This window comes from Streptomyces sp. NPDC049687 (genome assembly GCF_044465285.1).
GTDB lineage: Bacteria > Actinomycetota > Actinomycetes > Streptomycetales > Streptomycetaceae > Streptomyces.
Map to the genome: position 1 here is coordinate 570066 of NZ_JBITLN010000002.1, position 55823 is coordinate 625888.

The 55823-nt window shown below is 71.9% G+C and carries 54 protein-coding genes (2 of these 54 cut by a window edge); 24 read left to right on the forward strand and 30 right to left on the reverse strand.

Translation table 11 applies throughout. The features are described from left to right. Positions 1 to 188: the end of a VanZ family protein gene (locus ACIBVL_RS07645; RefSeq protein WP_399093428.1), read on the forward strand. It extends 379 nt beyond the left edge of the window; 188 of the gene's 567 nt are visible here — the last part of the coding sequence; the start codon falls outside the window, past its left edge; its stop codon occupies positions 186 to 188. A gap of 78 nt (positions 189 to 266) precedes the next feature. Here ACIBVL_RS07645 and ACIBVL_RS07650 read toward each other — a convergent pair whose 3' ends face one another. Then, positions 267 to 503 (reverse strand): hypothetical protein, encoded by a 237-nt coding sequence (locus ACIBVL_RS07650; RefSeq protein ID WP_399093431.1) that lies wholly within the window; start codon positions 501 to 503, stop codon positions 267 to 269. A 76-nt stretch (positions 504 to 579) separates the two neighbouring features. Continuing rightward, the gene (locus ACIBVL_RS07655) at positions 580 to 1389 is read right to left on the reverse strand and encodes an SDR family oxidoreductase (protein WP_399093434.1); all 810 of its coding nucleotides are present in this window, start codon (positions 1387 to 1389) and stop codon (positions 580 to 582) included. A gap of 118 nt (positions 1390 to 1507) precedes the next feature. Between ACIBVL_RS07655 and ACIBVL_RS07660 the strand changes: the two genes are divergently transcribed. From ACIBVL_RS07660 to ACIBVL_RS07675, 4 genes are all read left to right on the forward strand, one after another. Next, the gene (locus tag ACIBVL_RS07660) at positions 1508 to 2548 is read left to right on the forward strand and encodes a PHP domain-containing protein (RefSeq protein WP_399093437.1); all 1041 of its coding nucleotides are present in this window, start codon (positions 1508 to 1510) and stop codon (positions 2546 to 2548) included. A 36-nt stretch (positions 2549 to 2584) separates the two neighbouring features. Further along, positions 2585 to 3241, forward strand: coding sequence for an HAD family hydrolase (locus ACIBVL_RS07665; RefSeq protein WP_399093440.1), 657 nt, complete (start codon positions 2585 to 2587; stop codon positions 3239 to 3241). Between the two features lie 82 nt (positions 3242 to 3323). Then, complete coding sequence (locus tag ACIBVL_RS07670) at positions 3324 to 4307, forward strand: SDR family NAD(P)-dependent oxidoreductase (protein WP_399093443.1); 984 nt, start codon at positions 3324 to 3326, stop codon at positions 4305 to 4307. A 204-nt stretch (positions 4308 to 4511) separates the two neighbouring features. Beyond that, positions 4512 to 5540, forward strand: coding sequence for an SDR family oxidoreductase (locus tag ACIBVL_RS07675; protein WP_399093446.1), 1029 nt, complete (start codon positions 4512 to 4514; stop codon positions 5538 to 5540). 34 nt (positions 5541 to 5574) lie between these two features. Here the strand turns inward: ACIBVL_RS07675 and ACIBVL_RS07680 are convergent, their stop codons facing one another. Next, a complete protein-coding gene (locus tag ACIBVL_RS07680) occupies positions 5575 to 5802 on the reverse strand; it encodes a hypothetical protein (protein WP_399093449.1) in 228 nt (75 codons plus the stop codon). 63 nt (positions 5803 to 5865) lie between these two features. Beyond that, entirely contained in the window at positions 5866 to 7155 is a 1290-nt protein-coding gene (locus tag ACIBVL_RS07685) for an ROK family protein (protein WP_399093452.1), read from the reverse strand. Positions 7156 to 7444: 289 nt separating this feature from the next. Between ACIBVL_RS07685 and ACIBVL_RS07690 the strand changes: the two genes are divergently transcribed. The 4 genes from ACIBVL_RS07690 to ACIBVL_RS07705 all read left to right on the forward strand — a co-directional run bounded on the left by ACIBVL_RS07690 (position 7445) and on the right by ACIBVL_RS07705 (position 12099). Then, complete coding sequence (locus tag ACIBVL_RS07690) at positions 7445 to 8053, forward strand: HDIG domain-containing metalloprotein (RefSeq protein ID WP_399093455.1); 609 nt, start codon at positions 7445 to 7447, stop codon at positions 8051 to 8053. 371 nt (positions 8054 to 8424) lie between these two features. Then, entirely contained in the window at positions 8425 to 9678 is a 1254-nt protein-coding gene (locus tag ACIBVL_RS07695) for an FUSC family protein (RefSeq protein ID WP_399093459.1), read from the forward strand. Between the two features lie 46 nt (positions 9679 to 9724). Then, positions 9725 to 10777, forward strand: a complete 1053-nt coding sequence (locus tag ACIBVL_RS07700) for a hypothetical protein (RefSeq protein ID WP_399093462.1) — start codon at positions 9725 to 9727, stop codon at positions 10775 to 10777. 92 nt (positions 10778 to 10869) lie between these two features. Next, positions 10870 to 12099 carry a lactonase family protein gene (locus ACIBVL_RS07705; protein ID WP_399093465.1) on the forward strand — a complete coding sequence of 410 codons (1230 nt, stop codon included), beginning with the start codon at positions 10870 to 10872 and terminating at the stop codon, positions 12097 to 12099. On the opposite strand, the gene ACIBVL_RS07710 is transcribed toward ACIBVL_RS07705, so the two are convergent. Next, positions 12067 to 12792: a DUF2470 domain-containing protein gene (locus ACIBVL_RS07710; RefSeq protein ID WP_399093468.1), complete on the reverse strand. Its 726-nt coding sequence runs from the start codon at positions 12790 to 12792 to the stop codon at positions 12067 to 12069. The genes ACIBVL_RS07705 and ACIBVL_RS07710 overlap by 33 nt on opposite strands. A gap of 86 nt (positions 12793 to 12878) precedes the next feature. Beyond that, the gene (locus ACIBVL_RS07715) at positions 12879 to 13487 is read right to left on the reverse strand and encodes a TetR/AcrR family transcriptional regulator (protein ID WP_399093471.1); all 609 of its coding nucleotides are present in this window, start codon (positions 13485 to 13487) and stop codon (positions 12879 to 12881) included. Positions 13488 to 13595: 108 nt separating this feature from the next. Between ACIBVL_RS07715 and ACIBVL_RS07720 the strand changes: the two genes are divergently transcribed. Beyond that, complete coding sequence (locus ACIBVL_RS07720; RefSeq protein ID WP_399093474.1) at positions 13596 to 15158, forward strand: cytochrome P450; 1563 nt, start codon at positions 13596 to 13598, stop codon at positions 15156 to 15158. Here the strand turns inward: ACIBVL_RS07720 and ACIBVL_RS07725 are convergent. The 11 genes from ACIBVL_RS07725 to ACIBVL_RS07775 form a co-directional block, all read right to left on the reverse strand. After that, positions 15120 to 15950 (reverse strand): pentapeptide repeat-containing protein, encoded by an 831-nt coding sequence (locus ACIBVL_RS07725; RefSeq protein ID WP_399093477.1) that lies wholly within the window; start codon positions 15948 to 15950, stop codon positions 15120 to 15122. The two genes, ACIBVL_RS07720 and ACIBVL_RS07725, sit on opposite strands and share 39 nt — an antisense overlap. Positions 15951 to 15974: 24 nt before the next feature. Then, complete coding sequence (locus ACIBVL_RS07730) at positions 15975 to 16874, reverse strand: sigma-70 family RNA polymerase sigma factor (protein WP_399093480.1); 900 nt, start codon at positions 16872 to 16874, stop codon at positions 15975 to 15977. 28 nt (positions 16875 to 16902) lie between these two features. Continuing rightward, positions 16903 to 17646, reverse strand: a complete 744-nt coding sequence (locus ACIBVL_RS07735) for a PIG-L deacetylase family protein (RefSeq protein ID WP_399093483.1) — start codon at positions 17644 to 17646, stop codon at positions 16903 to 16905. A 27-nt stretch (positions 17647 to 17673) separates the two neighbouring features. Next, positions 17674 to 18975 (reverse strand): alpha/beta fold hydrolase, encoded by a 1302-nt coding sequence (locus ACIBVL_RS07740; protein WP_399093486.1) that lies wholly within the window; start codon positions 18973 to 18975, stop codon positions 17674 to 17676. A gap of 104 nt (positions 18976 to 19079) precedes the next feature. Then, on the reverse strand, positions 19080 to 20099 hold the full coding sequence (locus ACIBVL_RS07745) for a LacI family DNA-binding transcriptional regulator (protein ID WP_399093489.1): 1020 nt from the start codon (positions 20097 to 20099) through the stop codon (positions 19080 to 19082). 91 nt (positions 20100 to 20190) lie between these two features. Next, on the reverse strand, positions 20191 to 21615 hold the full coding sequence (locus ACIBVL_RS07750; RefSeq protein WP_399093492.1) for a BNR repeat-containing protein: 1425 nt from the start codon (positions 21613 to 21615) through the stop codon (positions 20191 to 20193). A gap of 55 nt (positions 21616 to 21670) precedes the next feature. Continuing rightward, positions 21671 to 21991: an L-rhamnose mutarotase gene (locus ACIBVL_RS07755; protein ID WP_399093495.1), complete on the reverse strand. Its 321-nt coding sequence runs from the start codon at positions 21989 to 21991 to the stop codon at positions 21671 to 21673. A gap of 17 nt (positions 21992 to 22008) precedes the next feature. Then, a complete protein-coding gene (rhaS, locus tag ACIBVL_RS07760) occupies positions 22009 to 23088 on the reverse strand; it encodes a rhamnose ABC transporter substrate-binding protein (protein ID WP_399093498.1) in 1080 nt (359 codons plus the stop codon). Between the two features lie 37 nt (positions 23089 to 23125). Then, entirely contained in the window at positions 23126 to 24115 is a 990-nt protein-coding gene (locus ACIBVL_RS07765; protein WP_399093501.1) for an ABC transporter permease, read from the reverse strand. Continuing rightward, the gene (locus ACIBVL_RS07770; protein WP_399093503.1) at positions 24108 to 25178 is read right to left on the reverse strand and encodes an ABC transporter permease; all 1071 of its coding nucleotides are present in this window, start codon (positions 25176 to 25178) and stop codon (positions 24108 to 24110) included. Before ACIBVL_RS07770 ends, ACIBVL_RS07765 begins: the two co-directional genes overlap by 8 nt. Next, positions 25175 to 26692, reverse strand: coding sequence for a sugar ABC transporter ATP-binding protein (locus tag ACIBVL_RS07775; RefSeq protein WP_399093506.1), 1518 nt, complete (start codon positions 26690 to 26692; stop codon positions 25175 to 25177). Before ACIBVL_RS07775 ends, ACIBVL_RS07770 begins: the two co-directional genes overlap by 4 nt. A 275-nt stretch (positions 26693 to 26967) precedes the next feature. On the opposite strand from ACIBVL_RS07775, the gene rhaI reads away from it, so the two are divergent. From rhaI to ACIBVL_RS07805, 6 genes are all read left to right on the forward strand, one after another. Continuing rightward, positions 26968 to 28128, forward strand: a complete 1161-nt coding sequence (gene rhaI / locus ACIBVL_RS07780) for an L-rhamnose isomerase (RefSeq protein ID WP_399093509.1) — start codon at positions 26968 to 26970, stop codon at positions 28126 to 28128. Between the two features lie 131 nt (positions 28129 to 28259). Then, positions 28260 to 30299 carry a bifunctional aldolase/short-chain dehydrogenase gene (locus ACIBVL_RS07785; protein ID WP_399093512.1) on the forward strand — a complete coding sequence of 680 codons (2040 nt, stop codon included), beginning with the start codon at positions 28260 to 28262 and terminating at the stop codon, positions 30297 to 30299. A gap of 5 nt (positions 30300 to 30304) precedes the next feature. Further along, positions 30305 to 31741: a rhamnulokinase family protein gene (locus ACIBVL_RS07790; RefSeq protein ID WP_399093515.1), complete on the forward strand. Its 1437-nt coding sequence runs from the start codon at positions 30305 to 30307 to the stop codon at positions 31739 to 31741. A 73-nt stretch (positions 31742 to 31814) separates the two neighbouring features. Continuing rightward, positions 31815 to 32594, forward strand: a complete 780-nt coding sequence (locus ACIBVL_RS07795) for a (Fe-S)-binding protein (protein WP_399093518.1) — start codon at positions 31815 to 31817, stop codon at positions 32592 to 32594. Next, entirely contained in the window at positions 32591 to 34069 is a 1479-nt protein-coding gene (locus ACIBVL_RS07800; protein WP_399093521.1) for a LutB/LldF family L-lactate oxidation iron-sulfur protein, read from the forward strand. Before ACIBVL_RS07795 ends, ACIBVL_RS07800 begins: the two co-directional genes overlap by 4 nt. Further along, the gene (locus ACIBVL_RS07805) at positions 34066 to 34707 is read left to right on the forward strand and encodes a lactate utilization protein C (protein ID WP_399093524.1); all 642 of its coding nucleotides are present in this window, start codon (positions 34066 to 34068) and stop codon (positions 34705 to 34707) included. Before ACIBVL_RS07800 ends, ACIBVL_RS07805 begins: the two co-directional genes overlap by 4 nt. Positions 34708 to 34714: 7 nt before the next feature. On the opposite strand, the gene ACIBVL_RS07810 is transcribed toward ACIBVL_RS07805, so the two are convergent. From ACIBVL_RS07810 to ACIBVL_RS07820, 3 genes are all read right to left on the reverse strand, one after another. Next, positions 34715 to 36253 carry an FAD-dependent oxidoreductase gene (locus tag ACIBVL_RS07810; RefSeq protein ID WP_399093527.1) on the reverse strand — a complete coding sequence of 513 codons (1539 nt, stop codon included), beginning with the start codon at positions 36251 to 36253 and terminating at the stop codon, positions 34715 to 34717. Between the two features lie 61 nt (positions 36254 to 36314). After that, positions 36315 to 36734, reverse strand: coding sequence for a CBS domain-containing protein (locus ACIBVL_RS07815; protein WP_399093530.1), 420 nt, complete (start codon positions 36732 to 36734; stop codon positions 36315 to 36317). 85 nt (positions 36735 to 36819) lie between these two features. Next, complete coding sequence (locus tag ACIBVL_RS07820; RefSeq protein WP_399093533.1) at positions 36820 to 37398, reverse strand: hypothetical protein; 579 nt, start codon at positions 37396 to 37398, stop codon at positions 36820 to 36822. 110 nt (positions 37399 to 37508) lie between these two features. Here ACIBVL_RS07820 and ACIBVL_RS07825 point away from each other — a divergent pair, with 110 nt between their 5' ends. Both ACIBVL_RS07825 and ACIBVL_RS07830 read left to right on the forward strand, forming a co-directional pair. Further along, a complete protein-coding gene (locus ACIBVL_RS07825; protein ID WP_399093536.1) occupies positions 37509 to 38366 on the forward strand; it encodes an AAA family ATPase in 858 nt (285 codons plus the stop codon). Then, entirely contained in the window at positions 38363 to 39715 is a 1353-nt protein-coding gene (locus tag ACIBVL_RS07830; protein ID WP_399093539.1) for a VWA domain-containing protein, read from the forward strand. Before ACIBVL_RS07825 ends, ACIBVL_RS07830 begins: the two co-directional genes overlap by 4 nt. 10 nt (positions 39716 to 39725) lie before the next feature. Here the strand turns inward: ACIBVL_RS07830 and ACIBVL_RS07835 are convergent, their stop codons facing one another. From ACIBVL_RS07835 to ACIBVL_RS07845, 3 genes are all read right to left on the reverse strand, one after another. Further along, positions 39726 to 40091 carry a cupin domain-containing protein gene (locus ACIBVL_RS07835; protein ID WP_399093542.1) on the reverse strand — a complete coding sequence of 122 codons (366 nt, stop codon included), beginning with the start codon at positions 40089 to 40091 and terminating at the stop codon, positions 39726 to 39728. A 138-nt stretch (positions 40092 to 40229) separates the two neighbouring features. Further along, a complete protein-coding gene (locus tag ACIBVL_RS07840) occupies positions 40230 to 41207 on the reverse strand; it encodes a threo-3-hydroxy-L-aspartate ammonia-lyase (RefSeq protein ID WP_399093545.1) in 978 nt (325 codons plus the stop codon). Next, positions 41204 to 41878: a transcriptional regulator gene (locus ACIBVL_RS07845; protein ID WP_399093548.1), complete on the reverse strand. Its 675-nt coding sequence runs from the start codon at positions 41876 to 41878 to the stop codon at positions 41204 to 41206. Before ACIBVL_RS07845 ends, ACIBVL_RS07840 begins: the two co-directional genes overlap by 4 nt. 172 nt (positions 41879 to 42050) lie before the next feature. On the opposite strand from ACIBVL_RS07845, the gene ACIBVL_RS07850 reads away from it, so the two are divergent. Further along, entirely contained in the window at positions 42051 to 42869 is an 819-nt protein-coding gene (locus tag ACIBVL_RS07850; protein WP_399093551.1) for an SAM-dependent methyltransferase, read from the forward strand. 24 nt (positions 42870 to 42893) lie between these two features. Here the strand turns inward: ACIBVL_RS07850 and ACIBVL_RS07855 are convergent, their stop codons facing one another. Continuing rightward, positions 42894 to 43808, reverse strand: a complete 915-nt coding sequence (locus tag ACIBVL_RS07855) for a helix-turn-helix domain-containing protein (protein ID WP_399093554.1) — start codon at positions 43806 to 43808, stop codon at positions 42894 to 42896. A 164-nt stretch (positions 43809 to 43972) separates the two neighbouring features. Further along, positions 43973 to 44194: a DUF397 domain-containing protein gene (locus tag ACIBVL_RS07860; protein WP_399093557.1), complete on the reverse strand. Its 222-nt coding sequence runs from the start codon at positions 44192 to 44194 to the stop codon at positions 43973 to 43975. Positions 44195 to 44359: 165 nt separating this feature from the next. On the opposite strand from ACIBVL_RS07860, the gene ACIBVL_RS07865 reads away from it, so the two are divergent. From ACIBVL_RS07865 to ACIBVL_RS07875, 3 genes are all read left to right on the forward strand, one after another. Then, positions 44360 to 44818: an ATP-binding protein gene (locus ACIBVL_RS07865; RefSeq protein ID WP_399093560.1), complete on the forward strand. Its 459-nt coding sequence runs from the start codon at positions 44360 to 44362 to the stop codon at positions 44816 to 44818. Next, on the forward strand, positions 44815 to 45303 hold the full coding sequence (locus tag ACIBVL_RS07870) for a hypothetical protein (RefSeq protein WP_399093563.1): 489 nt from the start codon (positions 44815 to 44817) through the stop codon (positions 45301 to 45303). The genes ACIBVL_RS07865 and ACIBVL_RS07870 overlap by 4 nt, the downstream gene beginning before the upstream one ends. A 104-nt stretch (positions 45304 to 45407) precedes the next feature. Beyond that, positions 45408 to 46373, forward strand: a complete 966-nt coding sequence (locus ACIBVL_RS07875) for a pirin family protein (RefSeq protein ID WP_399093566.1) — start codon at positions 45408 to 45410, stop codon at positions 46371 to 46373. A 131-nt stretch (positions 46374 to 46504) separates the two neighbouring features. Here the strand turns inward: ACIBVL_RS07875 and ACIBVL_RS07880 are convergent, their stop codons facing one another. From ACIBVL_RS07880 to ACIBVL_RS07890, 3 genes are all read right to left on the reverse strand, one after another. Beyond that, on the reverse strand, positions 46505 to 47044 hold the full coding sequence (locus tag ACIBVL_RS07880; protein WP_399093569.1) for a GNAT family N-acetyltransferase: 540 nt from the start codon (positions 47042 to 47044) through the stop codon (positions 46505 to 46507). Between the two features lie 86 nt (positions 47045 to 47130). Further along, on the reverse strand, positions 47131 to 47505 hold the full coding sequence (locus ACIBVL_RS07885) for a VOC family protein (RefSeq protein WP_399093572.1): 375 nt from the start codon (positions 47503 to 47505) through the stop codon (positions 47131 to 47133). A gap of 256 nt (positions 47506 to 47761) precedes the next feature. Then, entirely contained in the window at positions 47762 to 49990 is a 2229-nt protein-coding gene (locus ACIBVL_RS07890; protein WP_399093575.1) for a M4 family metallopeptidase, read from the reverse strand. A 792-nt stretch (positions 49991 to 50782) separates the two neighbouring features. Here ACIBVL_RS07890 and ACIBVL_RS07895 point away from each other — a divergent pair. Next, positions 50783 to 51799 carry a DNA-directed RNA polymerase subunit alpha gene (locus ACIBVL_RS07895; protein WP_399093578.1) on the forward strand — a complete coding sequence of 339 codons (1017 nt, stop codon included), beginning with the start codon at positions 50783 to 50785 and terminating at the stop codon, positions 51797 to 51799. A gap of 153 nt (positions 51800 to 51952) precedes the next feature. On the opposite strand, the gene ACIBVL_RS07900 is transcribed toward ACIBVL_RS07895, so the two are convergent. Continuing rightward, complete coding sequence (locus tag ACIBVL_RS07900) at positions 51953 to 54085, reverse strand: SpoIIE family protein phosphatase (RefSeq protein ID WP_399093581.1); 2133 nt, start codon at positions 54083 to 54085, stop codon at positions 51953 to 51955. A 223-nt stretch (positions 54086 to 54308) separates the two neighbouring features. After that, positions 54309 to 54872: a hemerythrin domain-containing protein gene (locus ACIBVL_RS07905; RefSeq protein ID WP_399094830.1), complete on the reverse strand. Its 564-nt coding sequence runs from the start codon at positions 54870 to 54872 to the stop codon at positions 54309 to 54311. 232 nt (positions 54873 to 55104) lie between these two features. On the opposite strand from ACIBVL_RS07905, the gene ACIBVL_RS07910 reads away from it, so the two are divergent. Further along, a protein-coding gene (locus tag ACIBVL_RS07910; RefSeq protein WP_399093584.1) for a glutamate--cysteine ligase crosses the window boundary here: on the forward strand, positions 55105 to 55823 show its 5' portion. It continues 376 nt past the right edge of the window; 719 of the gene's 1095 nt are visible here — the first part of the coding sequence; its start codon is at positions 55105 to 55107; the stop codon falls past the right edge of the window.

Genomic DNA, 55823 nt, shown 5'->3' on the forward strand with positions numbered 1-55823 from the left:
TGCTGACGGCGTCCGTGATGCTCCTCGTGGAGTTCGCGCAGGGCGCGCTGGTGACCGGGCGCGCCTTCGACATCGACGACGTCATCCTCAACACGGCGGGCGCGCTGCTCGGTTACCTGCTGCTCGGCCGCCGCGTGAGCCGCGCGGTCCACCCGCGACACCGCCGCGGCCGGGCGAAACACCCATAGGTCGTGTGGTGAAGTCCCGCCTGCCCGGCGGCGCCGGGCCCGCCCTCCGGGCGGACGACGCCGCTTTCACCACACGCCCTAGCGCGGTTTCCAGGTGTACCGGTCCCCGCCCACCCAGCGGACCACGTCGGGATCGTCGAGGTCGTGGACGGTGATGCCGAACGCGGCGGCCGTCTCCAGGACGTCGGTGACGGCATGCGCCTCACCGACCACTTCACCGTCGATCTCCACGATCCGGAACGGCGGCGTGCCCGGCTGTACGCCGAGCACCATGATCCGTGGATGGGAGATGTAGGGGCTCGCGACTTCGGTCATGTAATAGAGCGTAAATCGCAACCGGTCGGTACGAATCGCCGGAATCGGACCGGACGGGCGACGGCCACCCCTCGCCTCAGGTCCGGCGCCAGTCGTCGCCGTCCAGGTGTGATCCCGCCTGGGGGCCCATCCGGAGCATGCCGCCGTCGACGGCCCAGGACGCGCCGGTGACGTAGGAGGCGTCGGGGCCGGCCAGGAAGGCGATGACGGCGGCGACCTCGCGGGCGTCGCCGGGGCGGCCCAGCGGTACACCGGGCCGGTCGACGGCGTGCACGTCGACGTCCTCCTGCCCGGTCATCGGGGTGGCGATCTCGCCGGGGGCGACCGCGTTGACGGTGATGCCGTACTCGGCGAGTTCCAGTGCCATGACCTGGGTGAGCAGCCCGAGGCCGCCCTTGGCCGCGCAGTACGGCGCGGCGCCGACGCGCGGCTGGTGCTCGTGCACCGAGGTGACGTTGACGATCCGGCCGCCGTCGCCCTGCGCGATCATGTGCCGGGCCGCCTTCTGCCCGCACAGGAACGGCCCGACCAGATCCACGTCCAGCACCCGGCGCACGTCGTCGAGTTCCAGGTCGAGGAACGGCGTCATGGTGCCCGTACCCGCGTTGTTGACCAGCACGTCGATCCGGCCGAGCCGGTCGCACAACTCGTCCACCGTCCCGGCTGCGGTGGGCAGCCGGGTCAGGTCGAGCTGGGCGACGGCGGCCCGCCTGCCGTGCGCCCGGACCTCCTCGGCGGTCTCCTCCGCACCCTTGAGGTCGCTGTGCCAGGTGATCCCGATGTCCATCCCCGCCGCGGCGAGGCGTACGGCGGTGGCGCGGCCGATGCCGGAGTCGGCTCCGGTGATCAGGGCCACCCGGGGGCGGGGCGCGGCGGGGGCGGACATGGGACCTCCTCGGGAGGGGGGACGGTGCTCCGCAGTACCCGGGTACCCGGGTGACAAACCGTGCCGCCCGTCGTGCGGGAGGCGCCGGGCTGGGGAACTCTGGAGCCAGGAGGTGGCGATGGATCCCGTCGAGGCCCTGGACCGGATCGCCTTTCTGCTGGAGCGGTCCCTGGCGCCGACGTACCGGGTGAAGGCGTTCCGTACGGCGGCCCGGGTGCTGTCGCGGCTGCCCGGCGAGGAGGTGTCCCGGCGCGCCGAGGCCGGGACGCTGGAGGCACTGAAGGGAGTGGGCCCGAAGACGGCCCAGGTGGTGCACGAGGCGCTCGCCGGGGAAGTGCCGTCCTACCTGCGGAAACTGCAGGGCGAGGTGGGGCGGCCCCTCACCGACGGGGCCGGTGGCCGGCTGCGGGCGCTGCTGCGCGGGGACTGCCATCTGCACTCCGACTGGTCGGACGGCGGCAGCCCGATCGAGGAGATGGGCCGGACGGCGGCCGACCTCGGCCACGAGTGGGCCGTACTGACCGACCACTCGCCGCGGCTGACGGTGGCCCGCGGGCTGTCGCCGGAGCGGCTGCGCCGGCAACTGGAGGTCGTCGAGGAGCTGAACGCGACCTGGGCGCCGTTCCGGCTGCTGACCGGCATCGAGTGCGACATCCTCGACGACGGCTCCCTCGACCAGGAGCCCGAACTGCTCGAACGGGTCGACGTGGTCGTCGTGTCCGTGCACTCCAAGCTGCGCATGGAGTCCCGCGCGATGACCCGGCGCATGGTGAAGGCCGTACGCCATCCGCACGCGAACGTGCTCGGGCACTGCACGGGACGCCTGGTGACGGGTCGGGGGCGGCCGGAGTCGGAGTTCGACGCTGACGAGGTGTTCGCGGCCTGCGCCGAGTCCGGTACGGCCGTGGAGATCAACAGCCGGCCGGAGCGGCTGGACCCGCCCCGGCGGCTGCTGCGCCGGGCCGTGGACGCGGGTGTCCTCTTCTCGATCGACACGGACGCGCACGCGCCCGGTCAGCTGGACTGGCAGATCCTCGGCTGCGCGCGGGCGGAGGAGTGCGGGGTGCCTCCGGGGCGGGTGGTGACCACCTGGCCGATGGACGGGCTGCTGGCGTGGACCCGGGAGGGGCGGGTCCCGGCGGGCGTGGGGGGCACCTGACGTGGTACCCGTGCGCCGCGAGAGAGAGGACCGCCCATGGAACGCGCCGCCGTCTTCGACGTCGACGGCACCCTCGTCGACACCAACCACCTGCATGTGACCACCTGGTGGGAGGCCTTCCGGCAGGCAGGCCACCGGGTGCCCATGCACGCCGTGCACCGGGCCGTGGGACTCGGCTCCGACGACCTGATCGACCACCTGCTGGGCGAGGACCGCGACAAGGACCAGGACGCCGGCCTCAGCGCCGCCCACAAGGCGCTGTACGGGCAGTACTTCGACCGGCTGCCGCCGATGGCGGACGCCGGGCGGCTGCTGAAACGCCTGCACGGCGACGGCTGGACGGTCGTCCTCGCCACCTCCGCGAGCGGGGCCGAACTGTCGGCGCTGCGCCGGGCCATCGACGCCGACGAGGCCATCGCCGCGACGGCGAGCGCGGACGACGTGAAGGAGGGCAAGCCCGCCCCCGAACCCGTGGAGCACGCCCTGGAGCTGGCCGGGATCCCCGCCGAGCGGGCCGTGTTCGTGGGCGACACGGTGTGGGACATGCGGGCGGGCCGCCGGGCCGGAGTGCGCTGTGTGGGCGTGCTGTGCGGCGGGATCCCGCGTGCCGACCTGGTGGAGGCGGGCGCTCAGGCGGTGTACGAGGATCCCGCCGACCTGCTGGCGTCGCTGAGGCAGAGTCCGCTGGCCTGAGGCCGGTGCCGCGGAGGGACGCGAGGGATCCGCGGGGGCGGCGCTTGACTTCGAGGGCACTCCAATTCGTAGCGTTCCGGGCATGAGCAACAGCGACACCGCACAGCACAAGATCGGCTCGGGCTTCGGCGCCACGAGCACCGCCGACGACGTCCTGCGGGGCATCGGCCTGACCGGGAAGCTGGCGATCGTCACGGGCGGCTACTCCGGCCTCGGCCTCGAGACGACCCGTGCACTCGTCAAGGCGGGCGCCCGGGTCGTCGTCCCCGCCCGCCGCCCGGACACCGCCCGCGAGAACCTCGCCGGCATCGAGAACGTCGAGGTGGACGAGCTGGACCTCGGCGACCTCGACAGCGTGCGCGCCTTCGCCGACCGGTTCCTCGCCACCGACCGCACGGTCGACCTCGTCATCGACAACGCGGGGATCATGGCCTGTCCGCTGACCAGGGTCGGGCCCGGCTGGGAGGCCCAGTTCGCCACGAACCACCTCGGTCACTTCGCCCTCGTCAACCGTCTGTGGCCGGCGATCGAGCCGGGCGGGGCCCGTGTCGTGTCCGTGTCCTCGCGCGGCCACCACTTCTCCGGGATGCGCTGGGACGACGTGCACTGGCGGCACGGCTACGACAAGTGGCAGGCATACGGGCAGGCGAAGACCGCGAACGTGCTGTTCGCCGTCCATCTGGACGCGCTCGCCCGGGACCGCGGTGTGCGGGCCTTCTCACTCCACCCCGGCGGGATCCTCACGCCTCTGCAGCGGCATCTGCCCAAGGAGGAGATGGTGGCGAACGGCTGGATCGACGAGGACGGCAACCCGATCCCGCAGCCCGGCTTCAAGACCCCGGAACAGGGCGCGGCCACCCAGGTGTGGGCGGCGACCTCGCCGCAGCTGGACGGCATGGGCGGCGTCTACCTGGAGGACTGCGAGATCGCGGGGCCCGCCCCCGAGGACGGCGAGCGGGTCGGGGTGAAGGCCTGGGCGACGGACCCGGAGCAGGCGGCCCGCCTGTGGGAGCTGTCGGCGGAGCTGACGGGCGTGAACGCGTTCGCCGGCCAGGGCGTGTGGTGAAGTAGCGCCGCCGGGCAGGCGGGGCTTTCACCACACACCCTTGTGCCGCGGCAGGCGCCATTCGCCCGTTGCCTGCCTGTGCGGCACCAGCCAGGTCGGGTCCGCGATGTGGCGCCGCCCGCCCGGAGAGCCGGGCGGGACTTTGCGGACCCGACCGCGGGGGTACTCGGTGGGTCTCCGCAGGACCGCCGAGAGGAGCCGAAAGTGACCAGCTCAACGGGCAGTGCCGTCGTCGTCACGGGGGCCACCGGCAACGTCGGAACGAGCGTGGTGCGCCTGCTGTCGGAGGATCCGGGCGTCGCCTCGGTGCGGGGCCTGGCGCGGCGGGTCCCGGACTGGGCGCCGCCGAAGACCGAGTGGACCGGGGTCGACCTTGCGTCCGACGACGTGGATCCGACCGGGCTGTTCCAGGGCGCCGACGCCGTGGTGCACCTGGCCTGGGCGTTCCAGCCGACGCACGATCCGGCGGTGACCTGGCGCACCAATGTGCTGGGGAGCATGCGGGTGTTCGAGGCGGCGGCCGCGGCGAAGGTGCCCGTGCTGGTGCACGCGTCGTCGGTGGGCGCGTACTCCCCGGGTCCCAAGGACCACGAGGTGGACGAGTCATGGCCGACGCACGGCTGGCCGGACGCCGCGTACTGCCGGGAGAAGGCCTATCTGGAACGGGCCCTGGACATCTTCGAGCGGGAGCATCCGGCGGTGCGCGTGGTCCGGATGCGGCCGGCGTTCCTGTTCAAGCGGGAGTCGGCGAGCGAGCAGCGGCGCATCTTCGGCGGCAGGTTCCTGCCGGGGCCGGTCGCCCGCCCTGAGCTGCTGCCGTTCCTGCCCGACATCCCGGGACTGCGGGTGCAGGCGCTGCACACCGACGACGCGGCCGAGGCCTACCGGCTCGCCCTGCGGACCGACGTGCGCGGCGCGTTCAATCTCGCGGCCGAGCCCGCCGTGGACGCGGACCTGCTGGGCGAGATGTTCGGCGCCCGTCCGGTTCGCCTGCCCCGTACGGCGGCCCGCTCCGCGATCGCCGCGGCCTGGAACCTGCGCCTCCTGCCCGCCTCGCCCCACCTCTTCGACGCGGTCCTGCGCCTGCCCCTGATGGACTGCACCCGCGCCCGCACCGAACTGGGCTGGCGACCGGAGCACACGGCCACGGAGGTGCTCCAGGAGTTCCTGCAGGGCCTGCGCGCCGGAAACGGCGAGGCCACGGCTCCGATGCGGGGGCGGAAGGTGGGCTGAGGGCTCCGGGCACCGACCGCACTCGAGTCCCGGCTCAGGCGGAGGGCTCGTCCGGTACCGGCTGTTCGGGGTTGGCGGCGGCCGTGTGCGGGGCACCCTGGCGGCCGGTACCCGCCTCGTCGGTGTCGGGGACGTCGGCGTCGGGCTCCTGGAGTTCGTTCACGTCCCAGGGGTCCTCGCCCGCGTCGGCCTGCTGGTCGGGCAGGTCGCGGGGGATCGGCGTGCCGTTCTCGCCGGGGCCCTCGTCGCGGTGGTCGGCCACGGCGTGCTCCCTTCGGGGTGGTTCGGTGCAGGCGCGAGTACCTCTGCCGGGACCGGCGAAACGTCAATGCGGAGGGCGTTCCTCCAGGGTCGTGCGCCAGACGGGCCGCGGGCCGCTGGGCAGAGGCTCGGGGCGCCTGCCGCCCCGGGCGAAGAAGTCGGCGAGCGGCAGGATCGCCGCGCCCACGGTGACCGCGTCGGGACCGAGCCGGCCCAGTTCGACGGTGGCCTTCCGGGCCGGGTGACGCAGGGCGTACGCGGTGGCGTGGCGGCGTACGGCGGGCAGGAAGCGGGCGCCGAGCCGGAGGCCGGCCCAGCCGCCGATGAGGATGCGCTCGGGCTGGAAGAGGTTGATCAGATCGGAGAGGCCGGCGCCGAGGTACTCGGCGGTCTCGTCCAGCACGGCGCGGGCCACGGGGTCGGCCTCACTGCCGTCGGCCGGGTGGGCGGCGGCGAGCATCGCGGTGAGCGCGCTCTCCTCGTCGGTGTCGGTGGGCGGCCGTCCGCCTGCCTCCCGCCAGCGGTCCAGGAGCGCCTCGGCTCCCGCGTAGGCCTCCAGGCAGCCGAGGGCCCCGCAGCGGCAGCGGCGGCCCCGCACCCGTACGGTCAGATGCCCCCATTCGAGGGCCCGGCCCTGCTCCGCATCGGGGGTGACGAGGCTCGCGCCGACGCCGGAACCGAAGAGGACGACGACGGCGTTGCGGGCGCCGCGTCCGCCGCCGAACCACATCTCGGCCTGGCCGAGGGTCCTGGCGCCGTTGTCGATGAAGTACGGGACGCTCGCGGGCAGCGGTGAGCCCTCCCGCAACAGCGCCTCCAGGGGTACGGCGTCCCAGCCGATGGTCTGGCCGTGCACGACGGCGCCGTGCTCGGGGGTGTGCTCGACGATGCCGGGGACGCCGACACCGACGCCGAGGAGCCGGTCGGGGGCGAGGTCCGCCGTCGCGAGCACCTCGGTGACGCCGTCGCGTATGTGGCCGACGATCCCCTCGACCTCGTACCGTTGCCTTTCCAAGGGGCGTTCGGTGCGGGCGAGTTCGGTGAGGGTGAGGTCGAACAGCTCGATCCGCACCCGGGTCTCGCCGACATCCACGCCGATCATGTGACCGCTGGTGGGGACGGCGCGCAGCAGGATGCGGGGGCGGCCGCCGTCGGAGTCGACGCTGCCGGCCTCCTCGACCAGCCCGTCGGCGACCAGGTCGGCGACCACGTTGCTGATCGAGCCGGAGCTCAGCCCGGTGGCCGGGCCCAGCTCGAAGCGGCTGAGGGGGCCGTCGAAGTAGAGCCGTTGCAGGACGGCCGTGCGGTTGGCCCGCCTGAGATCGCGTACCGTACGCCCGTTCCGCTCCGCCATGACGCTCCCTCCGCACCCTGCCCGACCTGCAAGATACCGCCGGGGACGGGCCGGGCGCGATATTCCTCCAGCCCTTAGTTCACGGGGTGAGCTAAGCCGTTCCCGCGTTGTGCAGCTCCTCCCGCCACGCCTCGCCGCCTTGTCGTCGGTGCCGGGCGTGCGGTCCCGGTACAGGGCGCGGAAGGCCTCACCGGGGTGGAGGCGTGCCGCGGGTCCACATGAACGCGCGGTCACGAGCGGGCGCGGGGCCTTGCCGGCCGGCCGTGTGCGGGGTCGTTAGGCTGCCCCGATGACCACCATCCGGTACCTGCTGTCGATCGCGAGGGACGAGACGTCGGATCCGGCGCTGCGGCCGCTCCCGGGGGAGGTCGCGGAGCTGCTCGCGGACATCGGGGCGCCACCCCGGCTCGTCGCGCATCTGCGGGCCGTGCACGAGGTCGCGGCGCAGCTCGTCGAATGGGTCGGCGCGCACTGCCCCGGACTGGCCGTGGACCGCGATGCGGTGCTGTTCGGAGCGGCCACGCACGACGTCGGCAAGGTGGTGCACCCCGGTGAGCTGTCGGGTCCCGGGGCCCAGCACGAGGAGGCGGGGCTGGAGCTGCTGCTGGCGCGTGGGGTGGCCCCGGAGCGGGCGCGCTTCGCGCGAAGTCACGCCTCCTGGCACGCACCGGGCGTCGGCGTCGACGATCTCCTGGTGAGCCTGGCCGACAAGGTGTGGAAGAACAAGCGGGTGGCCGACCTGGAGGACCTGGTGGTGGCCGAGCTGTCGCGGGCGGCGGGCCGGCCGCTTTGGGAGGAGTTCCTGGCGCTGGACGAGTTGCTCACCTCCGTCGGCGAGGGCGCGGACCGGAGACTGGCCTGGCAGGCGGCCCACCCTCTCCGGGTACCCCACGGGTGAGCACGCCGAGCGGGACGCCGTGACGTGGCGCGACCGCGCGCCGACGCGAGAGGGGACTCACCCCGGACGGCGTGACCTACCGGCTCCGTCGCCTGTCCGCGCGTCGGCACGCCGCGAACCGCACGGAACTCGTCGCACCCGCCGACGTCCTGGGTGTGCCGGCGGCGGGCGTGTGGCCCCCGGTGCCGTGGCCTCCCGCCGGAGGCGAACAGACGACGGTGGTGCCGGGCCGGGGAGCCGGCGATCGCTCCCTCGGTCGACATGACGCCGAGCCGCCCGCGCGCCGCCGACTACCCTTCCCCACCCTGCGAGGGCACCCTGGGGACGGAAGAAACGTTCGAGCACTGAGGGAAAGGGGAACTGGTCCGGGAATGCGAGAGGTGAGTGAGCGGGCGGCGCCGCTCGTGCGGTTCGTGCGGCGCCACAGGGAACCCGTGGTCGTCCAGGCTTTCCGCTCCACCGCGGCGGCCACGATCGCGTACGTCGTCGCGCTACGGCTCAGTCCCGAGGCCGCCCCCCTCACCTCGCCGCTGACCGCGCTGCTGGTCGTCCAGGTCACCCTGTTCGCCACGCTCACCAACAGCGTCCGGCGGGTCAACGCGGTGGTGGCCGGTGTTCTGGTCGCCATCGCCTTCAGCCAGCTGGTGGGTCTGACCTGGTGGAGCCTCGCGCTGCTGATCCTGGCCGCGCTGGCCGTCGGTCATCTGGTGCGGGTGGACGAGTACGTGCCCGAGGTGGCGATCAGCGCGATGCTGGTGCTCGGTGTCACCACCGTCGGGGACACCGCGTGGGCGCGGATCGTGGAGACCCTGATCGGCGCGGTCGTCGGGCTCGGCGTCAATCTGCTGCTGCCGCCTCCGGTGTGGGTCGAGGAGGCGGGCGAGTCGATCGAGGGGCTGGCCCGCCGGCTGCGGCAGCTGATGCTGCGCATCGGGGAGGAGGCCGCCGGCCGCCCTGCGGTCGAGCAGGCGGCGGCCCGGCTGCACGAGGCACGCCGGCTCGACCACGACATCGTGGAGGTGGACGCGGCGCTCCGGCAGGCCGAGGAGAGTCTGCGGCTCAATCCCCGGGTCCAGGAGGGATTGCTGCACCGGGTGGTGCTGCGCACCGGGCTGGACACCCTGGAGATCTGCACGGTCGTCGTGCGGGTGCTGGCCCGCACCCTGACCGATCTCGCCAAGGAGCGTGAGCCGCGGCCGCTGTTCGCGGCCGAGACCGGCGAGGCCGTGGAGCGGCTGCTGTCGGAGATCGCCAACGCCGTGGTCAGCTTCGCGGTGCTGGTCACGACACAGGTGAGCCTGAACGCGGACGCCGCCGAGGCCCGGCTCACCGCGGAGCTGCGGCAGGCCGCGGCCACCCGCGACAAGCTGGCCCAGCTGCTCCTGGAGCAGCTCCAGCACGACGCCCGGCAGTGGCAGCTGCACGGCGCCCTCCTGACCGAGGTGAACCGGATGCTCGACGAGCTCGACACCGAGTACCGCTCGCGCCGTCTGCTGGAGGAACTGGACCACGTCTCGGCGGAGCAGCGCGAACGCATGCCGCGTCTGACCCGGCTGCGCGAGCGTCTGGGCGTTCAGGAGGAGCTGTGGCGGAACCGCACGGGGATCAGCCGGCGTTCTCTCTGACAGACGCCGGGACGGGGCCGGCGCGGGATCGTGAGGGAGCATGCCGATGGCCGGCACCGCGGTACGGATCGACGGGGACACACTGAGGCTGCCGGGCGGGGTGGCGGTGCGGTTCATGCGGACGCTGCGGCTGCCGGAGAGCGGCACGCACGATCTGCCGCCCGGCCTGGGTGTGTTCCCCGTCCGCCGGGTCGCCGACCACCGGGACACCGTGCCCGCCGACTGGCTGGCGCGCGGTGGCGTGATGCTGCCGATGTATCTGCGCGAGGCGATGTGGCTGGGCTTCGCGGGCTCGGCGGAGCCGGCCGCGCTGCAGGTCGGGGCGGGCAAGGTGTGCGCGGTCTCCGGGAAGCCCTGGAGCGACCGGCTCTCCCGCGACCCGCAGAACTACGTGGCGCTGCCGCGCCAGCCCTGGCTGGACGGCATCAATTCCGGGAAGGGCACGGTCCGCCAGTTCGTGGCGGTGCCGCTCGGGATGGGCGCGACCGTGGAGGGCCAGGTCACCGGCGAGGAGGTGTGGGGCGGGGTCCAGCTGCAGTCGTTCCCGCTGAACGAGGAGAAGCGCGCCGCCTGGCGGGAGGCCGAGCGCCGGCTCTCCTCGCGGACGACGAGCGTGAAGTCGGTGGGCGGGTACGGCGCCCCGCCCGCGCCGGGCGCGATGCCGATGATGCCCGCCGCGGCCCCCGCTCCGGGGAGCGCGCCCCGGCCCCGGGCCGCCGCCGCGATGGGCCTGGGGGTGGGCGGTTCGATGCGGCAGGAGGTCTACCGGGACACCCGCCCCGTCTCGGACTACACCGAGGAACCCGCCGCCCGTGTCTTCGTGCACCTGGTGACTCCGCCGGAGTGGCGCCGCATCACCGGCGAGGAGCCCCCGCCCTCCCCCGTGGACCGCGCCGCGTACACCAAGGCCGGTCTGCCCTGGTACGACTACTACGACCAGGACGCGCACGACGTCGCCCCCAGCGACACCCTGGCCGCCGTGCAGCCGGTGGGCGACTGGCTCGGCGCCGACCTGGACCCGTGGCAGGAGCCCGCGCCCGGCCAGGTGCACCACCTGAAGGACGCGCCGGGGAAGCCGGTGGAGGACGGCGACTGGTAGCGGGTCCTGGGTCTTCCCGCTTTGCGTTCGGCAGCCGGTTCACGTCAAGGTGGCTGTCACGGCGGGGGCATACGACGACCTGAGGTGCGGGCATGAGCGGTGGGACGGAAGGGGCGTGCGGAAGCTGGAGCAGGCGCCGCTTCGTCGGGGTGCTCGGCGGCGCGGCCGCGGCGGCGGTGCTGGCCGGATGCGGCGACGACGGTGGCACCCGGGAGGTCCGGGAGCCGCGGGAAGCCGCGCCGCCCCGGCAGGGGTCGCCGTCCGCGCCGCCGTCGTCCTCCCCGAGCCCCTCCGGCCCCCGGCCCCTCTACATCGGGACCTACACCTCCGCCGAGGGCGGCGGAAAGGGCGTGGGCGTCGCCTCGTACGACCCCTCGACGGGGCGGATCACCGGCCGGGGCACGATCACCGGCGTCCCGGACCCGTCGTATCTGGCGGTGCACCCGGACGGCGGAACGCTGTACGCGGTCGACGAGCGCGCGAAGGGCTCCGTGACCGCCGTACGGCTGTCGGACCGGAAGGTGCTGGGCAGCCGGGCGACGGGCGGGGCCCAGCCCTGTCATCTGTCCGTGCATCCGGGCGGGCGCTGGCTGCTGAGCGCCGACTACGGCTCGGGAAGTGTGGCCGTGCACCCGATCGCGGCCTCGGGGGCGCTGGGCGAGCGCACCGACCTGGTCAGACACACCAGTCCCGCACCCGGCCCGGGCCAACAGGGCCCGCACGCGCACCAGTTCATCACCGCGCCGGACGGCGGACACGTCCTGGCCGTCGACCTCGGCACCGACACGGTGTACAGCTACCGGCTGGACGAGAGGGCGGGCACGCTGAGAGAGGTCGCGCGGGCACACACCCGGCCGGGCGCGGGACCGCGCCACCTCACGTTCCACCCCGGCGGCCGGCACGCCTACCTCGCCAACGAGGCCGACGACACGGTCGCCGTCTGCGCCTACGACGCCTCCACAGGCCGGCTGACCATCGGCGCGCCGCAGTCCACGGGGGCCGGGGCGGACCCCAACTATCCGGCGCAGGTGGCGCTCACGCCGGACGGCGCGTACGCCTACCTCGCCAACCGCGGCGACAACACGCTCGCGCGCTACGCGGTGGAGGCGGACGGGGCCCGGCTGCGGCTGCTCGGCACGGTCCCGGTGGAAGGGGACTTCCCCCGGCAGATCGCTCTCTCGCCGGACGGCGGTCTGCTGTTCGCGGCGAACCAGCGCTCCGGCACCGTCAGCGTCTTCGAGGTGGACGGCGGGAGCGGTGCGCTGCGGCTCACGGGCGAGCCGTTCGCGTCACCCGTCGCCGTCTGTGCGCTGCCGCTGTAGGGCGCGCGGGCATGACGCGGCGCTCGCCTGGCCGAGCAGGACGTGCATGCGCTCGGTGAGCTGTCCGAGGTCGTCGGCGGGCGCGTGGAAGGGCAGGCGTACGTCGCCGTGGGCGCGGGCGCGTTCGATGCGCAGCGTCAGTCCGTGCCGGTCGACGGCGAGCGGCTGGACCCGTACGGCACCGTGCAGACTGTCGCTCGAGACGAGCCGGGTGAGCCGCTCGACGGCGTCGGGGTGGGCGTCGGCGAGATGGGTGAGCAGCTGGGCCTCGGCGATGGCGAGGGGGTCGGGCCGGGCCTCCGCGAACTCGTCGAGGGGGACGACGACCGCGCCGCAGGGCTGTTTCAGCACGACCCGGGTGGCGTGGAAGACCAGGTGGTCGTCCTCTGGGGCGAACCAGCCGGCGAGCCAGAGCCTGGCGCGGACACGGCCTCGCACGGGGACGGGCGCGACGTCGGCGAACTCCAGGACGGCGGACGGCTCGCCGCGGGGCGCGCAGATCGCCGCCGTGCGCAGGAAGCTGTCCTCGGGCACGCGCACGTGCACCCGCCCGTCCTCGTCGACGGTGTGCGCGCCGACGAACTCCTCGCGGCCGCCGTCCGCGGTCACCGTGCAGGACCATGCGGCTGCCAGCACCGACCTGGCCCGCTCGGCCGCACCGGGCACCGCCGTCCAGCTGTGGCTGTCACCCATCCCAGACCTCCTTAGGTAAGCCTTGCCTAACCTATCGGAGTTCCAGGCGTACGCCAACCGGCACAGGTGATCTTTTACGGCACCTTTCAGTCCGTGATGACCCCGAGCAGCGCCCGCGCGCACAGCTCCCGCACCTGCTCCCGCGTCAGATCCCGCCCCCGCAGCCACTCCAGGCAGACGGCCGTCGTGAAGGCCAGCCAGCCGCGCACCGCCAGGCGGACATCGGGGCGCCCCTCGAAGAGGGGGCCGAACTCCGGGTCGGCGCCGAGGGCGGCCAGGATCTGCTGCTCCTGCGCCGCGAGCGCCCGTTGGTAGACACGGCGGACGGTCTGGTCGCCGGCCGCGTCCGCCCGGTGGAAGGCGCGATAGCCGTGCGCGTGGGTCTCGACGTACTCCAGGTAGGTGTCGAGGCCCGAGGCGAGCTGCTCGCGGACCGGGACACCGGGCACCGCCGCCGTCATCCGCAGCATCCGCTCGCTCTCGCGCTCGACGACCGCCGCGAAGAAGTCCCGTTTGGTCGGGAAGTAGTGGTAGAGCAGTCCGCGCGAGACCCCGGCGATCTCGGCGACCTGCTCGATCCAGACGTCGTCGTACGGACTCTCCGAGAACAGCCGCGCGCCCACGGACAGGAGCTGCTCCCTGCGCTCCTCGGTGCTGAGTCGGCGCCGGGTGCGCTCGCCCTGGTTCGCGGCCATGGCCGCACTTTACTTGACGCCGGTTCAGTGGCCGGATCAGACTGAGGCGCGCTATTGAACCCATGTACAACAGAACCAGGCTGCCGCTGGATCAAGGGAGATCACGTCATGGCGGAGACGGTGACGACGACCGGGGAGACGTTGCCCAAGGGGTTCCGCGGCGCGGAGCTGGGGTGGCCGGAGCTGCACCGCATCCCGCATCCGCCGCACCGGCTCCCGCTGCTCGGCGACGTCCTGGGCGCGAGCCGGAACACACCCCTGCAGGACTCCCTGCGGTACGCCCGGCAGCTCGGGCCCATCTTCCGGCGCAAGGCGTTCGGCAGGGAGTTCGTGTTCGTGTGGGGCGCGGAGCTCGCCGCCGACATGGCGGACGAGTCGCGGTTCGCCAAGCACGTGGGACTGGGGATCGCCAACCTGCGGCCGGTGGTCGGGGACGCGCTGTTCACGGCGTACAACCACGAACCCAACTGGCAGCTGGCGCACGACGTGCTCGCGCCGGGGTTCAGCCGGGAGGCCATGGCGGCCTACCACCCGATGATGCTGGCCGTCGCCGAACGGCTCACCGCTCACTGGGACGGCGAGCTGGCCGCGGGGCGGTCCGTGGACGTGCCGGGGGACATGACCAAGCTGACCCTGGAGACGATCGCGCGCACCGGCTTCGGGCATGACTTCGGCTCGTTCGAGCGCACCCGCCCGCACCCCTTCGTGACCGCGATGGTGGGCACGCTCACCTACGCGCAGCGCCTCAACACCATCCCCCACCCGCGATTGCTGAGGCGTGCCGCGCGACGGAACGCGGCCGACATCGCCCATCTCAACCGCACGGTCGACGACCTCGTACGGAAACGTCGCGGCGGGGGCGGCGGGGACGGGGACCTGCTCGACCGGATGCTCGACACCGCGCACCCCGAGACGGGCGAGCGGCTGTCCGCGCAGAACGTGCGCCGGCAGGTCATCACCTTCCTGGTCGCGGGCCACGAGACCACCTCCGGCGCGCTCTCCTTCGCCCTGCACTACCTCTCGCTGAACCCGCAGGTCGCGGCGCGCGCCCGGGCCGAGGTGGACCGGGTGTGGGCAGACGCGGCGGTGCCCGGCTACGACCAGGTGGCAAAGCTGCGGTACGTGCGCCGGGTGCTCGACGAGGCGCTGCGGCTGTGGCCGACGGCGCCCGCGTTCGCACGGGAGGCCCGCGAGGACACCGTGCTCGGCGGGGAGCATCCGATGCGGCGCGGGGGGTGGGCGCTGGTGCTGACGGCGATGCTGCACCGGGATCCGCAGGTGTGGGGCGCCCACGCCGAGCGGTTCGATCCGGACCGCTTCGACACCTCCGCCGTCCGCTCCCGTGCCCCGCACACCTTCAAACCGTTCGGCACGGGAGCACGGGCCTGCATCGGACGCCAGTTCGCCCTGCACGAGGCCACGCTCGTGCTCGGACTGCTGCTGCGCCGCTACGACCTGCGGCCCGACCCGGCCTACCGGCTGCGGGTCGCCGAGCGGCTCACGTTGATGCCGGAGGGGCTGCGGCTGGGACTGGAACGCCGTACGGCGCCGGTGGGGTCCCCCGAGCCCGCGCCGCGCCCGGACGCGCCGGACCGAGCCGCGCCGGGCGCGTCCGTGCCGCACGGGACGATGTCAGAGCCCCGCTGTCCAGTGCACCGGGCGGGTGACTGACTCCGGCAGCCGGGTGCCCGCGCTGCCCCGGGCCGCGTTCACCTGCGGCTGGGTCAGGAAGAACGCGCCGGTCAGGTCGGCGTCGGTGAGGTCGGTGTCGCGCAGGTCGGCCCCGATGAGATCCGCCCCGCGCAGATCGGCGCCGGTGAGGTCGGCGGCGATCAGACAGGCGCCACGCAGGTTCGCGCCGCGCAGGTCGGCGCCCTTGAGCCGGGCGCCCATCAGGTCGGCGCCCCGACGGTCCTTCCTCCGGCCACGGACGCCGGCCCGGGTGAGTTCGCTGGTCTTCAGCAGCAGGACGTTGACGTCCTGGCGGTGGGCCGGGACGTCGAGCGCGGCCAGCTCGTCCGGGGCCAGCCGGGTGAGCTCCTCCGTCCTGTCCAGGGCCCGGCGCAGTTCCGGGTGGACCGGGCGGGCGGCGGGCAGGGTGAGGGCCTCGGTGAGGTACCAGAGCAACTCGTGCAGCTGGCGGACGACCGGGAAGACCTCGGCCATGCGCCGGGCGTGCTCACCCGGTGCGCCCCGCCAGTCCCGGCCGCCGAAGGTGAGCTGCGAGACCTTCTGGCCGGCGCCGAAGCAGTCGTACACCGTGCAGCCGGTGAAGCCCTTCTGCCGGAGCCGGTCGTGGATGCCGCAGCGGTGGTCGTCCGCCAGATGGGAGCAGGGCCGGCCCGCGGGCTTGTCGAACGCGAAGTCCGCGGACCGGGCGAAGGGCAGGGCCACGCAGCACAGGCCGAAGCAGTTGCCGCAGTCGCCGCGGAGTTCCTCCCGGCGCACCATCTCGTCTCGCATACCCTCCACCCTACTGACCTGCGCTCACGCTCCCTCCGGGATGTCCAGCCCGGCCACCCGCCCCGGGTCGGCCAGGATGTGCAGGGCGACGATCCGGCCGTCGACGACGGTGACGCCCATGACGGAACGCACCTCCCCTTCGGGGCCGTTGAGGATCCCGACCGCGTCCCCCACCAGAGCGAGCCGTCCGGCCGGCGCCAACTGCCGGAAGAACATCGCCTGTTCGGCCACCGTCTTCGCCCCCCGTACCACCTTGGAGGCGGCCGCGCCCCGCACCAGCTCCCCGGCGTCGGCACGCAGCACCACATCGGGGTGGAGGACGGCGAGCAGCGCCTCGAAGTCACCGCCGCGGGCGGCGGCCAGGAAGGCGGACACCACCTCGCGCTGCCGGACCAGGTCCGGCTCCGCCGAGGGCGCTGCGCCCTGGACCCGGCGGCGTGCGCGGCTGGCCAGCTGCCGGGTCGCGGCCGTGCTGCGCTCCACGATCGGCGCGATGTCGTCGAAGGGCACGGCGAACATGTCGTGCAGCACGAAGGCGAGCCGCTCCGCGGGCTCCAGGGTCTCCAGGACGACCAGCAGAGCGAGCCCCACCGCGTCGGACTGGAGCACCTCCTGCTCCGGGTCGGTCCGGGGCAGGGGGCGGATCACCGGATCGGGGACGAAGGTGTCGTAGCCCTCGTCCATCGGCTGTTCGCGGCGTGCGGTGCGCGAGCGCAGCAGGTCGAGGCAGACCCGGCCGGTCACGGTGGTCAGCCAGCCGCCCAGGTTGCGTACGTCGTCGATGTCGCTGCGGCTGAGTCTCAGCCAGGCCTCCTGGACGGCGTCGTCCGCCTCGGCCAGCGAGCCGAGCATCCGGTAGGCGACGGCCTTGAGGTGCTCCCGGTGCTCCTCGAATCGCTGTGCCAGTACGTCCGTGTCCTGCACTGCGCCACTCCCCCTGTCGGCACGGTCTCTATCGGTTGAACAGTTCGAACGCCACGGCCGGTCTGCCCCCGAAGCGCTCCCCCACGGAGTGGGCCACCCCGGTCAGGAATCCGCGTACGTACGTCTCCGGCTCCTCGTCGGTCAACGCCTCGATGTAGAGGCGGTGTTCCAGGAGCGAGCGCACCGCGCGCTCCAGGCCCGCCGAGGCGTCGACGGCGTGGGTGGGAGTGGCCGAACCGGCGACCGCGACCCAGCGCACGCCGTTCCACGGCTCGAGGCCCTCCTCGGTCAGCTCCGGGAAGATCCAGCGGTTGCCCGCGTCGCCGGCCGCGTCGAGCGTGGCGCGGCCCACGGCGACGTGGTCGGGCGTGTTCCAGACGACTGAGCCCCAGGTGTCGCGGTGGTTGAGGGTGATGACGAGTTCGGGGCGGTGGCGGCGGACGGCGGCCGCGATGTCGCGGCGCAGGGCGGGTCCGTACTCGATCACACCGTCCCGGTGGTCGAGGAACTCGACCGTCGACACCCCCACGACGGCGGCGCTCGCCCGCTGCTCCCGCTCCCGCAGCGGGCCGCACTCGTCGGGCGCGATGGTGTCGATGCCCGCCTCGCCGCGGGTCGCCAGGACGTAGACGACCTCTCGGCCGGCGTCGGTCCAGGCGGCGACGGCCGCGGAGCACCCGTACTCCAGGTCGTCCGGGTGCGCCACGACCGCGAGGGCCCGCTGCCAGTCCTCGGGCATCGGCCGGAGCTGGGTGATCGTCGGCTCGGTCATGCCTGAAGACTAATCGGTGACGGTGCATCACACCTCGTCACGGAGGAGCGCCAGCAGGCGGTCCAGGACGCGGGGGCCGCCCGCCCGGACGCCGTCGTGTTCGAACTCGTCGGTGACCCAGGTGCGCAGTCCCCGGATGGCGCGGGCGGTGCGCAGGGAGTGGGCGGTGTCGACGTACAGGTCGTCGTGGTAGATCGCGGCCGCGACCGGGACCTCGTTGGCGGCGAGGCGGGCGGAGTCGTACAGGGGCGTCCAGTCGGTACGGGCGGCGAGGAGCTCGGCGGTCTCGCGCAGGGGCCGCAGGGCGGGGTCGGTGTCGAACATCCAGGGGTGGACGGTCTCGCCGGTCAGGAGCAGCGGTCCGTCGCCGGTGAGCGCCTTGGCCGCGTCGAACTGCGGGAACTCGGCGCGCACCCGCTCTGCCGACCATGCGGTGGGACGGGCGTCCTGGCCGTAGATGGCCTCGTGGACGAGGGCGTAGAGGGGGTGGCCGGCGAAGGAGAGGAGGTTCTGGATCTCCTCCTGGAAGGCGTCGGACAACCGCGGGCCGTGCGGGGTGGGGACGAAGGCCTCTTCGAGGAGGTGGTGGAGACGGTGGCTGCCCTCGCCGCCGCCGAGGAGGATACCGAGGGTCTGGAAGGCCTCGACGGTGAGGCGGTATCCGTTGGGGAGCGTGACCTCGTGGTGGAGCAGGTGGTCGGCGATCCGGCGGATCCGTTCGACGTCCTGCGGGTAGCGGGCGTAGTGCGCGGCGACCTTGCGCTCCATGCGCGGGTAGGCGGCGCGGTAGACGTCGTCGGCGTGGGCGTCGAGGGAGGGCAGACCGCCGGTGATCACGGCGGCGGCCAGGCCCTCGGGGGCGAGGGAGAGGTAGCTGACCGTGCAGAAGCCGCCGAAGCTCTGGCCGAGGACGGTCCAGGGGGCGCCGCCGGTGACCTCGCGGCGGACCAGCTCGCAGTCACGGACGATCGAGTCGGCGCGGAAGCGCGTCAGGTAGTCGGCCTGCTCGGCGGGGCCTCCGCGCAGTGGCAGCGTCTGGCGGTTGGCGGGCGTGGAGTGGCCGGTGCCGCGCTGGTCCAGCAGCAGCACGCGGAACTCCTGCAGCGCGCGCCCGAGCCAGGCCGGCTTGCCGACGAAGCGGTGGGCGCCGAAGCCGGGGCCGCCCTGGAGGTAGAGCAGCCACGGCAGGTCCTGGTCCGCCTTGTCGCTGGCGACGACCTCACGGGCGTACAGCCCGATCGTCTCGCCCGAAGGGTCGCTGTGGTCGAGGGGCACGGTGAAGCGGCGATCGGTGAGTACGACGCCGGGCTGGCGGTAGCTGAGGGACAACAGGGGTCTCCTGGGACGCTCGAGGTGCGGGCCGCGTCCCAGTTCAGCACATGTCCGAGCGGCTCAGGAGCCCGGGGGATCATGAACAGCTACTGAACGGCGGCTCAGCGCACCGAGAGGCTGGAGCGGCGCACCACCAGTTCGGGCTGGAGCACGACCCGTCGGTGCTCGTGCCCCCGGCCGCTCTCCTCCGTCTCCTCCAGCAGCAGCTCGGCGGCGAGCGCGCCCATGGTGACGGCGGGCTGGCGGACCGAGGTGAGGGGGACGGCCGCGGCGGCGGCGAACTCGATGTCGTCGTAGCCGACGATGGCGAGGTCGTCGGGAACGTTGACGCCGGCCGCGTACATGGCCTGCAGGACACCGAGGGCGAGCAGGTCGTTGGCGCAGAACACGGCCGTGGGGCGGTCGGCGAGACCGAGCAGGCGGGCGCCCGCGTCCCGGCCCGCGGCCACGTCGAGCCGCTCGGTGGGCAGCTCGCGCAGGCACTGCGGGCCGAGGCCCGCCTCTGCGAGCGCGTTCAGCGCGCCGGTGCGGCGGTCACGGACCTGGTTGAAGCCGGGCGGGCCGCTGACGTAGGCGATGGAGCGGTGCCCCGCGTCGATCAGATGCCGTACGGCGAGGGCGCCGCCCGCCACGTCGTCCACGGACACCGAGCACTCGGTGGTGCCCTCGGAGACCCGGTCGACCAGCACGAACGGGATGCCGTGGCGGCGGAAGGAGTCGATGTTGCGGCCGGTCGCGTCGGCCGGGGTGAGCAGCACGCCCCGCACCCGCTGCTCGGCGAAGAGGGAGAGGTACTCGGCCTCCTCGCCCACGCTCTCGGCGCTGTTGCAGACCATCACGCCGAGCCCGGCGTCACGGGCGGCCCGCTCGGCACCGCGTGCGACGTCCACGAAGAAGGGATTGCCCATGTCGAGGACGAGCAGCCCCATGATCCGGCTGCGCCCGGCCCGCAGCTGGCGCGCGGACTCGCTGCGGACGTAGCCGAGGCGGTCGATCGCGGACAGCACACGCGCCCGGGTCTCCGTGGCGACGGTGTCCGGGCGGTTGATGACGTTGGAGACCGTGCCGACGGAGACTCCGGCGGCACGGGCGACGTCCTTGATACCCACCGACTGGGCCATCAGGCGGGGACCTCCAGGTGAACGGGGCACGGCGGGACGGCCTTCACATTACCGTCGTACCGCCGCACCCCTGTCCGGGGCGCTGTCCTGGTCATGCGGGCAGCGCGAAGTCGATGACGTGGAGCGCCGAGGGGGTCGTCCCGCTCGACTTCTCCTGGTACATGAACGACAGCGTGTTGTCGGCCTTGACCCGCGGTTCGTCGATCACGACCTCGCCGAAGGCGTTCAGCCCGCTGCCGTCGGACAGCACCGCCCAGTCGGTGTACCCGGACGCCTTCGAGGCGCCGGCGATCCGGCCGAAGGGGAAGATCGCGTAGGCGTTGTCGTACTTGTCCAGGACCAGTTTGGTGCGCTGGCTGGAGTTGAGCGGGACGGGGATCTCCGTCTTCTGCCAGGTGCCCGAGGAGTTCTTGCGGACGTGGAAGGCGCGGCCGTTGGCGGTGCGGTCGCTGACGTAGTCGGTGGTGCACTGGCCGAAACGGCCGGGGACATAGCTGATGATCGCGTGCGGGCGGCCGGCGGAGTCGGTGAACTGGCTCTCCTGGTTCATCAGGGAGTGGTCCGGGTTGAGCGGGTCGACGACCAGCCCGCTGTCGGTGACGGCGACCCTGTCGGACCCGCCGGTGGTGCCGACGACGGTGCCGGCGTTGTTGCGCCAGGTGCGCCCGCGGTCGTCGGAGTAGACGTAACCCGTGTCGTGGTTGGTGATGCCGCCGCTGGAGCACATCACGGCGCCGTTCTGCTCGCGCCAGGTGAAGAAGGAGTGAAGCCGGCCGTTGACGTCGTAGTCGATGCCGTGGAGGTACATGTTGCGGGCGGTCGAGGAGCCGTGCTCGCTGGTGTACGTCCCGGTGGAGCTGGTCCACTCCCCCAGCGCGGTCCACGTCGAACCGTCGTACTCGGCGAGGGCGTTGCGGCCGTTGCCGGAGATGCCGACGCGGTAGCTGAGCTGGAGCCTGCCCTCGGGGGTGGCGATGAACTGCGGGTAGGTGAACTGCGTGGTGAGGGCGAGGCCGTCGAGGGTGGTCTGCACGGCGCCGAAGACGGACGACGTCCAGGAGGTGCTCGCCGGGTTGTCGAGGAGTCCTGCCACCGACTTGACGTAGAAGAAGCCGTCGCTGTGGGAGTCCATGTTGAGGTGGAGCCGGCCGTCCACCTTGGAGACGCCCATGGAGATGACGTTGTGGGAGTCGCTGGACTTGAGCACATGGGAGAGGGTGACGGTCGACCAGGTGGTGCCGCCGAGGACGCGGCGGCCGACGACCGCGTTGCCGGTGGAGGTGTACCAGGTGGCGTACTGGTAGCCCTTGTAGGTCAACAGCCCGTTCTTCTGGAAGGAGTTGTTGTTGACCAGGCCGTCGTAGGAGACGAAGAAGACGGCTTTCGCGTCGAGTTGGGTGGTGCCCTTGCGGGTGACCGAGGGGCCGGGGTCGGCGGCGCGTGCGGTGCCGGTGGCGAGGACGGGGGCCGCCGCGGCGCTGAGGAGGGCGCCTGCCAGCAGGGTGCGTCGTCTCATCTCGGGGGACTCCGTTGTCGTACGAGAGCGGGGCGGGGGCGGTGGTGCGGTGGGGTCAGGCGAGGTGGAACACCTCGGTGAGCGGTTTCATGGCCTCGTCGGGCCGGGTGCCGTCCAGCGACTCGAAGAACGGCGCCATCTCCGCCTGCCAGCGGGCGTTGACCTCGGTGGCCTCCATGCCTGCCCGGGCGGCCGCGAAGTCCTCGGTCTCCAGGTAGCCGACGAGCAGGCCGTCGTCTCTCAGGAAGAGGGAGTAGTTGTGCCAGCCGGTGGCCGAGAGAGCTTCCAGCATCTCCGGCCACACGGCGGCGTGGCGTTCGCGGTACTCGGCGAGGCGGTCCTGTCGGACCTTGAGCAGGAAACAGACGCGCTGCATGAAGTACCGCTCCGGGACTAGAAGTTGAACTGGTCGATGTTCTTGGTGTCGAACACGGTCGGCTTGCCGAGGCTGATCACACCGTCCTTGCCGATGGTGTACGAGGTGCCGCCGGCCGTGAAGGTCTCGCCCTCCTTGCCGGTGATCTGGCCGGAGACCAGCGCCACGGCCGTCTGCGCGGCCAGCGCGCCGAGCTTCGAGGGGTCCCACAGCTCGAAGGCGTCGACGGTCCCGTTCTTGACGTACTTGCGCATGTCGTTGGGGGTGCCGAGGCCGGTCAGCTTGACCTTGCCCTTGTACTTGGAGCCGGAGAGGTACTGGGCGGCGGCCTTGATGCCGACCGTGGTCGGGGAGATGATCCCCTTCAGGTTCGGGTACTGCTGGAGCAGGCCCTGGGTCTGCTGGAAGGACTGCTGGGCGTCGTCGTTGCCGTACGCGACCTTGACGAGCTTGATGTCCTTGTACTTGGCGTCCTTCAGCTCGTCCTTCATGAAGTCGATCCAGGTGTTCTGGTTCGTCGCGGTCTGCGCGGCCGACAGGATCGCGATCTCGCCCTTGTAGCCGATCTGCTCGGCGAGCAGCTGCACCTCGGTGCGGCCCAGGTCCTCGGCGGAGGCCTGCGAGACGAAGGCGTTGCGGCACTCGGGGTTGGTGTCGGAGTCGTAGGTGACGACCTTGATCTTGTTGCTCATGGCCTGCTTGAGCGCGGTGCACAGGGCGCCCGGGTCCTGCGCGGACACGGCCATCGCGTCGACCTGCTGCTGGGTGAGCGTGTTGACGTACGACACCTGCCCCGAGGTGTCGGTCGCGCTGGAGGGACCGACCTCCTTGTAGCTGGAGCCCAGCTCCTTCAGGGCCGCCTCGCCGCCCTTGTCGGCGGAGGTGAAGTACGGGTTGTTGACCTGCTTCGGCAGGAAGCCGACGGTCAGGCCCTTCTTGGTGGCGGCGTTCGGGTCGGCCTTGCCGGTGGCGGCCGCCGAGGCACCTTCGCTCTTGACGTCCTCCTTGGTGGTGCCGCCGCAGGCGGTGGCGGCGAGAGCGAGCGAGGAGACGGCGGCGAGGGCCGCGCAGGCACGGCGGAGGGATGACTTGCGCATGGTGGTGTGTCCTTTACGAGGGTGAGACGAGGCGGAGTTACGACGTCGGTGTCGAGGCGGCTCGGCGGCCCGCCCTCGCGACGGAGATCTGGCGTGCGACCCGGGGGCCGAGCACGGAGACGACGAGCAGGACGCCGGTGACGACGATCTGCGACTGGGCGGAGACGTTCAGCAGGCTCATCACGTTCTGCAGCGCGCCCAGGAGGAACACCCCCGCGATCGCACCGCCCAACGTGCCCTTGCCGCCGTCGAAGTCGATCCCACCGAGCAACACGGCGGCGACGACGGACAGTTCGAGCCCGGTGGCGTTGTCATAGCGAGCGCTGGCGTAGTGCAGCGCCCAGAAGATCCCGGTCAGCGAGGCCATCAGCCCCGTCACCGTGAACAGGATCAGCTTCTGCCGCTTGACGCGGATGCCGGCGAATCGCGCCGCCTCCTCGCTGGCGCCGGTCGCGAAGAGCGAGCGCCCGAACGGGGTGGCGTGCAGGACGACCACCGCGATCGCGAGCAGGACCAGGAAGGGCAGGAAGGCCTGGGGGAGGAAGCTGTTCCCGACCCGCCCGGCCGCGAAGTCCAGGTACTGGGAGGGGAAGTCGGTCACCGCGTCGGAGCCCAGCACGATCTGTGCGATGCCCCGGTAGGCGGCGAGGGTGCCGATGGTGACGGCGAGCGAGGGCAGCCCGAGGCGGGTCACCAGCAGGCCGTTGACCAGCCCGCAGACGACACCGAGCAGCAGGCAGATCGGGATGATCGTCTCGATGGTCATGCCCTGGTTCCACAGGGCGCCCATCACGGCGCCGGACAGCCCGGCCGTGGAGGCGACCGAGAGGTCGATCTCGCCGGAGACCACCAACAGGGTCATCGGCAGGGCGATCAGCGCGATCGGCAGGGTGTTGCCGATCAGGAAGGACAGGTTCAGCGCGTTGCCGAAGCCGTCCACGAAGGAGAAGGAGAACAGCAGCAGGACGATCAGGAGAGCGCTGACAACGGTGTCCCAGCGGATCGCGCGGGCCAGGGACTCAGGCACGGGCCTCCCCCTTCTCTACGGCCGGCTTCACGGACGCCGACTTCTTCTTCAGGGCGGCCGCCACCCGCAGGGCCACGATCCGGTCGACCGCGATCGCGAGCAGGAGCAGGACGCCGTTGATGGCGAGCACCCAGACCGAGCTGACGCCGAGGGCGGGCAGCACGCTGTTGATGGACGTCAGCAGGAGCGCGCCGAGCGCGGCGCCGTAGACGCTGCCGGAGCCGCCGGTGAAGACGACACCGCCGACCACGACCGCGCTGACGACGGTGAGTTCGTAGCCGTTGCCGGTCCCGGAGTCGACGTTGCCGAACCGGGCCAGGTACATCGCGCCGGCGAGGCCGGCGAGGCCGCCGCAGAAGGTGTACGCGGCCAGGATCCGCTTGCGCACCGGGATACCGGCCAGACGCGCGGCCTCCGGGTTGGAGCCGAGGGCGTAGAGCTCGCGGCCGCTGCCGAAGTGCTTGAGGTAGTAGGCGGTGGCGACCAGGACGGCGAGGGCGATCAGCGCCAGCCACGGGACGGCCGAGATACCGCCGGAGCCGAAGTCCACGAAGCCGCCGGGGAGGTCGGCGGCCGTGATCTGCCGGGAGCCGACCCAGATGGAGTCGATGCCCCGGATGATGTACAGGGTGCCGAGGGTGACGACGAGGGCGGGCACCTGGCCGAGGCTGACCAGCAGGCCGTTGAGGAGCCCGAAGCCGATGCCGAGCAGGACGGCCAGCACGATCGCGATCACCGGGTTGCCGCCGCCGTGCAGATAGGTACCGGCGGCGAAGGCGGTGATGCCGAGGGTCGAGCCGACCGACAGGTCGACGTTGCGGGTGATGACGACCAGCGACTGGCCGGTGGCGACCAGGACCAGGATGGTCGCGTTCAGCAGCAGGTCCTTGATGCCCTGCTCGGAGAGGAACTCGCTGTTGCCGGCCTGGGTGACGGCGATCATCACCAGGAAGACGACCAGGATGGCGAGTTCGCGCATCTTGAAGACACGGTCGACGAGCCGGGTGCCACTGGACTTGGGCACCTCGGCGACGGGGGCCTGTTCAGGAGTGGTCACCGTCATGCGGCGGCCCTCCCCGTGGCTGCGGCCATCACGGTTTCCTCGGTGGCGTCGGAGCGGGGGATCTCGGCGGTGAGCCGGCCCTCGTGCATCACCAGCACGCGGTCGGCCATGCCGAGGATCTCGGGCAGGTCGGAGGAGATCATCAGAACGGCGACCCCGTCGGCGGCCAGCTCGCTCAGCAGCCGGTGCACCTCGGCCTTGGTACCGACGTCGATGCCTCGGGTCGGCTCGTCGACGATCAGCACCTTGGGGGCGGTGGCCAGCCACTTGGCGAGGACGACCTTCTGCTGGTTGCCGCCGGAGAGGGTGTTGACGGTGTCGGCGATCCGGGCGTACTTCACCTGGAGCTTGACCGCCCAGTCGAGGGAGCGGCTGCGCTCGGCGCCCCGGTCCATCAGGCCGGCCTTGACGGTCGTACGGAGTCCGGTCAGGCCGATGTTGCGCTCGATGGACATGTCCATCACCAGGCCCTGGGCGCGCCGGTCCTCCGGCACCAGGGCGAGGCCCGCGGCCATCGCGGTGGAGGGGGCGCCGTTGGTGAGGGCGCGGCCGTCGACCGTGACCTCACCGGCGTCCCAGCGGTCGATGCCGAACACCGCCCGGGCGACCTCGGTGCGCCCCGCGCCGACCAGGCCGGCCAGGCCGACGATCTCGCCGCGCCGGACGTCGAAGGAGACGTCGGTGAAGACCCCCTCCCGGGTCAGCCGGCGGACGCTGAGCGCGACCTCGCCGGGCTCGACCTCCTGCTTGGGGTAGAGCTCGTCGAGGTCGCGGCCGACCATACGGCGGACCAGGTCGTCCTCGGTCATGCCGTCGAGGGGTTCGCTGGCGATCCAGGCGCCGTCGCGCAGGGTCGTCACCCGCCGGCAGATCTCGAAGATCTCCTCGAGGCGGTGGGAGATGAACAGGACGGCCGCGCCCTGGTCGCGCAGGGTGCGCACGACCCCGAAGAGGCGGGCGACCTCGCTGCCGGTGAGGGCGGCGGTGGGCTCGTCCATGATCAGGACGCGGGCGTCGAAGGAGAGCGCCTTGGCGATCTCGACGATCTGCTGGTCGGCGATGGACAGGCCGCGCGCCGGGCGGTCGGGGTCGAGGTCGACACCGAGCCGCGCCATCAGGGCCGCGGTCGCCGCGTGGGTGGCCTTGTGGTCGATCCGGCCGAGGGCGCGCCGGGGCTGGCGGCCCATGAAGATGTTCTCGGCGATCGAAAGGTCGGGGAAGAGCGTGGGTTCCTGGTAGATCACGGCGATGCCGGCGTCGCGGGCGTCGCCGGGGCCGTGGAAGACGACGGGCTCGCCGTCGAGCAGCACCCGGCCGGCGTCCGGTCGGTGCACCCCCGCGAGGGTCTTGATCAAGGTCGACTTGCCCGCGCCGTTCTCCCCGGCGAGGGCGTGCACCTCGCCGGGGAACAGCTCCAGGGAGACGCCCCGCAGGGCGCGTACGGCGCCGAAGGACTTGGCGACGTCCTGCAGCGCCAGCACCGGGGCGGGTCCCGTGTCGGACGGGTGGGTCATGGGTGGCTCCTCGACGACGTCCGCGGACGGTGCCCGTCGCAGGGCCGTCACGACGTCGTGAAAGGTTTCAACTGGATTGCCGGGACGTTAGGCAGGCCAGGCATGTCACGTCAATGGGTCCGTCTCGAAAAGTTTTCGATAGACGAAGGTCACGCGGCGGTCACGGAAACGGCATGCGGTCCAAGGGGTTGACACTCCCATCACAGGCTCATAGCTTCCCGTCTTGAATCGTTTCATCCGGACGTGGTTCCGGACCGATGTCACAGGAGCCCGAAGTGACCGACCTCGCCGCGGTGAAGGCCGCGCTGAAGACCCAGGCCGTCGAGACGCCGTCGTGGGCGTACGGGAACTCGGGGACCCGCTTCAAGGTGTTCGCCCAGCAGGGCGTGCCCCGCACCCCGCAGGAGAAGCTGGACGACGCGGCGCAGGTCCACGCGGTCACCGGCGTGGCGCCGAGCGTGGCGCTGCACATCCCCTGGGACAAGGTGGAGGACTACTCCGCACTTGCGAAACATGCCGAGGACCGGGGGGTGCGGCTGGGGACGATCAACTCCAACACCTTCCAGGACGACGCGTACAAACTGGGCAGCATCTGCCACCCGGACGCGGCGGTGCGGCGGAAGGCCGTCGATCATCTGTTGGAGTGCGTCGACATCATGGATGCGACGGGATCCGGTGATCTGAAGCTGTGGTTCGCGGACGGCACGAACTATCCGGGTCAGGACGATGTGCGGGCGCGGCAGGACCGGCTGGCCGAGGGGCTGACCGAGGTGTACGCGCGGCTGGGGGACGGGCAGCGGATGCTGCTGGAGTACAAGTTCTTCGAGCCGGCCTTCTACACGACCGACGTGCCGGACTGGGGGACGGCCTACGCGCACTGTCTGAAGCTCGGACCGAAGGCGCAGGTCGTGGTGGACACCGGGCATCACGCGCCGGGGACCAACATCGAGTTCATCGTGGCCACGCTGCTGCGCGAGGGGAAGCTCGGGGGGTTCGACTTCAACTCGCGGTTCTACGCCGATGACGACCTGATGGTGGGGGCGGCGGATCCGTTCCAGCTCTTCCGGATCATGTACGAGGTCGTGCGTGGCGGTGGGTTCGGCTCCGAGGTGGCGTTCATGCTGGATCAGTGCCACAACATCGAGGCCAAGATTCCGGCGATCATCCGTTCGGTGATGAACGTGCAGGAGGCGACGGCGAAGGCGCTGCTCGTCGACCGGACCGCGTTGAGCGCCGCTCAGGCGTCCGGTGACGTGCTGGAGGCCAATGCGGTGCTGATGGACGCGTACAACACGGATGTGCGGCCGTTGCTTCGTGAGGTGCGGGAGGAGATGGGGTTGGACCCCGACCCGATCGCCGCTTACCGGGGGTCCGGGTGGGCCGAGAAGATCGTCGCCGAGCGGGTGGGCGGGGAGCAGGCGGGGTGGGGCGCGTAAGCCTCTGCCCGGATCCGTCCCGTCGCGGGGTGCGGGCCGCACGTGGCTGGTCGCGCCCACGCGGCGGGGCCGCACGTCGATACGGCCCCGCGGCCCTGGAAGACCTCCACTCACGTAAGGACTGAACGTTCATGTCATTGCATCCCGAAGCCGCCGCCCTCCTCGCCCGGTCCCACCGGCTCGGCTCCGATGCCCGGAACACCAACTACGCCGGCGGGAACGCGTCCGCCAAGGGCACCGACATCGACCCCGTCACCGGTGGGGACGTGGAGCTGATGTGGGTGAAGGGGTCCGGTGGTGACCTCGGGACGCTGACCGAGGCAGGGCTGGCCGTGTTGCGGCTGGATCGGTTGCGGGGGCTCGTCGAGGTGTATCCGGGGGTCGAGCGCGAGGACGAGATGGTCGCCGCGTTCGACTACTGCCTGCACGGGAAGGGCGGGGCGGCGCCGTCCATCGACACCGCCATGCACGGGCTCGTCGACGCCGCCCACGTGGATCATCTGCACCCGGATTCCGGGATCGCGCTCGCCTGCGCGGCCGACGGGGAGAAGCTGACCGCCGAGTGTTTCGGGGACAGTGTGGCCTGGGTGCCGTGGCGCCGGCCCGGGTTCCAGCTGGGGCTGGACATCGCCGCGATCAAGGAGGCCAATCCGCAGGCCATCGGTGTGATCCTGGGCGGGCACGGGATCACCGCCTGGGGCGCGACCGCCGAGGAGTGCGAGCGCAACTCGCTGCACATCATCCGGACCGCGGAGCGGTTCCTCGCGGAGCGGGGGAAGGCCGAACCCTTCGGGTCGGTCATCGAGGGGTACGGGGCGCTGCCCGAGGCCGAGCGGCGGGAGCGGGCCGCCGCGCTCGCGCCGTACGTCCGGGCGATCGCCTCGCAGGACCGGCCGCAGGTCGGGCACTTCAACGACTCCGAGGCCGTTCTCGACTTCGTGGCCCGGGCCGAGCATCCGCGGCTCGCCGCACTCGGTACGTCCTGCCCGGACCACTTCCTGCGGACCAAGGTGCGGCCGCTGGTCCTCGATCTCCCGCCGACCGCTCCGCTGGAGGACGCGGTGGCGCGGCTCAAGGAGCTGCACGCCGCGTACCGGGAGGAGTACGCCGCCTACTACCAGCGGCACGCCGAGGCCGACTCCCCCGCCATGCGCGGCGCCGACCCGGCCGTCGTGCTCGTGCCGGGGGTGGGCATGTTCTCCTTCGGCAAGGACAAGCAGACCGCCCGGGTCGCCGGCGAGTTCTATGTCAACGCCATCAACGTGATGCGCGGGGCCGAGGCCGTGTCGTCGTACGCGCCGATCGAGGAGCGGGAGAAGTTCCGCATCGAGTACTGGGCGCTCGAGGAGGCCAAGCTCCAGCGGATGCCCAGGCCGAAGGCGCTGGCCACCCGGGTGGCGCTGGTGACCGGGGCCGGCAGTGGGATCGGGAGGGCCATCGCCCACCGGCTGGTCGCCGAGGGCGCCTGTGTGGTCGTCGCCGATCTGAACGGCGAGAACGCCACCGCCGTCGCCGAGGAGCTGGGCGGGGCCGACAAGGCCGTCGCCGTGGCCGTCGACGTGACGTCGGAGGAACAGATCGCCGAGGCCTTCGAGGCCGCCCTCCTCGCCTTCGGCGGGGTCGACCTCGTCGTCAACAACGCGGGGATCTCCATCTCCAAGCCCCTGCTGGAGACCTCGGCGCGCGACTGGGATCTGCAGCACGACATCATGGCCCGGGGCTCCTTCCTCGTCTCCCGGGAGGCCGCCCGGGTGATGATCGCGCAGGGGCTGGGCGGGGACATCGTCTACATCGCGTCGAAGAACGCGGTGTTCGCGGGGCCGAACAACATCGCCTACTCCGCAACCAAGGCCGACCAGGCCCACCAGGTGCGGCTGCTGGCCGCCGAGCTCGGTGAGCACGGGATCCGGGTCAACGGTGTCAATCCGGACGGTGTGGTGCGCGGGTCGGGCATCTTCGCGGGCGGCTGGGGTGCTCAGCGCGCGGCCGTGTACGGCGTCGAGGAGGAGAAGCTGGGCGAGTTCTACGCGCAGCGGACCATCCTCAAGCGGGAGGTGCTGCCCGAGCACGTCGCGAACGCGGTGTTCGCGCTGACCGGCGGGGAGCTGACCCACACCACCGGGCTGCATGTGCCCGTCGACGCGGGTGTGGCGGCCGCTTTCCTCCGGTGACGGCCGTGCGGTCGTACGCCGCGGTCGACCTCGGCGCGTCCAGCGGGCGCGTCATGGTCGGCCGGGTCGGGCCCGACACGCTGGAACTGGACGAGGCCCACCGGTTCGTGAATCGTCCCGTGCGGGTGCCGGAGGGGCTGCGCTGGGACATCCTCTCCCTCTACGCCGGCGTGCTGGACGGGCTGCGGGCGGCCGGTCGGGTCGACTCCGTCGGCATCGACAGCTGGGCCGTGGACTACGGCCTCCTCGACGCCGACGGGACCCTGCTCGGCAACCCGGTGCACTACCGGGACGCGCGGACCGACGGTGTGGCGGAGAAGGTGTGGGCGACGGTGCCGGCGGCCGAGCTGTACGCGGCGACCGGCATCCAGTACGCGCCCTTCAACACCCTGTACCAGCTCGCCGCGGCTCTTGGGACGCGCCAGCTTTCCCACGCCGCACGGCTGTTGCTCATCCCCGATCTGCTGACGTACTGGCTGACCGGCGAGCAGGGCACCGAGCTGACCAACGCCTCCACGACCCAGCTGATCGATCCCCGGACGCGCGACTGGTCGTACGGCCTCGCCGCGCGGCTCGGCGTCGACCTGGAGCTGTTCGCGCCACTGCGGCAGCCGGGTGATCCGGCCGGGGTGCTGCGGGCCGGGGTGCTGGAGGAGACGGGGCTGCGCGGGCCGGTGCCGGTGACGGCCGTCGGGTCGCACGACACGGCGTCCGCGGTGGCCGCCGTGCCGGCCACCGGTGAGCGGTTCGCGTACATCTGCACCGGCACCTGGTCCCTGGCGGGCCTCGAGCTGACGGCGCCCGTGCTCACCGAGGAGAGCCGCGCCGCCAACTTCACCAACGAGCTGGGGCTGGACGGCACGGTCCGCTATCTGCGCAACATCATGGGGCTGTGGCTGCTCCAGGAGTGCGTACGGGCCTGGGGCGACCCGGATCTGGGTGCTCTGTTGCGGGAGGCGGCCGCCGCTCCGGCGCTGCGGTCCGTCGTGGACGCGGGGGACGCCGCCTTCCTCGCACCGGGGCGGATGCCGGAGCGGATCGCCGAGGCGTGCCGGGCCACCGGGCAGCCGGTGCCCGGGACGCGCGGTGAGATCACGCGGTGCATTCTCGACTCGCTCGCGCTGGCCCACCGGCGCGCGGTCGAGGACGCCCAGCGACTCGCCGGCCATCCCGTCGATGTGGTGCACATCGTCGGGGGCGGCACCCGGAACGCGCTGCTCTGCCAGCTCACCGCCGATGCCTGCGGGCTGCCGGTGGTGGCCGGGCCCACGGAGGCGGCCGCGCTCGGCAACGTACTCGTTCAGGCCCGTGCGCACGGTCTGGTCGGCGACCGGTCCGACATGCGGCGACTGCTCGCCCGTACCCAGCCCCTGACGCGCTACGAGCCGCAGGGCGGTACGGGGCCCTGGCGGGAGGCACAGGCCCGGCTCGCCGCGCGGTGAGCCGGGGTCTCCCGCAGGGCCCCCTGCCGGGCTACCCTGCACACATCCGATGATCGACCCCCAAGGAGCCGCGATGCGTGTCGCACTGTTCCTGACCTGTGTCAACGACACGCTCTATCCGGACACCGGCCGCGCGGTGGTGAAACTGCTGACCAGACTGGGCGTCGAGATCGACTTCCCGATGGCCCAGACCTGCTGCGGACAGGCCCACTACAATACCGGCTACCGCCATGAGGCCGAGCCGCTCGCCCGGCATTTCTCCGATGTCTTCGGGGAGTACGAGGCGATCGTCACGCCGTCCGGGTCGTGCGGGGCGATGGTGCGGGAGCTGTATCCGCGCATGGGCGAGCGGGCGAGGGCGGAGGGGCGCGGGGACACGCTCGCCGCGACGCTCGCGCCCGTCGTCCCCAAGACGTACGAGCTCACCGAGTTCCTGGTGGACGTGCTCGGGGTGACGGACGTCGGTGCCTACTATCCGCACACGGTGACCTACCACCCGACCTGTCACGGACTGCGCGGTCTCGGGCTCGGGGACCGGCCGCTGCGGCTGCTGCGGGCGGTGAAGGGGCTGGAGCTGGTGGAACTGCCGGGGGCGGAGGAGTGCTGCGGCTTCGGCGGCACCTTCGCGCTGAAGAACCCCGACGTCTCGGCGGCGATGGGCGCGGACAAGGTGCGCAATGCCCAGGACACGGGCGCCGAGGTGCTGTGCGCGGCCGACAACTCGTGTCTGATGCACATCGGCGGCACGATGGCCCGGCTGAAGGCGGGCCTGCGGCCGGTGCACATCGCGGAGATCCTGGCGAGCACGCAGGACGAGCCGGCCGGTGCCGCCCCGCAGGGAGCCGCCGTATGAGCGGGACCTTCGTCGGGATGCCGGCCTTCCCGAAGGCGGCGCACGAGGCCGTCGGCAACCCGACGCTGCGCGGCAATCTGCGGCACGCCACGCACACCATCCGCGCCAAGCGGGCGAAGGCCGTCGCCGAGGTGTCCGACTGGGCGGCGCTCCGGGAGGCCGGCAAGCGGATCAAGGACCACACGCTCCGTCATCTGGATCGGTACCTGGTGCAGTTGGAGGAGTCCGTCACCGCGGCGGGCGGGACGGTGCACTGGGCCGCCGACGCCGAGGAGGCCAACCGGATCGTGGCCTACCTGGTGAAGGCGACGGGCGAGTCGGAGGTCGTCAAGGTCAAGTCGATGGCCACCCAGGAGATCGGGCTCAACGAGGCGCTCGAAGCGGAGGGCATCCGCGCGTACGAGACGGATCTCGCCGAGCTGATCGTGCAGTTGGGCCGGGACAGGCCCTCGCACATCCTCGTCCCGGCCATTCACCGCAACCGGGGTGAGATCCGGGACATCTTCCGCAGGGAGATGAGCGAGTGGGGGCGGCCGGCCCCGGAGGGCCTCACCGACACGCCCGCCGAGCTGGCGGAGGCGGCCCGGCTGCACCTGCGCGAGAAGTTCCTGCGCGCCAAGGTCGGCATCTCCGGCGCGAACTTCATGGTCGCCGAGACCGGCACCCTGGTGGTCGTCGAGTCCGAGGGCAACGGGCGGATGTGCCTGACCCTCCCCGAGACGCTGATCTCTGTCGTCGGCATCGAGAAGATCGTGCCGACCTGGAGTGATCTGGAGGTCTTCCTGCAGACCCTCCCCCGCTCCTCGACCGCCGAGCGCATGAACCCGTACACGTCGACGTGGACGGGCACGACGGAGGGCGACGGGCCGAGTACCTTCCATCTGGTGCTGCTGGACAACGGCCGCACCGACACCCTCGCCGACGAGGTCGGCCGCCAGGCCCTGCGCTGCATCCGCTGCTCGGCCTGTCTGAACGTGTGCCCGGTGTACGAGCGGGCCGGCGGGCACGCCTACGGCTCGGTCTACCCCGGCCCGATCGGCGCGATCCTCAGCCCCCAGCTGCGGGGCACGGGAAGCGAGATCGACGCCTCACTGCCGTATGCCTCGTCGCTGTGCGGGGCCTGCTACGACGTGTGTCCGGTCGCCATCGACATCCCGGAGGTGCTGGTGCATCTACGGGAACGGGTCGTCGAGGGCGGGCCGGTGACCCGGGAGGGCAACAAGGTGGTGCTGAAGCCGGCGAAGGGGCACGCGGCCGAGCGGGCCGCCATGCGCGCGGCGCGCTGGGCGTTCTCCCACCCCGGCGCCCTGCGCACCGGACAGCGGCTGGCGTCCCGGACGCGCCGCATTCACCCTCGTACCCTGCCGGGGCCGGGGAAGGCGTGGAGCGGGTCCCGGGAGCTCCCCGCGGTTCCGGCGGAGCCGTTCCGGGACTGGTGGCAGCGGACCCAGGGCGGCAAGGGGGGTGCCGAGTGAACAGCAGGGAGCGGATTCTGGGCCGGGTGCGGCGCGCGCTGGCCGACGTACCGAAGGACGACACGCCGTACGATCAGGCGTTCTCGCGCGACTACGTGCGGGAGCACGGGGAGCGGGGCGTCGAGGAGACGGTGGAGCTGCTGGCCGAGAACCTGGCGGACTACCGGGCGCACGTGCACCGCTGCCCGGAGGGTGAACTGCCCTCCTTGATCGGCCGGTTGCTCGCCGAACGCGGGGCGAAGTCGGTGGTCGTGCCGCCGGGTCTGGATCCGCGGTGGCTTTCGGCGACCGATGCCGACCGGATCGAGGACCTCGCCGGGAGCAGCCCCCACGAGCTGGACCGGGTCGACAGTGTGGTCACCGCGTGTGCGGTGGCGATCGCCGAGACCGGGACGATCGTGCTGGACGGCGGGCCGGACCAGGGCCGGCGCCGGATCACCCTCGTGCCCGACCACCATGTGTGCGTGGTGCGCGTTCCCGGGCAGGTCGTGTCGTCCGTGCCGCAGGCTCTCGAACGGCTGGACCCCGCCCGCCCGTTGACATGGATCTCGGGTCCGTCGGCGACCAGTGACATCGAACTGGACCGGGTGGAGGGGGTGCACGGCCCGCGCACGCTGGAGGTGATCCTGGTCGGCTGAGGGCGCCCTACAGGTCCCTCGGCTCCAGGGGATCGTTCGCCGGTCCCTGGACGACCCCTCCGTGGACGTCGAAGCGGGAGCCGTGGCACGGGCACTCCCAGGCGCGTTCGGCGCGGTTGAAGGCGACCAGGCAGCCCAGGTGGGTGCAGCGCGCGGAGAGGACGTGCAGTTTTCCGTCCTCGTCGCGGTGGACGGCGCAGCGTTCGCCGGAGACGCGGACGACCGCGCCGTCGCCGGGGGCGATGTCGTCCACCGACGGGCCGGACGGCGTGGGCAGCCGGTCGCCGACGAAGTGGCGGGCCACGTCGGCCTGGTGCTTGAGGAAGGCGGCGCCCTCACGGACGACGGAGGCGATCCGGCGGGGGTCGTACAGATCGCTCCAGGGGCTGGGGCGACCCGCGATCCGCTCGGCGATGAGGCAGCCGGCCATGATGCCGCTGCTGAGGCCCCAGCCGCCGAAGCCGGTGGCGACGTGGACGTTCTGGGTGCCCGGGTGGAGCGGGCCGACGAGGGGGACGGTGTCGGTGGACTCGTTGTCCTGGGTGGCCCAGCGGTGGGTCAAGGTCAGCTCACCGAAGTGGTCCGTCGCCCAGCCGAAGAGGCGCTCGAAGCGCTCCTCGACGTCGCCGCCCGTGCCGGGCGTGAAGTGCTCGCCGGTCACGACGAGCAGCCGGTGCCCGTCGCCCAGGGGCGCGGTGCGCAGGGAACGGGTGTTCCGTTCGGGGGTGATGTACATGCCGCGCGGGGCGTCGGTGGCGTCCAGGGGCGCGGCCACGACCAGCTCGCGGCGCGGGGAGAGCCGGGTGAAGAGCAGGGCGCGGTCGAAGACGGGGTAGTGGGTGGCGACGACCACGTGCCGGGCGGTCACCTGGGTCTCGGACGCGGGTGACCGGGCGGTGAGCACGCAGGGCTCGCCCTCGTGGAGGCGGGTGACCCGGGTGTGCTCGTGGATCGTGCCGCCGAGCCGCCGGATGCCGTCGGCGACGGCCAGCAGGTACTTGCGGGGGTGGAACTGGGCCTGGTCGGCGACCCGGACCGCGCCCGCGACGGGGAACCGCAGCTCCGTCTCGGTGACGAACTCGGCCGCGAGCCCGGCCTCCCGCGCCGCCTTCGCCTCGGCCCGCAGGTCATCGGCCCGGGCGGGGTCCTCGGCGTAGGTGTAGGCCGCGGTGTCCTCCCAGTCGCAGTCGACGCCGAGCAGGTCCGCGATCTCCGCGGCCCGGTGGATGGCGTCCGTCTGCGAGCGGGCGTAGAGCCGGGCGGCCTCGGGACCCCGGGTGCGGCGCAGCCGGTCGTAGACCAGGGTGTGCTGGGCGGTCAGCTTGGCGGTGGTGTGTCCGGTGACCGCGGCCGCGATCCGGTCGGCCTCCAGTACGGCCACGGAGCGGCCACGCCGGGCCACCTCCCACGCCGTGCTGAGCCCCGCGATGCCCGCGCCGACGACGGCGACGTCGACCGTGAGCGGCCCCTCCGGCGGGGGCTCGGGATCGCCGGGCGGAGCGCTGTGCAGCCAGTACGACCCGTGGAGATGCGCCTGCTCGTCCATGGGGGCCGAGTTCCCGTGTCCGGCCAGGCCACACGACGGACCTGGCCGGACACCGGGCGGCCTACTGGTTGCCCGGGGCGGCGCTGATGTCGCCGAGCGCCGAATCCGGGTCGCGTTCGATGGCCAGGTCGCCGAGGGAGACGATGCCGACCGGCCGGCCCTCCTCGACCACGGGGACGCGGCGGACGGCGTGCTCGCGCATCACCTGGACGACCAGGTCCAGCTCGTCGTCGGGGCCGACGGTGACCAGGTCGTCGCTGCAGGCCTCGGCCACGGTCGTCCGCTCGGGGTCCTCGCCCTCGGCCAGGGCGCGCACCACGAGGTCGCGGTCGCTGACCAGACCGCGCAGCCGGTCGTCGTCGGTGACCAGGACGACTCCGATGTCCTCGTCCCGCATACGACGGGCCACGTCCTTCACCGAGGCCTGCGGTTCCACGGTCACGGGAGGCGCGGTCATGATGTCGCGCACGTGCTGGGTCACGGCGTTCCTCCTTCCGGCTCCGGCGGTGCCCGTCACCGCCGCTCGGCGACCGGGTACCCACGCCTGGCGGCGGCAGACGACGAGGTCAGACGTACGTCATCGGGCAGCCGTACCGCAGGGAGTACTGGGCGGCGCGCAGGTAGACGGCCACGTAGAAGGCCGCGTCCGGGTCGTCGGTCCACGGGCCGGGAAGCGCCTCGGCGGCCCTGCGCGCCTCGTCCTCCATGAACCACAGGCTCAGTTCGAGGTTCGAGCCCGTGGCGGGAATCGCGTCCAGGGGCAGGCCGATGATCCCGGCCAGCCGCTCGGCCAGGGCGAGGACCTGGGGGGCCCCGGCGACCAGCGTCTCGTCGGTGTACGCGGAGCCGACGGGCAGCCGGATCTCCTCCCGCAGCGAGAGCGGAACCAGCACGGACCAGTCGAGCAGGGTGCCGCGCTCCGGGCCGGTCAGGTGGGCCCGGCACAAGGCGTCGAAGCCGTCCATCGAGGGGCTGATCTTCTCCTCGAACCAGCCCGGGAACTCCCGCTCCGTCTTCACCGGCCGGTACGGCGGCAGCCCGCGCCGCGCCAGCTCGGCGTCCAGCGCCGAGGCGATGTGCCCGTATCCGTCCTCCCCTCGCCCGGCCCAGTCCTTCGCGTCGACATTCACCAGATACACGCCCATGGATCGCAAGCTACCGTCCCCCACTGACAACATCGACAAGCGAGGTGAACAAGCGCTTAGATAGTGCCCCTGAAACCGAACCAACCCGCGATCGACCGTCGGAGGCCCCGTTGTTCACATCCGTCGACGAAGTCTCCGCCCGTCTCGCCGAGACCGGCTATCTGGCCTCCCCGGCCGTCGCCACGACCGTCTTCCTCGCCGACCGGCTGGGCAAGCCGCTGCTGGTGGAGGGCCCGGCCGGGGTGGGCAAGACGGAACTCGCCAAGGCCGTCGCGCAGGTGGCGGGGGCCCGGCTGGTGCGGTTGCAGTGCTACGAGGGCGTGGACGAGTCCCGGGCGCTGTACGAGTGGAACCACGCCAAGCAGCTGCTGCGCATCAGCGCGGGCCGTGACGAGACCTGGGACGAGACCCGCACGGACATCTTCAGCGAGGAGTTCCTGCTGCCGCGCCCGCTGCTGACCGCGATCCGCGGCGACGAGCCGACGGTGCTGCTGATCGACGAGACGGACAAGGCCGACGTCGAGGTGGAGGGTCTGCTGCTGGAGGTGCTGAGCGACTTCCAGGTGACCGTCCCGGAGCTGGGCACGATCACCGCGACCCGCCGCCCGTTCGTCGTCCTCACGTCCAACGCGAGCCGCGAGCTGTCGGAGGCGCTGCGCCGCCGCTGTCTGTTCCTGCACATCGGCTTCCCCGACGAGGAACTGGAGCGGCGGATCGTCCGGCTGAGGGTGCCCGGCCTCGACGCGGCGCTGGCCGAGTCCGTGGTCCGGGTGGTCGCCGCGCTGCGGGCGATGGACCTGCGCAAGGCGCCCTCGGTCGCCGAGACGGTCGACTGGGCACGCACCCTGCTCGCGCTCGGCGCCACCACCCTCGACGAGACCGTCGTACGCGCCAGTCTGGGCGTGATCCTCAAGCACCAGGACGACGTCCTGAAGGCCGGGGCCAAACTCGACCTGGACGCCGTGTGAGCGGCGACGCCGCCGAGCGGCTGACCAGGTTCGTGGCCGCGCTGCGCGCCCACGGCGTGCGGATCGGCACCGGCGAGACCGTGGACGCGGCCGAGGCGGTGGCGGTGCTCGGGTTCACGGACCGGGGACTGCTGCGCGAGGGCCTCGCCGCGACGCTGCTGCACACGACGGACCAACGGCGGCTGTTCGACACGGTCTTCGACCTGTACTTCCCGTACGGCGTCGGCGCGCCCGCGGGTGAGCCCGGCGGCCGCGAGGACCTGCGCGACCGGCTCGCGGAGGCGCTCGCCGACAACGACCGTGGCCTTCTTGGCCAGTTGGCGATCGAGGCGGTCGACGGGCTGGGCGGGTACGGGAGTTCACCGGGGGCGGACGGCTGGTCGTCGCACCAGACGCTCGAACGACTGCGCCCCCAGACGCTGTTGGCCCGGGTGCGGGACGACCTGCGACGGCGGGGCGGCGCGAACGGGTTCGCGGACCGGCTCCTGGAGGACGAGATCCGGCGGCGCATCGAGGCCTTCCGTGGCCTGGTGGCGGCGGAGGCCCGGCGGCGGGTGGCGGAGCGGCGGGGCCGGGACGAGATCGCCAGGCGGGCCGTGGCGCCCACCGCGGACCGGGTGGACTTCCTGTACGCGGGGCGGGACCGGCTGGCCGAACTGCGCCGCACCGTACAGCCGTTGGCGCGCAAGCTGGCCACCCGGCTGGCCGCGCGCCGCCGCCGTGCCGCGCGCGGCACGATCGATCTGCGGCGGACCCTGCGCGGCTCGCTGTCCACGGGCGGGGTTCCGATGCGGCCCGTGCTGCGGCGGCGGCGTCCGTCCCGGCCCGAACTGGTTCTGCTGTGCGACGTGTCGGGCTCGGTGTCCGGGTTCTCCGACTTCACCATGCTGCTGGTGCAGGCGCTGCACGACCAGTTCAGCAAGGTGCGGGTGTTCGCCTTCGTCAACCGGATCGACGAGGTGACGGGGCTGCTCCGGCACGGCGCGGCCGACCCGGAGGGGCTCGGTGCCCGCATCCAGGCCGAGGCGCGGCTGACGGGCCATCACGGAAGCAGCGACTACGGTGTCGCCCTGGGCGAGTTCGCGGAACGGTACGACGCCGCCGTGGGCCCTCGGACGACGGTGTTCGTGCTGGGGGACGCGCGGACCAACATGAGCGACCCCAACCTGCCGGCGGTCCGGGAGATCGCCGAACGGGCCCGCCTCGTCCACTGGTTGAACCCGGAGCCCCGCGCGCTGTGGGGGACGGGTGACTCGGCGGCGCCCGAGTACGCCGGGCTGGTCGCGATGCACGAGTGCCGCAACGTTCACCAACTCGGCGTACTGATCGGGCGGTTGCTTCCGGTGTGACCGGACCGGCCTACTCTTCCTTGGCCTTCGCGTACTCCTTGGCCATCGATCCGGCGAAGTCGTACACCACGCACTGCTCGTCCCCCACCACCCAGGCGTCGTGACCGGGCGACACCACGAAGACCTCGCCGGGGCCCACTTCGGTCTCTCCGCCCTCGTCCATGGTGATGTGCATGCGTCCCGAGACCACGTAGCCGTTGTGGTGGATCTGGCAGCTGTCGGTGCCCGCTATCGGCTTCACCGACTCCGTCCAGCGCCATCCGGGTTCGAACGTCCCTACCGCGAAGTCGAGCCCCGTCATGTGGACGGCCTCGAGGTGCCCGCGGGGGAAATCTCGCCGCTCGTCCGGCTTCTCGAGCGTCTTCACTTCCAGCATCGCGCTCCCTCCTTCCGGCCGCACCCACGCACGGCCGGGGCCGGTCTCCCCGGCGGCCCTGACGTCACCGGTGGGGGCCGCACCCCACGTCTCCATCGTCCGCCCCTCCACCAGGGGCCGCCATTCGGGGACGCGGCCTCAGACCCCGCCGCCGCACAGCTCGGCGAAGCGGCCGGTGTCGATGTTGCCGCCCGAGACGATCACACCGACGCGGCGGCCCGGGGAACCGACCCGGCCCGCGAGCAGGGCGGCCAGGGGGGTGGCTCCGCTGGGCTCCATGACGATCTTCAGCCGCTCGAAGGCGAACCGCATGGCGGCACGGATCTCGTCGTCGGACACCAGGGCGATCTCGTCGACGAGCCGCCGGTTCACCGAGAACGTCAGCTCGCCGGGGATGTGCAGGGCCTGGCCGTCGGCGATGGTGCGCGGCACCGGGATTTCCACCCGCCGGCCCGCCTCCAGTGACCGCTTGGTGTCGTCCCCCGCCTCCGGCTCCACGCCGACGATCCGGATGCCGGGCCGCAGCCCCTTGGCCGCCGTGGCGCTGCCCGCGATCAGCCCCCCTCCGCCGACCGGCACGAGAAGGGTGTCCAGTTCCCCCGTCTCTTCCAGGAGTTCGAGCGCGGCGGTGCCCTGGCCGGCCATGACGTGCGGGTGCTCGTAGGGCGGGATCAGCGTCAGGCCCCGCTCGGCGGCCAGGGCCTCGGCGATGGCCACCCGGTCGCCGGTGTAGCGGTCGTACGTCACGATCTCGGCGCCGTACCCCTCGGTCGCCGCCCGTTTGGAGCGCGGGGCGTCCTCGGGCATGACGATCACCGCCGTGGTGCCCAGTTCCCGCGCGGCGAGGGCGACCGCCTGGGCGTGGTTGCCGGAGGAGTACGCGGCGATGCCCCGGGCCAGCTGCCCAGGGGTCAGCCGGGAGGCCGCGTTGTAGGCGCCACGGAACTTGAAGGCGCCCACCCGCTGGAAGTTCTCGCACTTCAGAACCGTCTCGGCACCGACGGCCGCGTCCAGGGTGCGGGAGCGCAGTACGGGGGTGCGGTGGGCGACGCCCTTGAGCCGGGCGGCCGCGTCTCGGACGTCGTCGAGGGTGATCGGCGGGGATGCGGTGGTCACGGAGTGGCTCCCTCGGGGGTGTCGGTGGTCGTCGCCCTGGCCTGCGCGAGGTAGTTGTAGGCGGAGGCGCGGGAGATGCCGAGGCGGGCGGCTACCTGCTCGACGGCGCGCCGTACGGCGAACACGCCCCGCTCGTCCAGGCCGCGGAAGAACGCGAGCCGGCGGGCGCGGTCGAGTCCTGCCCAGGTCTGGTCCTGGCTCCGGAGATGGGCGTCGAGCAGGGCCTCCACGACGGAGTCGATGTCGTCGCCGAAGGTGGTCGTCACCGGCGGCTCCGTGGCCGGCCCGGCGAGGGCGCCGAGCAGATCGCGCACCCGGTCCATCTCGGTGACGTCCACGTTGACGCACAGCGCGCCGAACACCGCGCCCGCCGAGTCACGCAGCACCATCGTGGACGACTTCACCAGTCGGCCGGCGCCGGTGCGGGTGACGTAGTTCAGCTCGTCACGGGCGTCGTCGCCACGGGCGAGGACGCGTAGGCCGATCTCGCTCATCGCGCCGCCGACCGTCCGCCCGGTGACCGACCCGGCGACCGCCACCACGGACCTCTCCGGCCGCCGGTAGTCGTGCAGGACGACCTCGCACACCGGCCCGAAGGTCGCGGCGATGCCGTCGACGACAGGGGCGAGCGCCCGCAGGATCGCGTCCCTCTCGGCTTCCCTGGATCCCATGGCCACATTAGACCACGAGTCCAGATGCTGGACCAGAAGTCCAAGGCGGCTTCGTGCGCCGCCCCCTTCAGGGGAAGCGTCGATCAAGGGGTGGTGCCGCCAATTACGGCTTCCCTAGGATGTGTTGTCGACCGCGCCGGCACAGGGCACGGCGGGGAGCCTGGGGGAAGAGATGCAGCCTGGCAAGCAGCTGTCCACGGAGATCGACGCCACGGTTCCGACGGCCGCGCGCATGTACGACCACTATCTGGGCGGCAAGGACAACTACGCGGCCGACCGGGCCGCCTGCGAACAGCTCGACAAGGTGGTCCCGAGCACCCGCGCCCTCGCGCTGAACAACCGGCGCTTCCTGCAGCGCGTCGTGAAGACCCTGGCGCAGGACCACGGCATCCGGCAGTTCCTCGACCACGGCTCCGGCCTGCCCACCCAGGACAACGTCCACCAGGTCGCCCAGCGCATCGACCCCACGACCCACGTCGTCTATGTCGACAACGACCCCATGGTCCTCGTCCACGGCCGCGCCCTGCTGGAGCAGGACGAGCGCACCACGGTCATCCACGCCGACATGCGCGAGACCGAAGCGATCTTCACCCACCCCGACACCGAGCGGCTCATCGACTTCTCCCAGCCGGTGGCCGTGTTGTTCAACTCGGTCTTCCACTGCATCCCCGACAGCGACACCGACGGCCCCCTCGCCGTGGTCCGCCGGGTGTCCGAACGCCTCGCGCCCGGCAGCTGTCTGGTGATGTGTCAGCTCGTCAGCGAGGACCCGAAGGTGCGGGAGTTCGTCACCGACTTCATGGACCAGGCCACCCAGGGACACTGGGGCCGGGTACGCGAGGAGAAGGACGTCGCCGAGTGGTTCGAGGGGCTGGAGATCCTCGAACCGGGACTGGTGGAGGTCTCCACCTGGCGACCCGACACCGAGGTCGCACCCCGGCAACTCACCCAGGAGTGGATCGAGTTCGGCGGCGTGGGCCGCCTGGGCTGAGACCGACCGGACGGGCCCGGGCCGTCAGGCGTAGCGCTCCCGTATGGTCCCCTCTAGCATCGCCAGCGTCTCGCGCGGCTGGAGCGCCTGGTCGGCCAGCCGGTCCAGGGCGACCCGGTACTCCTCCGTCTCGTCCCGGTCCTCCAGGAAGGTGGCGCTCCTGATCTGCTCCAGATAGACGACGTCGGGCAGATCGGCGCCGCCGAAGCGCAGATAGGTGATCGGTATGGCCGGCGCCGAGGCGTGGGTGACGTCCAACGGCACGACCTGGACCGTCACATGGGGCAGCCGGGCCAGCTTCACGAGGTGCGCGAGCTGCTCGCGCATCACGTCGCGGCCGCCGAGGACGCGCAGCAGCACCGACTCGTCGAGGATCGCCCACACCCGCGGCGCGTCGGCGCGGTGCAGCAGATCGGTGCGCCGGGTCCGCAGTTCCACCCGGCGCTCCACCTCCCGGGCCGAGGCCGAGGGCAGCCCGCGTTCCACGACGGCACGGGTGTAGGCCGGGGTCTGCAGCAGGCCCGGCACGTACTGGATCTCGAACGTACGGATCGCGGTGGCCGCCTCCTGCAGTCCGACCAGCCGGTCGAACCACTCGGGCATCAGCCGCTTGTCGTACCGCTGCCACCAGCCCGGCTCCCCCGCCTGCCGCAACAGCTGCAGCAGCACGGAGGCCTCGTGGTCGTCCGCGCCGTAGAGCGACAGGAGCGCGCGGACATCACCCTCCGTCGGAGGGCGGCGCCCCTTGCCCGCCTCGATGCGCGACAGCTTCGCCGGGCTGAACCTGACGGCACGCGCGGCCTGGTCCTGGGCGAGGCCGGCGTCCTCCCGCATACCCGCGAGCTGGACCCCTACCAGCATTTTCAGCAAGGTCGGGGCGGGCTCCGCGCGGTTCAGATACGGTTCGAGGCGGGAGACTCGAGGTGACTCGGCAGGCATCCTGTGACTCCCCACGGACCGGCGGACGACAGCACCCATTATCGCATCCGACGGCCTACGACCGTATGGAGCACGCGAATTGAGCCGCGTGTCACGCGCCGGACGCCACCTCGGACCCCTCACGGCAGCCACCTGCACAGCAGGTGCCTTCACAGCAGGTGCCTTCACAGCAGGTGGTCGAACTCCCCGCCCTTCGCACCCGCCAGGAACGCCGCCACCTCGGCCGGCGTGTAGACCAGGGCCGGACCGTCGGGGTCACGGGAGTTGCGCAGCGCCACGCCCCCTCCGGCCAGCGCCGCGACCTCGACGCAGTTGCCCTCCGCGTTGCTGTGGCTGCTCTTGACCCAGCGGACGCCCAGCGAGCTCGCCCGCACTCCATTCGGCACGGATCCCGTTGCGGACCCCGGTACTGACGACACGGCAACTCTCCTCGTCTGTACGCGCGCAATTTCCCGTGAAATTGCACGAGGACATCGTCAGCGTGGATAATAGCCATGCCGTCAACCGCCCTTCCGGCAACCCGTCCTGACCTCGCCTCAGGGAGATGCCCCGTGCCATCACCTGCGCAGTTCCGGAGCCACGAGTCCCTACGCGACTCGCCGAGAACGGCAACCCTGCACCTCAAAGGCAGCCGGGAGGGATTCGCCGAGGCACGGGACTTCACCCACCGCACGCTCGACGGCTGGTCCCTGGACCACTGCACGGACGACGCGGTCACGGTCGTCACCGAACTCGCCGCCAACGCCGTGCTGCACGGACTTCCGTATCCGAGGACGGACCACTTCGACGTGCGGCTCAGACTCACCCTGCGCCGATCGCATCTGATGTGCGCCGTCACCGACCCCAGCGACAGTCTGCCCGTCTACCCGCACACCGGGGACGACCTGCTCGAGCACGGCCGCGGGCTGCACATCGTCGAAGCCCTCTCGGAGCACTGGGGCTGGACCCGCCGCTCCCCCGTGGGCAAGACGGTCTGGGCCATGCTGCCGACCCGCACCGCACTGACATGACCGCCACGAACACCACCCCGCCCCTCAAGGACCTGGGACAGGTGCCCTGGCCCGAGATCCAGGACACCACCGGATCCGCCGCCGGCATCCCCGCCCTGCTCACCACCGTCGCCCGCGGCGACGCCGACACCGCGGAGACCGCACTCGGCCAGCTGCGCCGCCGCATCTGCCGGTACGGCTTCGTCGTGGACCAGGCGACGGCGGCCACGGTCCCCTTCCTCTGGGAGCTGGTGCGCCTCCCCCAGGTCACCTGCCGGGTGGAGATACTGCGCCTGTTGAAGAGCATCGCCGACACCCGCCAGTGGGAGACCACCGCGGCCGCGTACCCCAAGCTGCTGCGCCACCCCGACAATCACCTCGCCTGGGAACGCCAGGCCCGCCACGCCGTCCGCGCCCAGCGCGGCCTCCTCCAGGACCTTCTCAGGGAACGGGACACCGAGATCGTCGAGGCCGGCCGGGAACTCGCGGCGACGCTGAAGGACTGAGTCCCGGCCTGCGGGGGCCGACACGCCGCCGCACCCGGCCGCCGGAGGCCCGGCAGGCACCGCGAGGGGGCGAACGTCGTCTGTCGGGGCACTAGGTTGTCCGCATGAGCAACCTTGACCGTGCGCCCGTGCCGAGCGTCTGCGGCGGGCGCGGGTTCGTCGTCGCCGAACCCGTCCGCGAACTGCTGAGCCCCCGGCAGGTGAAGCTCGGCGAGTCGACCGAGGTACGCCGGCTGCTGCCGAACCTCGGCCGGCGCATGATCGGCGCCTGGGCCTTCGTCGACCACTACGGCCCCGACGACATCGCCGACGAACCGGGCATGCAGGTCCCGCCGCACCCGCACATGGGTCTGCAGACCGTCAGCTGGCTGCACGAGGGCGAGGTGCTGCACCGCGACTCGACGGGGAGCCTGCAGACCATCCGGCCCAGGGAGCTCGGCCTGATGACCTCGGGGCGCGCGATCAGCCACTCCGAGGAGAGCCCGAAGGCACACGCCCGGTTCCTGCACGGCGCCCAGCTCTGGGTGGCGCTGCCGGACGCCCACCGCCACACCGAGCCCCGCTTCGAGCACCATGCCGACCTGCCCGCGGTCACCGCTCCCGGCCTCACGGCGACCGTGATCCTCGGCGACCTCGACGGCTCCCGCTCACCCGGAACGGCGTACACCCCGATCGTGGGCGCCGATCTCGCTCTCGCCCACGGCACGGACGTACGGCTCCCGCTGGTGCCCGAATTCGAGTACGGCGTACTGGCGATGTCCGGCGAGGTGCACGTCGACGGCGTACCCGTCCTGCCTGGCTCGATGCTCTACCTCGGCTGCGGCCGCACCGAACTCCCCCTGCGCGCCGAATCCGACGCCGGCCTCATGCTCCTCGGCGGCGAGCCCTTCGAGGAGGAGCTGATCATGTGGTGGAACTTCGTCGGGCGGTCCCAGGAAGAGATCGAGCAGGCTCGCGAGGACTGGGCAGGAGGGACCCGTTTCGGCGAAGTGCAGGGCTACGACGGAGCACCGCTCCCCGCCCCCGCCCTGCCGAAAACTCCGCTGAAACCACGCGGAAGGGTGCGCTGACCTGGGTAGTCAGGGACGCCCCTTTGGTGGCACGACCCCTCGGGGTCCCACCCAGGAACCTCCGAGGCTGTCCGCGTTCCTGTCGGCTCCGCATCCGCCTCGACCGTCGGACGGCAGCCGGTGCCACCGCACTAGGGCATGTCCGGCTTCCAGTCCTGGGCGAGGAGCCCGAGCAGCACCTCGTCCAGGAACTCGCCCATCACCCAGGCCGAGGAGCGCAGCACGCCCTCGCGGACGAACCCGTTGCGCTCGGCGGAACGCAGCATCGCGGCGTTGTCCGACAACGTCTCGATCTGCAGCCGCTGCAGGCCACGCACCACGAAACCGTAGTGGCACAGCACCGCGACCACGTCGGTGCCGTAGCCCCTGCCGCGCGAGGACGGCAGCAGCCCCAACCCGATGTGCGCGGACCGGTTGTGATTGTCGATGCCCCACAGCGTCGCGGTACCGACCAGCGTGCCGCCGTCCAGCTCCACCACGGAGAACGGGACGAGCCCCTGCTCCTTGTCGTCCACCACGAGCCGCGAGTCCTTCGAACCCGGCGTGATCGGCCGCCACGGCCCGCTTTCCGCACGAGAGGCGTTGACCACGTCGTCGTAGAGCTCGGACCGCAGGACCGGGATGTCCTCCTCGTGCCGGGCCCGCAGCCCGACCTTCTTCCCCTTCAGCATGCGAGCTTCCTATCCGACCGCGCCGGCCTGCGGCAAACGAATAGGAGGCCGGCTCAGTCGCGGGCCAGGACGGTGGGCGCGAGGGCTCAGTGGAGGCAGAGGCAGAAGGGATGGCCGGCCGGATCCGCGTAGACGCGCCAGTTGGCCCCCGGGTGGAGCTGGTCCGTCCGCTCCAGCACGGTCGCGCCGAGGGCGAGCGCCCGCTTCTCCTCCCCATCGAGATCGTCCACATCGAAGTCCAGGTGGAGCTGCTGCGGGCGCTCCTGGCCGGGCCATTCGGGCGGTTGGTAACCGTCCACCCGCTGACAGGCCAGCGGTGTCCCCTCGAACCCGTGCACCTCGGCCCAGTCGGGCTCCTCGGGGTCCGCGATCACCCGGCCGCCGAGCAGCTCCGCGTAGAACTCAGCGAGCCGTACCGCATCAGCGCAGTCCAGCGCGACCGCCTGCAGCTTTCGAATCACTTGCGACATCCCTCGCTCTTCGGTCGCTTCCGCGACGCCCCCCGTACGGGAGGGTCGTACCCGCCACCGCGGCGGCCATGCGCGACGGCACGCCGGACCAGCGGCCGCCCGCCGCCCTTGCCGGGCGCCCTGTTGGTGATCACCGGTGGGAGGCCGACGACAGCCGGCCCGCGCCGGACATGCCGAGTGTGCGGCTCCGCCCGGAGATCGGGCGGAGCCGCACAGCGTGAACGGTGCGCGGTGCGGAGCCGGACCGTCAGAAGCTCAGTTTCCAGGAGTCGATGTACCCGACGTCAGCGCTGTAGACGTCCTGGACGCGCAGCTTCCAGGTGCCGTCGGCGGGTTCGGCGGAGGCGTCGACGGTGTACGTGGCGTGTACGTCGCTTGCGCTGTCGGTGGCGCTCGAGTTCTTCAGCCGGAACGTGGTGCCGCCAGGGGCGACGAGGTCGATGACCAGGTCACCGCGGTAGGTGTGGACGATGTCGACCGAGACTTCGAGCTGCCCCGGGGCGTTGCCGCCCCGACCGGTCACCAGCAGCGGCGACTCGGCGGGATCTCCGGCGTCGGCGACCTCGACATCGCCGGGATTGACGAAGAAGTCGCCGCCTGACGGTACGACGGTCCAGTCGATGGTCTTCCCGGTCGACTGCCCGTCGGCGGTGGTCGCCTTGACCGTCGGTGCGTAGTCACCCGCCTTCTCGGGGAGGCCGGAGATCACACCGGTGGCGGAGTCGATGGACAGCCCCTCCGGCAGGCCGGTGGCGGAGAAGGAGATCCTCCCCGGTCGGCTGGTCGTCGCCGCGATCCGTACCTCGGCCGGCTGACCGACCGCCGAGGTCTGCGCGCCCGGAACGGTCAGGGCGATGTGGTTGACGAAGCGCGTGCCGACGTTGACGGCCGCCCAGGCGTTGCCGACGGCCTCGTACGCCTCGCTGGACCGGCCGAACAGGTCGGCGGCGGCCTGGAGGGTGGCCTCACGGGCATCCGCGTAGTCGGTGGTCGAGGTCATGTACGTGGTCAGCGCCCGGTACCAGACGTTCTGCGCGTTGTGCAGGCCCAGGCCGGCCACCGGCTGTCCGTCGTAGGTGGGGCTGTCGTAGGTCACGCCGTTGACGGTCTTCCTGCCGCTGCCCTCGGCCAGCAGATAGAAGAAGTGGTTCGCCACGCCGGAGGAGAAATGCGGGTTGAGCGAGGCGGTCTCGGAGGACCAGTAGTCCTGCGAAAGGCCGTCCTTCGAGGGCTCGTCCATGTAACGCAGCGGCGTGCCGTCGCCGTTGATGTCGATGAGCTCGCCGACCTCGTAGTCGGGGACGTCGCTGGGATTGTGCGTGAAGAACTCGACAGCGGCGGCCATGATGTCGCTGCTGCCTTCGTTGAGTCCGCCCGACTCACCGGCGTAGATGAGGCCCGCGGTGGCGGACGTGACGCCGTGTGTCATCTCGTGGCCGGCGACGTCGAGTGCGGTGAGCGGGTTGAGGTTGTCCTCGCCGTCCCCGTAGAGCATGCAGAAACAGTCGTCGTCCCAGAAGGCGTTGACGATCTCGTCGCCGAAGTGGACGAGGGACTTCGCCGCCCGGCCGTCCCCGGATATGCCGTTGCGGCCGAACTGGTCGTGGTAGAAGTTCCACGTCTGTTGCGCGCCGTAGGCGGCGTCCACCGCCGCGGTCTGGCCGTTGGCCGGCCTTCCGTCGCCCCAGACGTCGTCGTCGTCCGTGTACAGGGTCTCGCCGCCGACCTCGGTGTGGTGGGCGTCGAAGACCGAGTTGTTGCGCTGGGCGTCGTGCAGTGTGTAGACATCGTTGTCGCGGCTGGTCTGCAGGTTGACCGTGCCGTTGAACTGGCCGTGGCCGATGCCGGGGAGGACGGTCTCGAACTTCTGGAGCTGCTTGCCCGAGGTGGCGTCGGTGACGACATGGAGCCTGCTGGGGCCGCCGTCCTCCTGACGGCCGGTGGTGACGGACTCCCAGGCCAGGGTCGGCGTCCCGCCGGCGGCCCAGACCACCAGCCGGGGCGCGCCGTCCATCCGGGCCTGCTCACCGCCCTCGGACTTCGCGATGCGCAGCGCGGCCTTCCCGGCCACGGCGGCGGGGACTTCGGCCTTGGTGGTGGGAACCGTGATCCGCGCGCTTGTCGCCCTGCTCACCGTCCGGCCGTCGGCGCGCTCATGGACCACCAGGTCGCCGCCGAGGACGGGCAGTCCGGCGAAGGTGCGTTCGTAGCGGGTGTGCACCGTGCCGTCGGAGTCCTTGAGGACGTCCTTCGGGAGCAGTTCCTCCTTCGCGCCCAGCCCGATGGAACCGGCCGTGCGGGCACTGGCGTCGGCCGCGGACTTCAGCAACTTGGCGCGCTGGGAGGCGGTGAGGTCGACGGGCTCGGCCCCCGGTCGCAGGGTGGGGGATATCTTCGGGGGGTTTCGCTTCGGGTCCGGCGCGGCCTGGGCGCCGGCGGCGGGGAGACCGGCGGTCGCCAACGCGGTCGCAGCCACACAAGCGGCTGCGGCAAGACGTCTGGTCCGGGAGGATCGGGGATCGCGGGCACGTAAGGAACTTGTCACTCCGGCTCTCCTTCTGACCGTTCGTGGGCGGTCATTCGAGACAACGGCTGCCGTGCGGTGTGAAGATCCTGTCAGTGAGCTGTGTGCGCTGTCAGTGATCGAACGGTTGATTGACCTGAATTCGATCTTGCTTCGAACCGCGATCCCCGAAAGTCGGCTGCGATCACATGCGCCTTTACCCGGCTGGAACATGCAAGGGAAAGCAACAACTTCGGCCACTTTCCCGCCTGTTCAGGAGCCCGCACGGACCGCGTGCCCCGGCCCGGGCGGAAGCCGATGGAATTCCTCGACGCGCCGGGGCCCGGTATGCCGACTGGAAGCGGGGCTCGCCTCCGGAGCGGCGGCCTGGTGGGCGGTCAGGCGCGGGAACACGGTTCCTCGGCTCCGGCAAAAGCCGATCCCGGCCGGCCGCCGAGATCGTCGCGACCGGGATACCTACATGGGCCCCGCCTCGGTTGACGCGCTATGACGCGGGTCACAGCACGGCACTCGAACGACGGCCGGCCACCCCCGCGGCCGGCCTTCCTCGCCGTCTTGCGCGCCCGCGAGCCGGACCCGGGCAACGGAGAAACGGCCGGGGGTGGGGAGGGGAAGGGCGGCCCGAAGCCTCCTCGCCGGTCGGGAGACCGGCGGTTCGGCCTCTGCGGAGACCGTATCGCCCGTACCCTTCGTGGTATCTACGGCGTCAGACAGCGGGCGCCAAACCCCTGGAGGCAACACTTCGTGCTGATCGCTCAGCGTCCGTCCCTGACCGAAGAGGTCGTCGACGAGTTCCGCTCCCGGTTCGTGATCGAGCCGCTGGAGCCGGGCTTCGGCTACACCCTCGGCAACTCCCTCCGCCGTACCCTCCTCTCCTCGATTCCGGGTGCGGCGGTCACGTCCATCCGCGTCGACGGCGTCCTGCACGAGTTCACCACCGTGCCGGGCGTCAAGGAGGACCTCACCGACCTGATCCTCAACATCAAGCAGCTGGTCGTCTCCTCGGAGCACGACGAGCCGGTCGTGATGTACCTGCGCAAGCAGGGCCCGGGTCTGGTCACCGCCGCCGACATCGCGCCCCCGGCCGGTGTCGAGGTGCACAACCCCGACCTCGCCCTCGCCACGCTCAACGGCAAGGGCAAGCTGGAGATGGAGCTGACGGTCGAGCGTGGCCGCGGTTACGTCTCCGCCGTGCAGAACAAGCAGGTGGGCCAGGAGATCGGCCGTATCCCGGTCGACTCCATCTACTCGCCGGTGCTGAAGGTCACGTACAAGGTCGAGGCCACGCGTGTCGAGCAGCGCACCGACTTCGACAAGCTGATCGTCGACGTCGAGACCAAGCAGGCGATGCGTCCGCGTGACGCCATGGCCTCCGCCGGCAAGACGCTGGTCGAGCTGTTCGGTCTCGCCCGCGAGCTGAACATCGACGCCGAGGGCATCGACATGGGTCCGTCCCCGACGGACGCCGCCCTGGCCGCCGACCTGGTGCTGCCGATCGAGGACCTAGAGCTCACCGTCCGTTCGTACAACTGCCTCAAGCGCGAGGGCGTCCACTCCGTGGGTGAGCTCGTCGCCCGCTCCGAGGCCGACCTGCTGGACATCCGCAACTTCGGTGCGAAGTCCATCGACGAGGTCAAGGCGAAGCTGGCCGGCATGGGCCTGGGCCTCAAGGACAGCCCGCCCGGATTCGACCCGACCGCCGCCGCCCTCGGCGCGGACAACGACGCGGACGCGGGTTTCGTGGAGACCGAGCAATACTGAGTTCACCTCGAAGCCGCCGAAGCGGTCCGGGGCGCCCGTTCCGTCGGGATCCAGGGCTGCGACGGGGCTCCGCCGCCCGCGCCGCAGCTGCCTGCCACGCCGCTGAAACCGCTGGGAAGGGCGCTCTGACCTGTGGAAATCCAGGGGGCGTCGTCACAGGGGTTCAGTCGGCATGGGGGTGTACTGCACCACCAGGAGCGCGAGGTCGTCGGTGCGCCGTCCGGTCGTACGGGCCTTCCCGAGCAAGTCGTCGATCAGCAGGTCCAGATCCCGGTCGTCGGCGCGGGCGAGATGGTGGGCGAGGTGGGCGATGGAGTCGTCGAGGTCCGTCTCCGGTGTTTCGACGAGGCCGTCGGTGTAGAAGGCGAGCATCAGGCCGGCCGTGAGCGGGATCTCGGTCACGGGGAAGACGGCGTCGGGGTCGATTCCCAGGAGCGGTCCGGGTGGGACGACGACGGGCCGGGTATCGCCGTCGGGGAGGCGCAGAAGGGGCGGCGGGTGGCCCGCGCTGGCCAGGGTCACACGTCGGCGGGCGAAGTCGAGGTGGGCGTAGAGGCAGCTGGTGAACAGGTCGGGGACGAGGTCGGTGACGAGCCGGTTGGTCCTGGCGAGGACCTGGTCGGGGGGCGTGCCCAGGGTCGCGTGGGCGAGGACACCGGTGCGGACCTGGCCCATCAGGGCGGCGGCGGCGACGTTGTGGCCCTGGACGTCACCGATCACGGCCGCGGCGGCGGTGTCGCCGAGCCGGATCAGGTCGTAGAAGTCTCCGCCGATGTCCATGCCCCGGGTGGCGGGCAGGTAGCGGGCGGCGACCCGCAGACCGGTGACCTGGGGAAGGGTGCGCGGGAGCAGTGCCTGTTGAAGGCCGTGGGCGAGTTCGTGCTTGGTGTCGTACAGGCGGGCGCGGTCGAAGGCCTGGGCGATGAGTCCGGCGAGCGACGTCAGGACGGCGCGTTCTTCGGCCGGGAACGCGTGGGGGTGGTCGTAGGACAGGACGCAGCAGCCGACGGGTCGGCCGGAGATGATCAGCGGCAGGAAGGCCCAGGCCTGTTTGCCGCTGGCCCGCGGTGCCTCGGGGTAGACGCACCGCATTTCCTCGGGGTCGGCGAAGAACGCGGGGATGCCGGTGCTGAGGGCACGCCCGGCGGGGGTGAAGTCGGTGTCGAGGGGGAGGCCGTCGAGCCGCTCGATGACGTGGGCGGCGTAGCCGCGGTATCCGGTGATCCGCAGCCGGCCGGCGTCGGCGGTGGACAGGACCAGGCCCTGGGCGCCGAAGGCGGGCATGATCTGGTCGGCGACCAGGTCGATGACGTCCTGGACGCCCACGACCTCGGTCAGCGCGGCGGCCAGGTGGGTGAGCTGGTACAGCTGACCGGCGCGGGCCGGTGTGGCGGTGCCCGTGGACCGGCGCGGCGCCGGTGAGGGCGGGGGCTGTGCGCCGCTGGGCACGATGCGGACGCTGATGCCGCTGGCGTCCGGGTAGAGATGGATGTCCAGCCAGTGGTCCGGTGGCCGGCAGGCGGTGAACGACACGGACTCCCGGCTGATCACCGCGGCACGGTAGCGGTCCTCGTAGGTGGGGTCGTCGAGCCAGCGCAGGGACTGCCACGGCAGGGTGCCCAGCAGCTCACCGGCTTCCCGTCCCAGCAGGTCGCAGGCGCCGGAACTGACGTAGGTGAAACGCCCCTCCAGGTCCAGGGCGCAGCTTCCGCCGGGCAGGCGCTCCGCGAAGTCGGCGGCGGCCGTCGCCGGGCTCCCGGACCGGCGGCCGGTTGCCGTGGGGACGACTCGGAGCCGACCGCCCCGGGCCGGTGGCCTGCCGTGCTCGGCGGCGTCCTCCAGCAGTCGGGCCAGACGTCGGCAGCGCGACGCGATATGACCCCGCTCCCGCCCGGTCATGTACGACGGCCGGGTGGCCGGCCACATCAGCAGCAGCGCGCCCCAGCGTCGGGCACCGGTGACCGGTGCGGCGAGCAGCACCAACGGGTAGGGAAGCACCATCGCGGTGCGCGGATAGGAGCGGGCCATCTCCTCCTGGCCGGCCACCCACACCATCCGGTCCTCGCGGACCGCCTCGGCCACCGGTGCCGGAGCAGCCATGGACACCCTCGCCCACGGAGCGGCGAACTCGGCCGGAGCCCCGCACAGCACGTCCAGCCACAGCACCTGCTCGTCCGATGCGAGCAGGTACAGAGCGCCGACGGACGCGCCGGTCTGCCGTACCGTCTCCGAGAACTCGGTGTCCAGCTCGTTGTCGGCGGCGGCCGGATCACCCGCTCCGGTCACGAGGCACCTCCAGCATCGCGGGGGAGCTCCCCGGACGGCCGGGTCGATCCTCCGCTCCCCTCAGCGTGCGGCCTCCGCACGTCGGACCTGCCCGGACTCGCCCTATGAGGACGCTACGCCCCGCGGGAGCCGGTCGGCACGCCGTCCCCCGCGGAACCCGCCCAGGACGGCGCTCCGCCGGGTGGCCGAGCCGCACACGGGTGCGGAAGCCGCTCCAGTCTGTTCAGTCCTGCTTTCCGCGCCCGGTGAGCATGTCACGCAGGCGGTCGACCATGCCGGTGCCGGGCGCGAGGAGTTTGTTCGCCGGCGGGGTGTCCGGCGCGGAGGGATGCGGGCGGGTGGGAGCGTGCCGCTTGGCCGCGCGGACCTTCTCCCCCAGCTCCTCCAGGGCATCGGCGGAACAGACGTCGGCCAGCATGGGGAAGAGTCGATTCTCCTCGTCGCTGACATGCGCCGTGACCGCGTTCTTCAGCCGCAGAATCAGCGTGTCGAACCGTCCGTCGCCGGGTTGGCAGCTTTCGAGCTCCTTGAGCATGCGCTCGACTTCGGCATGGTCGGCGATCTCTTTGTCGGCGAGGTCGTCTCCTCCGTCGACGTACCGGCGCACCGCCGGGTACAGGTACTGCTCCTCGGCCACCGAGTGCCGGATCAGCTCCATGGTGAGCCGGTCAGCCAGTTCGCGTCGCTGCACGTCGGCCCCGGGCAACGCTTCGATCTGCGAGAAGAGGTCGTCCACCTCGCGGTGATCCGCGGTCAGTTCCCGGATGACGTTTCCGCCGTGTCCCATGGGATCTCCACTCCTTCGTCGTTCTGGACGCAGGACAACCGCGCGGTCCTGCGAGGACTCCACCGGCTTGGCGCCCAGCACGGATACCTCCCCGCGCACGCCGACAACATCACGCCGATTCACCAGAAATACTCCCATCTTTAATATTTTGCGATGTTTTATACCGAGGTGAGCGCGGCACTCGGGTCATCCATGGGAGTGCGCTCTTCGGGGTGCGGAACAGGGACGGCCGATGACGACGATCGGCGTGGAAGAGGAGTACCTGCTGCTCGACCCGGTCACGGGCCTGCCCGTGCCCCACGCGGACAAGGTGCGCGTCACGGCCGGTCTGGCGTCACTCGCGGCCGACCAGGAAGTGCAGTACGAGCTGTCGCAGGCGCAGGTCGAGGTGGCCACGCCGGTCTGCGCCACGCTGGAGGAGGTCGGGGGACACCTGCTGCGTCTGCGGCATGCCGTCGGCGCGGCCGCCGAGGCGCACGGCTGCCGGATCGCCGCTTGCGGGACACCGCCGTCGCGCCACGGTCGTCCCATGGCCGTCACCGACCGGGCCCGCTACCGGGCCATGGCTCTGCAGGCCCCTCAGCTGGTCGCGGAGCAGCTGGTGAACGGCATGCACGTGCACGTCGCCGTGCCCAGCCGGGAGGCGGGCGTGCACGTCCTCAACCGGATCCGGGTGTGGCTGCCGACACTGACGGCCATGTCCGCGAACTCTCCGCTGTGGGACGGCCACGACACCGGATTCGCCAGCTGGCGCACCGTGATCTTCGGTCGGTGGCCGGTCAGCGGCATACCACCGTCCTTCTCGGACTCGGGCGATTACGACCGGCGGGTTCGGCACCTCGTGGACAGCGGCCTGATCTCGGACGAGGGGCAGTTGTACTGGCAGGCCCGGCTTTCGGACCGATTTCCCACGCTCGAGGTGCGGTGCCTGGACGTGCAGCTGAACGCGGA

Coding starts and splice junctions, on each gene's coding strand:
- ACIBVL_RS07650 (WP_399093431.1), bottom strand. CDS start 503: ATGACCGAAGTCGCGAGCCCCTACATCTCCCATCCACGGATCATGGTG.
- ACIBVL_RS07655 (WP_399093434.1), bottom strand. CDS start 1,389: ATGTCCGCCCCCGCCGCGCCCCGCCCCCGGGTGGCCCTGATCACCGGA.
- ACIBVL_RS07660 (WP_399093437.1), top strand. CDS start 1,508: ATGGATCCCGTCGAGGCCCTGGACCGGATCGCCTTTCTGCTGGAGCGG.
- ACIBVL_RS07665 (WP_399093440.1), top strand. CDS start 2,585: ATGGAACGCGCCGCCGTCTTCGACGTCGACGGCACCCTCGTCGACACC.
- ACIBVL_RS07670 (WP_399093443.1), top strand. CDS start 3,324: ATGAGCAACAGCGACACCGCACAGCACAAGATCGGCTCGGGCTTCGGC.
- ACIBVL_RS07685 (WP_399093452.1), bottom strand. CDS start 7,155: ATGGCGGAGCGGAACGGGCGTACGGTACGCGATCTCAGGCGGGCCAAC.
- ACIBVL_RS07690 (WP_399093455.1), top strand. CDS start 7,445: ATGACCACCATCCGGTACCTGCTGTCGATCGCGAGGGACGAGACGTCG.
- ACIBVL_RS07695 (WP_399093459.1), top strand. CDS start 8,425: ATGCGAGAGGTGAGTGAGCGGGCGGCGCCGCTCGTGCGGTTCGTGCGG.
- ACIBVL_RS07700 (WP_399093462.1), top strand. CDS start 9,725: ATGGCCGGCACCGCGGTACGGATCGACGGGGACACACTGAGGCTGCCG.
- ACIBVL_RS07705 (WP_399093465.1), top strand. CDS start 10,870: ATGAGCGGTGGGACGGAAGGGGCGTGCGGAAGCTGGAGCAGGCGCCGC.
- ACIBVL_RS07710 (WP_399093468.1), bottom strand. CDS start 12,792: ATGGGTGACAGCCACAGCTGGACGGCGGTGCCCGGTGCGGCCGAGCGG.
- ACIBVL_RS07715 (WP_399093471.1), bottom strand. CDS start 13,487: ATGGCCGCGAACCAGGGCGAGCGCACCCGGCGCCGACTCAGCACCGAG.
- ACIBVL_RS07720 (WP_399093474.1), top strand. CDS start 13,596: ATGGCGGAGACGGTGACGACGACCGGGGAGACGTTGCCCAAGGGGTTC.
- ACIBVL_RS07725 (WP_399093477.1), bottom strand. CDS start 15,950: ATGCGAGACGAGATGGTGCGCCGGGAGGAACTCCGCGGCGACTGCGGC.
- ACIBVL_RS07735 (WP_399093483.1), bottom strand. CDS start 17,646: ATGACCGAGCCGACGATCACCCAGCTCCGGCCGATGCCCGAGGACTGG.
- ACIBVL_RS07745 (WP_399093489.1), bottom strand. CDS start 20,099: ATGGCCCAGTCGGTGGGTATCAAGGACGTCGCCCGTGCCGCCGGAGTC.
- ACIBVL_RS07750 (WP_399093492.1), bottom strand. CDS start 21,615: ATGAGACGACGCACCCTGCTGGCAGGCGCCCTCCTCAGCGCCGCGGCG.
- ACIBVL_RS07755 (WP_399093495.1), bottom strand. CDS start 21,991: ATGCAGCGCGTCTGTTTCCTGCTCAAGGTCCGACAGGACCGCCTCGCC.
- rhaS (WP_399093498.1), bottom strand. CDS start 23,088: ATGCGCAAGTCATCCCTCCGCCGTGCCTGCGCGGCCCTCGCCGCCGTC.
- ACIBVL_RS07770 (WP_399093503.1), bottom strand. CDS start 25,178: ATGACGGTGACCACTCCTGAACAGGCCCCCGTCGCCGAGGTGCCCAAG.
- ACIBVL_RS07775 (WP_399093506.1), bottom strand. CDS start 26,692: ATGACCCACCCGTCCGACACGGGACCCGCCCCGGTGCTGGCGCTGCAG.
- ACIBVL_RS07785 (WP_399093512.1), top strand. CDS start 28,260: ATGTCATTGCATCCCGAAGCCGCCGCCCTCCTCGCCCGGTCCCACCGG.
- ACIBVL_RS07795 (WP_399093518.1), top strand. CDS start 31,815: ATGCGTGTCGCACTGTTCCTGACCTGTGTCAACGACACGCTCTATCCG.
- ACIBVL_RS07800 (WP_399093521.1), top strand. CDS start 32,591: ATGAGCGGGACCTTCGTCGGGATGCCGGCCTTCCCGAAGGCGGCGCAC.
- ACIBVL_RS07810 (WP_399093527.1), bottom strand. CDS start 36,253: ATGGACGAGCAGGCGCATCTCCACGGGTCGTACTGGCTGCACAGCGCT.
- ACIBVL_RS07820 (WP_399093533.1), bottom strand. CDS start 37,398: ATGGGCGTGTATCTGGTGAATGTCGACGCGAAGGACTGGGCCGGGCGA.
- ACIBVL_RS07835 (WP_399093542.1), bottom strand. CDS start 40,091: ATGCTGGAAGTGAAGACGCTCGAGAAGCCGGACGAGCGGCGAGATTTC.
- ACIBVL_RS07845 (WP_399093548.1), bottom strand. CDS start 41,878: ATGGGATCCAGGGAAGCCGAGAGGGACGCGATCCTGCGGGCGCTCGCC.
- ACIBVL_RS07850 (WP_399093551.1), top strand. CDS start 42,051: ATGCAGCCTGGCAAGCAGCTGTCCACGGAGATCGACGCCACGGTTCCG.
- ACIBVL_RS07855 (WP_399093554.1), bottom strand. CDS start 43,808: ATGCCTGCCGAGTCACCTCGAGTCTCCCGCCTCGAACCGTATCTGAAC.
- ACIBVL_RS07870 (WP_399093563.1), top strand. CDS start 44,815: ATGACCGCCACGAACACCACCCCGCCCCTCAAGGACCTGGGACAGGTG.
- ACIBVL_RS07875 (WP_399093566.1), top strand. CDS start 45,408: ATGAGCAACCTTGACCGTGCGCCCGTGCCGAGCGTCTGCGGCGGGCGC.
- ACIBVL_RS07880 (WP_399093569.1), bottom strand. CDS start 47,044: ATGCTGAAGGGGAAGAAGGTCGGGCTGCGGGCCCGGCACGAGGAGGAC.
- ACIBVL_RS07905 (WP_399094830.1), bottom strand. CDS start 54,872: ATGGGACACGGCGGAAACGTCATCCGGGAACTGACCGCGGATCACCGC.